This is a genomic window from Gilliamella sp. WF3-4 (assembly GCF_001690275.1).
Classification (GTDB): domain Bacteria; phylum Pseudomonadota; class Gammaproteobacteria; order Enterobacterales; family Orbaceae; genus Gilliamella; species Gilliamella apicola_C.
The window spans coordinates 1-57,671 of sequence record NZ_LZGW01000005.1 but is presented as its reverse complement, the minus strand read 5'-3'; the positions used below and the strand labels follow the sequence as shown (position 1 = coordinate 57,671).

Below are 57,671 nucleotides of genomic sequence, written 5' to 3'. Positions count from 1 at the left end.
GATGCTTGAGTCTTTTTCACTGTTTTGATATGCCGCTGGTGCACCTGCGCCACCCGTGCCGCCACTGACCGAGATATGGCTAACATTAAATTCCGCTTTGTTTTTGATGTCACTAAAGCTAATGGTGCCCGTATCAAGGCGGTTTTTGCTCGGGTCTTCGGCTTCCGAGGAGATGACCGCCCCTTTTAGGTCGGTGTTGTTGCCTACCTTGATGTCAAAGCCACCTTTGCCAGCAAAAATACCCGATTGGTCGGTGACACTTGCCCATTTGCTGTCGATGTCCGTACTTGATAATGAGCCGTTGGCACTAAAGCCACCAAAGCCAGCACTGCCACTGACCGAAGCACTGATTTTTTCGTAATCATAGTCGTCCGTATCTTGCAGTGATTGGATGTTTAAGTTGTTACCCACATCCATGTTGACCGTGTTGCCTTTTAATTGGCCGCCAATGATGTTAGTGTCGTTGCCCGTTTTGATGGTGAGCTTGTTTTTCGCATCAATCACGCTTTCTGTCCAAGCACTACCATCCGCATTTTCTCGCTCTCGGCTAAAGTTGGCATTGCCTTTAAAGCGTAAGCCACTTTCATCACCACCAAATTGAAGCTGGATACCAACCCCTCCTCCATAGCTTTTTTCATCACGGTCACTGTGCTGGGTGTTGACCGCACCAATCACATTTAAATCCCGATTCGCCGTGATGTTGATATTGTTCCCTGCGTTGATTTCACTGCCTTTAAGAGTGATGTCTCCGCCTTGTTTGTTGGCGTCACCCGTGGCGATAATGTCGATGTCTCGCCCTGCCGAGATGCTACTGCTGATGACGTTGTGTTGCGCTTGGTTGACTTCTCGCTCTGTGCGCTGAGTGCCTACCATGGCACTAACACCAATTGAAGCTTGGCTTTGACCTTGTTGGTTTTTGAGCTGGCTATCTTCTAGCGCTTCGACCGCTGTTAAAGCCGATTTGATGGATTGTAGGGCAAGGAGTTTGTCATTGCCTTGTTTCTTGGCTCGCTCTACGGCTTTGGCCGCTTCATACATATCTGCGGCCGTGCCCGTTAAGGCCACCGTTAAACCTGATTTTTCGTAGCTGTACTCTTCTTTATACGTCGTTTTGGCATCTAATGCTTCAATGTTGACGTTTTCACCTTGCAGTTTGATGTCACGCTGCGCAATGACTTCGCTGCCTTTGATGTTCACGTCTTTACCCGCTTGGATATTAACACTGCCATCCGTGCTACCCACCACACTACCCAAAAAGGCTTGTTCGTTATCGGTTTGTTTGAGGTTTTCTTTCTCTTTACCCACCGTAAAACCAATACCCCCACTGCCCATTAATCCCGATTTCTTGGTGACGGTTTTTTGCATGTGGTAGTAAGACTCTTCCGCCGCATCAATGGCAATATCTTTGCCTGCGTTAAGCGCGACATTATTGCTGCCAATCACTTCACTGCCCGTGACCTTAAGGTTATTACCCGCATTGATGTTGACCCTATCACCATAAATGCCACTGCCTTTTTGCGTGATATTATCGACTTCAATATCTTCGGTAATCGAACCTTTGTTAAGTATCCCTTTGGTTTTGCTTTTGTGATGTTCCGTTAATTGCAAGCGTTCTTGCTCGCTACCAATATCAATATCATGCTCTGCTAATAAATTTAAGCGCTTATTGCTCGATATCTGCGCCGATTTTGCCAAGATATCATTGCTAGCAATCAAATTGAGGTCGCCATCGGTTAAGATTTCACTCCCTACCACGTTGTCTATATCCACTTTGTGTGAGTGGTTTTTATTCCATACCGATGCTTGATGGCTTTCTGTCTTTAATGTCGTTAAATGGATATCGTGTCCCGCTATCATGTTGGTTGTGCCATCTTCACCCCCATTGACCACTAAAGCTGCACCCAGATTGATATCATGACCCGCTTTTAAGTAGATATCCCCCGCTTTAACGTTGAGACTTGAAACTTGGTCTATTACCGTATTTTTGCTTTTACTTGCGCCGTAATGCGTTTCGGTAGTAGCCGTGGTGCTGTTTAAGTTGATGTCGTTATTGGCCTGTAAAGACGCCAATTTGTCTGCACGTAATTTGCCACGGCTGTTTATGCTGTCTTTGGCTTGAATGATGAGGGTTCCTGCATCAATCAGGCCTTGGTTATTGACGTTATCCCCTAATAGCGCAACCCGTTTTTTCCCTAATATCGCCCCCGAGGATTCAATGTCATTTTCCGCGATTACCGTGACATTTTTTCCTGATAATAAGCCCCCTTCCGCCGTCAGCTGTGGTCTATTGACCAGATAAACTTGGGGTACTAATACTGACACCGCTTGCCCATCAACCATGACCGTTTTGCTTTCTAACCAGACTATATCGCTGGTGAGTTGTTTCATTTGCGCTGCTGAAAGTGCTACACCTACAGCTAAGCCATATTTTTTCGCAAAAACACTGCCTGCATTCATTAATGCCTTATATTGTTCTAGGTCGCTGGTATAATCACCCACATATCGATGCCCCGTTAAGGCTATAATTTGCTCTCGAATCAGCTGCTGCTCATAATAACCGTCACCTAACCGTTTTTGGATATTGTTCGGATCGACCTTTAAGCGGTTGAGCATGTAATCAGAGCTTAACCATTTTTTTCGGTCCGTGAAACGGCTGTCAGTTTCCACTAAATAATGACTTTGTGGCGCTTTATTTATTATCGATAAGCTGTTTTGCGGTAAGGTCAAATTAGGCTCAACAAGGATAATTGAATCACCATAATGCTGACTATCTTCACTGGTCACTTTTTGATTAGCGTCAATAACTGGGGTATCAAGCGCTGGTGTGTCAACGTTATCAGGTTGATAAATAGGTTGCATAATCGGTAAATCATTGACCTGATGTTCCGGTAAAATGCTGATTTTACCCTTTTCCTCACCTTGGTTAATGATGTCTTTCAGTGAGTTATTAAGGTGTTTGTCGTTTTTGACCTCGGCCTTAATCGGATCAACAATAATATCTATACTAACATTCGCCTCTTTACGTGGTTGTAAATCAACTTGGCTTTTATCCTCTTTACTGTGCGCTTTTATTTTGGCATGCTCAAGATCGATGGTGGTGACCGATTGGTCGTTATAGTCGCTCCATTTTGCTCTTTTTTTATATACGGCTTTACCTTTCTTAGTCTCTTTCTCGCGGTAATGGTAAATTTTATTACCCATATCAGTGACCGTGTGCTGGCCTTTTAATGAGTGATTATTGAGTGTGCCAGTCTCAATATTTAAGGCATTACCCGCAATAATTTTACTGTTATCATTTTCTAAATGGTCGGATTGTATATGCAAATCTTGACCAGAGATGATTTCTGCTGGTGCAGTATTTTTGATTTTAGTTTCATAAATATGCCTTGTGTAATCATATTTGTAATACTTATAAGTGGAATTAAAAGCGCCATTATTGGAATGCAAAACAGGGTATCGATGCCGCTCTTTAGGGCTAGTACGAATACTTACTTCATCGGGTTTAAATCGCCGAGCATCTCCGGTTGGTGAATATTCAATAAGATGTTGACTATCGACTAAGACCTCTTCGGTTTCAATATGGTCATTGATGTTGTTAATTTGCTTGACTTTTAATGCCATATCGTCAGTCGCTTCAATCCGTGCTGAGTGATTGTTTAAGGTTTCACCCTCAATATACATCTCTCCTAAGCTGAGTATCAGCGCATGATTGGTATTATTTACTGTGTTGGCATCCAATAAAAGCGTGTCCCTTGCTGCAATAGTTGGCGCAAGCGGGCTGGTTAAAGAAGGCGCTCGGTTGTTCACCTGATGAGCTCGGATATCAATCCCATTCCCATATAAGCGCGCGCCGTCCAGATTGTCAAAACGCTGCGATGCGTTTAGGTGAACGTCACCACCATCAATCAGTCCTTTATTTTCCAATATTTGCCCATTGGTGTTGATTTCCTCTGATTCGATAATGCCTTTTTCTGTATTTTTTATTTCGTCACTGTTAAGGGTGATGGCTTGACCCGATGAGATTTTTCCGTCATTGGTAATTTGGCTGGCGTTGATTGAAATAGCATTATTTGCCAGTAAGCTGTTTTTGTTATCAAATGCATTAGTTAAATTAAGCGCAATATTATGTTCAGCAAGGAGTTCACCATCACCACTGAGTTGATTTGCGGTAATGGTAATATCATTGGCTAATAAACGAGCTTGACTATTAGCTATGTCACCCGCTTGAAGATGTAATAACGTTTTCGCTACAATATCGGCTTGTTGATTTTTAAGCGATTGGGTTTTTAACTCAATTTTTCCAGCATTCAATTTGGCTTGATGATTATTGATTGAATCCGCTTCAATCAAAATCCCCTTATTGGCCTCTGTTATTGAGTATTGATTATCAATCGTGCCATGAGATTGTAATTGAATTTGTTGCATCGCAGTAAGCTTGGCATGATTATTGGTTAAATTATTCTCTGCATGTAGCCGAATATTACCCATGCTCAACAATTTCGCTTGTTGGTTATCAACGGTTTGCCCATCTAAGGTGATATCCCCTTTAGCTTGAATATCAGCAGACTGATTATTGATGTGATTCGCTTTGACCGTGAGGTTACTTTCTGCAACCCATTGTGCTTGGTGGTTATTGACCTCGTTGGCGGTTATTGCCAATTTCCCTTTACTGCTTAATTCAGAATCTTCATTATTTAAAGCATCTGCATGAATGATAATACCATCTCGCCCTGAGATTAGCATCGCATGTTGATTAGCTAGGTGGGCATTGACATCCATTTGCATACCTTGTTTGGCCTGTAAGGAGGCATGGCGATTGTCAAGGTTATTGGCATGAATCGAAATATATTTATCCGCTAACCCAAGGGCGTGCTGATTATTTATTTCGTTACTGTTTACGGTAATATTTTGTTTAGCCGATAAGGTGCTATCTTGGTTATTCGTTTTGTCGGCATCAATATGTATAGAGCCATTAGTAATTAACGTGGCGGATTGATTATTAAATTCGGTACTTTGGATGTCGATGCCTTTATCAGCATGAATATAGGCCGATTGATTGGCTAATTGTTTAGCGGTTAATGATAATTGGGTTCCCGATATTAAGGTTGCTTCGTTATTATTTAATTTATCGGCTTTGACGGCAATACCCTTATCGGCTTTGAATACAGATGAATGATTATCCATATCATCACTATCAATAATAATGGCATTTTGGCTAACCCATTTGACCGATGCGCTATTAAGCTTTTTGGCTTTTATGCGAATCTTATCGTCAGTTTTTAATATGGATGACTGACTATTAAGTTCATCTGCATTAAGCATAACTTCGTTACCGGCTGCCAATAAGTTATTTTGATTATTTATTTGCTTGGCAGCCATAGTGATTTTATTTTGTGTTCGAATATCAGCGTTTTGATTATCTAATTGCTCATCACCATTAAACCCAACATCGCCCGTCGCAACCATGGTGCTATGTCGATTATTAATCCTTTTTCCCTGCATAGTCAGGTCATGACCAGACTTGATTTTTGAACGTTGATTATCAATGCGCTGTGACTTAAGCTCCAGTTTGTCACCAGCAATGAGTGTCGCATCAGCATTGTCCAATTGGTCGGTAGCCGTTATAGATAAGGCTTTACCCGATTGCATGGCTAAATGACGATTATTAATCTTATTACCATCTATCTTTATCGATTGCTGGCTAATTATTTGTGCATGTTGGTTGTCAATATCGTGAGCCTGAATGTGAATAGCCGCTAATGCATTGACGAGGGTATTTTGGTTATTAACCTTGTTTGACAATAAGTCAATTGTTCCATAGCTCTGTAATTTGCTGTTATGATTATTTAAATACAGTGCGTTAAGGTAAATATTTTTATAGCTCGATATTGACGAATTTTGATTATTTATCGTTTGTGCATTTGCGGTAATATGACCTTCACTAATCCATTTCGCATTATTGTTGTCTAATTGTGAATTTGCTGTAACAGCTATGTCACCTTTAGCACTTAACGTTGCTGCATTTAATTTAACCGTGTTTGCTTCAAGGGTGGATTGTTTTTCACTCACGATTAACCCTTCAGTTGCATCAATGCCATCGGACGCTTTCAGGTTAATATCCCCTTTTGCTTTAACTTTTACTTTTTGTGCATCAATATGCGAACTTATCATATTGATATCATGATTACTGACCAATACCCCCTCATTAACCCATAGTTGCTCTGCGGTTATAGCAATGCGATCGCTTGCGCTGAGTTCGGCATGATAATTATTGATATTTTTACCTTGTAACGTTAAGGTCGAATTCGTTAGTAATAGTGCAGATTGATTGTCGAGCTCGGTTGCATAAATTGATAAATGACCATTGGATTTTAATTCTGCTGATTGGTTATTCACTTGCTGACCATCAATAGCCATATTATGCTGTGCAGTGAGCTTTGCGTGTTGATTAAAAAATTGCTTAGCTTTGATATTAATTGTGTCGTCTGAAATGAATGTCGAAGAATCATTATTAACTAGCTCACCGTGAATCGTGATAGTTCCTTTCGCACTAAAAGCCACTTTTTGGTTGTTAATTTGATTAGCATCAATTGTTAACGTGTCTTCTGTCAAGAATTTAGACTGTTGATTATCAAAAAGATGACTATCAATTGTTAAATATTTTTTGGATTGCAAGGTTGATTTGCGATTTTCCAATGTATTGGCTTTTATGTGCAAATAATCATGACTTACTAATAATGAGCCATTATTGGTGATATATTCCCCTTGAAGATTAATCGCGCCCTTCGCCAGCAAGGTACTATTATTGTTGTCAATAACTTGTTTGCCATTAAAATGAATTGCATTGCCGACATTGAGTTTTGTTTGTGCGTTATTTATTTTATTAGCATTCAATACCACATCTTTATCAGCCAGTATAATCGCTTGTTGGTTATCAATTACGTTTGCTTTAGCAAAATAGGTTGCATTAGTTTTAGCTTGTAAATAACGGCTATCAATCAAATTATTGGCATTTAAATTGATGCTTTCTTTGCTATTAATTTTAGCCGCATTGAGATTGATATTGTCAGCCGTCACCGCCAGCGATTTAGCTATATTTTGGCTGTTTGCAAGGTCAACATTGTCTTGCGCATTCACCACAATCTGTTGACCCGCTAAATTTTTGCCCGTTAATAAAACATCTTTAGCCTTGGCTGCAATATTGCCTTGTTTAGTCAACTGCCCTTGTTGGTCAATCCCCGCCGCAACGGTACTGCTTTTACCACTATTTATCGTTGAGGCTTTAAGCTCGACATTATTTTCAGCGATTAATGCCCCCTCATTAGCAATCGCTTTTTTGGCGTTTAATTGAAGGTTTTTTTTGCTGTAAATTTGTTTACTGTTACTAATAGTGTGTTGACTGCTTAGCTGAATATCACCTTTAGCTTGTAAGGTACCAGTATTGCTGATTTTCCCATCCGCACTGATTATAAGGTTACCAGCACTTGCCCCTAACTCGCCTGCATTATGTACCCCAACCCCTTTTTCTGTCCCGACTAGCTGGATTTTACCCGCATACATCCCCCCCAGTGCCGAAACATCCAAGCCAACTTCCGGTTTTGGGTTATCATCTTCACCTAACGGTGTTACCGTTTGTGCGTCAACGCTGACTTTATTACGCCCTGCCACCACATTTAAATCATTTGCCCATACCGCAGAATTTATCGATACCGTGCGAGCAATTAAATCCGTATAACTTTGCCCAGAACTGTCCAGACCTTTACCCGTTACCGCTATATGACCTTGCTCTACCTGATAACCGGTTAAATCCCCATTTTCAATTATCGGTTTACCCGTCGTTAATGTGCCTCGACTCGCATTAATAAAACCACAACCATTACAGGTGATCCCTGATGGGTTGGCTATAACCACTTGAGCCTTTTGTCCCGCAACTTCAACGACCCCATTTAATTGGCTTGGGTTACGTGAGTTGACTTCGTTTAAAATGATTTTGGCACTGCCACTGGCATTTAACAGTTCATTACCTTGTATATACCCCCCAATTTGAGTTTTGCTGGCTTTACTGCTGTTATTTAAAATTACACCTTGCTTTGAGACATCAAACTGTTGGTATTTGTTATGTGAAACGCCTTTATTATTCGGCGTTTGTATGTTGACCTGTGTGGTGCCGTTCGCCGTTGAAGTCACCTGCGGTTGATGATGTTTACTCGCTTGACGGTCCGGCACAATACTACTGCCATAAACTGGCGAACTGATACTGACAAAACCCAATGATACAGAAATAAGAAAGGTTATCGGACTTAAATTGGCAAAAAGTGATTTTAATGCGGTTAGGCTTGAAGTTGAGTTGCTTTTTTCACCACCTATCGGTGTCTTAGCAATATCAGCAACCACCATCTGCATGTTACGCTTTTTGTTAAAAATAACTCGATATAACTTCTTATTCATTGCTAATTCCTTATCCTTGATTTCTTGATTTTATTCGATATTGCCTCTGTAGTTCTAATACGGCATAGCTGACCGCGGTCTTGCCGTTTACTCATCAATAAGCTAATTACCTAACCTTCCAAGCAGCCACGCTCTACCTGTTATGTCAGTCTCTTTAATGGAATAAACCACGGTAATTGGTCTCGCTCCATTAACGCTACATGATCAATGTTAAAACAAGGTGCTTCAGTCGGAAAATCTATCCCTTTTGTGGTAACGTTCGGGGGGTAATAAACGAATAGCGGGGGCGGTAGAACTAAGCCAATCTTGTCGTGCTTTTTGTCGTTCTTGCTGGTGAGGCAACTGCTGATCGCCCCGTGCCTGTATTGGGTGAACTTCAGCCAATACAGGGGTAAAGGGTAAGATCACAAAGACTAAACTTACTAGATATTTTATAGAAACTTTCATCGGAAAACTTATTATCGTATCAATTTTATTCAAATGCTAGACAAAATTTGATCAGGATATTAAACAGCATTAGGCTCAATGTCCATATAAAATATTATTAAATAATATCTTTTTATATTATTTTTAAAGATATTTTTATTGCTTATGCAAGTTTACCTATTTTGGTTTTTATTGTAATTTTCTTGGATTAAAACATGAGGTGCAATTTTAAACTCGGTGAAGTGAAGACAATAGAAAGGTGATTTATACTCGCTACTTCGCACCACCACAGTTTAACGACTGCGATGCATTATAACCACTTTTCTAGGAAGGTATGATACCCGATTTTCGTATTATTCCAAGTTGGAAAAAATAAAAAAAGGTAGTTCAACGACTCAATAGATATCCTTCGACAATAGATTGTGAGATAACATAATCAAGCCTATCAAGCACATGATTCGTTAAATCGATATGGTTTAACTAATTGTTGTGATTATATTGAATCTTTTTTACACCAAATAGATAATAGGTAAACTAAAATTAGTTACTTTTTCTGTTAATACTATGATATAAGAAGAAAAACTTTTCGGCCTCGACTAAAGACGTATGTTATTACTTAATTATATTGGCTTTACTAAGTCAAAAAGATGTTGTTTAATTTGCAAAAAAAATTAATAATTACTGACAACTTTACAATTTGTTATTTTTTGTATAGAATAAATGCGCTTTCCTGAATCGTGCTGCTGCAGGAAAACAGTAATTATCTTCTCAACAGAGGAGACCGTTTTTTATTGTTTTCTAGGTGGCAATGATGTCTACATTTACCCGTTTACAAAAACGTTTATCCCGACTAGGGATTGAAAGTCATTTTTATAATGATATTTATACTTTTAATCAACAAAATACGACCGCTCAAGTTTTATTACCGCAGGCTTTACCTTTAGAAGAAAAAGCTGTCAAGCAGTTACTGGATTTTGCATCGGTCAAGGTACCTAATAGCTTAGGACACGTGTGTGCCGCTCGAGCTACTCCCGATTTTCACCCAGGTGCAATTGCGCCAGTGGGCAGTATTGTGGCAACAACGGAAGATTTAATTATTCCAGCAGCTATTGGCACTGATATTAACTGTGGTATGCGCCTTTTAACAACAGGCTTAAGCTATGATCAAGTGCATGACCAAAAATCAGCAATTATTGCGCAACTAAAACGTGTATTACTGCAAGATGAGCGAGATGTTCCTGTTACACCACAATCTTTTCAAGCGTTGTTTGATCAAGGAATCGCAGAATGGATTGCAGCATTACCACAACAAGGTTTGTGGCAAGAGGTTAATGTTAAGCGATTACTTGCCGAAATTAATCAAATATCAGGACAGTCGTTAATCACTGCCGATAGCAAATACGCGCCAGAGGCCTTTTTTGAGTCACGCAGTATTATCCGCCCAGCAAGCTTAGGTACCGTTGGTTCAGGTAACCATTTTGTTGAGTTACAAATTGTTGATGAAATCCTTGATCGACACTTAGCTTATCAAATGGGGCTAAAGAAAGATGCTGTTGTGATAATGATTCATACTGGTTCACGGGATGTGGGATTTTATATTGGCAAGCGTTGGCAAGATAAAGCCAAAGAATTATGGCCAGTAAACGAAAAATATCCAACATCAGGATTATTTGGTTTGGCCGATGATAATGCTGAAAATTACTTACAAGCTATGGGCGTTGCTGCACGTTATGCTTGGATCAATCGAATTGTTATCACTGAATTGATACGTAAAGAATTCATGGCGATTTTTAAACACGATAATAGCCAGTTAATCGTGGATATTTCGCATAATATTATTTTACCTGAGCATGGCATGAATATTCACCGCAAAGGGGCAACGCCGGCTAACCAAGGGGAAATCGTATTAATTCCTGGCTCGATGGGCGATTACTCTTATGTGGTGGTTGGCAAAGGGAACTCAGATTGGTTATGGTCTTGCTCGCATGGTGCGGGTAGAGCTGAAAGACGGCAATCAATGCGTAGCAAAAAAGTGGTGTCTGATAAAGTTAATTTGCCATGGCAATGTGTTACCTTAAAAGAGGAACGTCTACGTGAAGAAGCTCCTGCGGCCTATAAACCGATTACGCCTGTAATCGAATCGCAAGAAAATGCTGATCTAATTCAGTCTGTGGTAAAACTTAAACCTTGGATCACGTTTAAAGCGTGATTAAGCAAACAGCCCAAGCTTTGTTAGTTTGGGCTGTTTTTATAATCAATTGCTATTTTTTAATTTTTACTATTGTATTATGTTTATGTTGCCGTATCACTAGGTATTGAGTGTGGAATAAATTGCGTAGTAAAAAGTTTTAAAGATTGAGCTTGTTTTACTCATCCAGCTCTCAGCATTATTACTTAATAAGTTTGAGGCAATATTTTTTAATCGATTTGGCATTCACATATAACAATCGGCAATTTCTATGTAAGTAAGAAAAATACAATAAGTAGGTTTATTATAGAATTTAGTGACAGAATTAACTGTCACTTTTATTATCCATTATTATTTTTTTCCTCTATACAGAAACAAGCAATTTTATGTTCGTTATAATTAATAAGTTGCGGTTGTTCAATTGTGCAACGTGGAAATGCTAAACGGCACCGAGCATTAAAAGCACAACCCAAAGGAGGATTAAGAGGACTTGGTAATTCCCCTTCTAATTTGATTCTATCTCGTCTAAGATCTGGATTTAATCTTGGTGTTGCTGATAATAGCGCTTGAGTGTATGGATGTTCAGGGTTACGATAGATTTCATCTTTCCGCCCTTGTTCAACGCAGCGCCCTAAATACATCACCATGACGTCATCAGCAATATGTTCAACAACCGAAAGGTCATGAGAAATAAAAACATAAGATAAACCTAGATCTTGCTGTAGATCCATCATCAGATTTAGCACTTGTGCACGCACAGAAACATCTAGTGCTGAAACGGGCTCATCAGCAACCACTATTTCAGGATCAAGCATTAAACCTCTTGCGATAGCAATGCGTTGACGTTGTCCCCCTGAAAACATATGTGGATAACGATTATAAAACTCTTCTTTTAACCCAACTTTTTTCATCATTGATAGTACTTTTGCTTTACGATCATTTGCTGTTAAATCGGTATTGATAATTAGCGGTTCTTCTAATATGGAACCGATTTTCTTGCGTGGATTGAGTGATGAGTATGGATTTTGGAAAACAATTTGGATCTTTTGGCGACGCAATTTTTTAGCTTGCAGATCATCATCCAATAGATTCTGATCTTTAAAATAAAGTTCTCCTGATGTGGGTTTTTCGATCATGGTCAATAATCTTGCTAATGAGGATTTACCACAACCCGATTCACCAACAATCGCCAGTGTTTTGGCTTTACCTAATGTGAAAGATACTCCATCAACAGCTTTAACTTGTTTAGCTTCAGAAAAGAGCCCCGTTTTAACATGATAATATTTTGTCAAGTTTCGAGCATCAAGCAGTAATTCTTTATTTTCCATATTATTGTTCATATTGTGGTAGTCCTTCGCTTGATAATGGATAATGGCATTTTACTTTTCTAGTTGTAGAATAACTCATTAATGCAGGTTCTTCGGTATAACAGCGTTCAGTAGCATAAGGGCAACGCGGATTGAGTAAACAGCCCGTTGGCCGATCATATTTTCCTGGTACGACACCCGATAACGATGCTAATCGTTCTTTGTCTTGCGTAAATTCTGGCAGCGAGCGTAATAATGCTTGTGTGTAAGGATGTAATGGTTTTTTAAAGATGATTTCAGCATCACCTATTTCAACAACTTGCCCAGCATACATCACAATAATTTTTTGTGCCGCTTCAGAAACTAACGCTAAGTCATGCGTAATAAGAACTAATGCCATGTTATTTTTGCGTTGCAATTCTAGCAATAACTCGATAATTTGCCCTTGAATTGTAACATCAAGCGCAGTTGTTGGTTCATCAGCAATTAAGAGCTTTGGGTTACATGCAATGGCTATTGCGATCATGACGCGTTGGCTCATTCCACCAGATAACTGATGCGGATAAACATTTAATCGATTTTCCGCATCAGCAATACCCACTAATTTAAGCAGTTCAATCGCTCTTGCTTTGAGTGCCTTTTTACTGCCACCTTGGTGAATTTTTAATGTTTCAATGATTTGGTAGCCTATGGTAAAACATGGGTTTAAGCTTGTCATCGGATCTTGAAAGATCATTGCCACATCTGCACCCACAATTTTACGACGCATTTTGGTTGAGATCTGTTGCAGGTCTTTACCATCAAAATGTAATGCATTGGCATTGACTTTACCCGGTAAATCAATTAGCCCCATTATGGCGAGTGAACTCACTGACTTGCCTGAGCCTGATTCACCCACAATACCAACAACTTGTCCTTGTTCAACGTCATAACTAATGTGGTCTACCGCTTTAAATCCACCAAATTGAACAGATAATTCTTTTACTTCTAATAGTGCCATGACTGTATCTCCATTACTGCTTCAATTTAGGATCAAGTGCGTCTCGCAAACCATCTCCCATTAAGTTGAAAGCTAACACTGTCATTAAAATTACTAAGCCCGGAAAGGTAACTACCCACCATGCAGATTGTGCAAATTGCAATACGTCAGCAAGCATTGTTCCCCATTCTGGGATCGGTGGCTGTGCCCCCATTCCTAAAAAACCTAATGCCGCCATATCTAAAATCGCATTTGAAAATCCTAATGAAGCTTGCACAATTAATGGTGCTAAACAGTTTGGCAGAATATTTATAAACATCTGCCGTAAAGCACCTGCCCCAGCAACTCGGGAAGCAATCACATAGTCTTTATTAATTTCAGCAATCGCCGCTCCGCGGGTTAGGCGGATATAATGAGGTAATGCAACAAAAGCTAATGCGATTGAGGCATTCACAATCGATGGACCAAATATCGCGACTAAAACAAGTGCAAGCAGTAAACTGGGTAAAGCAAGCATGATATCGACAGCACGCATAATGATGTTGTCTAAAAAACCACCTACATAACCCGCAATCAATCCCACTGAAATTCCTAAAATCAATGAGATGATGACGACTAAGCAACCAACTAATAAAGATAAACGGGCACCATAAATGAGCCTCGATAAGATATCTCTCCCCACATCATCTGTCCCTAATATAAATTGCCAGCTACCATCTTTCATCCAAACAGGTGGTGCTAATAAAGCATCTCTAAATTGTTCAGAAGGAGAATGTGGTGCAACTAAATTAGCAAAAACAGCAAGTAAAACAACAATAATAATAAAGGCTAATCCAACGACAGCACCTTTATTTTTTGAAAAATAAAACCAGAATTCACGCATAGGCGTTAATGGCTTAGGTTCAACCAAACTGATGTCTTTCGTATTGGTTGATTCAGTAATAACCTGTTTATTCATTTGTAAACACACTCTTATTTATGCCTAATACGCGGATTGATAACGCTGTACAACATATCAACTAATAAATTCACCAAAATAATCATGACCGCAACAAGTAAAACACCACTTTGTACTACGGGGTAATCTCGACGTTGTAGCGCTTCAATTAACCAACGACCAATTCCTGGCCATGAAAAGACTGTTTCGGTCAGTATTGCACCAGCAAGCATTGTACCAACTTGTAAACCGATGACAGTCATCACAGGGATCATCGCATTGCGTAATGCATGAATAAGGATGATTCGTATTCGACTAACGCCTTTAGCTCGTGCTGTTCGAATATAATCCTCACTCAACACTTCTAACATAGAAGAACGGGTCATGCGGACAATAACCGCTAATGGAATGGTACCTAATACAATGGTAGGTAAAATTAAGTGAGTAACTGCGTCTATAAAATCTTCTTCTTCACCCCATAATAAAGTATCAACTAACATAAATCCGGTTAAAGGTTTACTTTCATCTAAGAAAAGCATATCACTAACACGACCTGATACTGGCGTTAAATTTAAATGCACAGAAACTAACGTAATGAGCATCATTCCCCACCAAAAAATTGGCATGGAATAACCCGTTAAAGACAACCCGATAGCTGTGTGATCAAATATTGATCCGCGTTTTACTGCTGCAAGCACGCCAATTGGAATCCCAAAACTAATTGCAAACAACATCGCGCAAAATCCAAGCTCAAAAGTTGCTTTAAATCGGGGTACAAATTCATCCCATACTGGGATTTGGCTTTTAAAAGAGATGCCTAAATCGCCATGAAACATACCTATAATGTATTGAAAATATTGCTCATACAGTGGCTTGTCTAAACCAAATTGTGTTATTAGTTCAGCATGGCGTTCTGGTGTTAAACCTCGCTCTCCTGCAAGTATTGTAATCGGATCGCCAGGAATAAGGTGAACGAAAATAAAAGTCAGCAGTGTAATGCTGATAAAAGTCGGGATAAGTACACCTAACCGTTTTAAAATAAATTGAAACATGTAGTGGCTCTTAAATATTGCTTCTAAACTATCGTTTATAAAATAGATAATTTTATATAAATATATTTATAGTACTCAATCAAACCTAATGTAGCGATTAACCACCTATGTGGTTAATCGCAAGGAATGTTATTTTTCAAGCGTAACTTGGTTAAAATTATGTAATGCTAAAGGAGCCATAATATAACCTTTAACCTCTTTACGTATCGGTAGATAAATCATTGAATGAGCAATCATTAGTGCAGGCGCTTGGTTATGCATCTCAACTTGTGCTTGTTTGTAAAGCTCAACCCTTTTTTCATGATTAGACTCAACGCGAGCTTGCTGTAATAAATCATCAAATGGTTTATAACACCAGTGTGAATAGTTTGGGCCTGCTTTAACCGCATCACAACTCATTAAAACAGAATAAAAGTTATCAGGGTCACCATTATCTCCCGACCATCCCATTAGTACTGCATCATGTTCGCCATCCCGAATACGAGATAAATATTCTCCCCATTCATAACTCACAATTTTAGCTGTTACACCAATTTTAGCCCAATCGGCTTGAATCATTTCAGCCATACGGCGTGCATTAGGGTTATATGGACGCTGCACAGGCATTGCCCATAAATTGATAGTAAACCCTTTCTCTAATCCCGCTGATTTTAATAACTCTTTTGCTTGTTCTGGATCATAAGGATAATCTTTTACTTCATCGTTATAACCCCACATTGATGGTGGAATAAAGTTTTTAGCGGGTTTTGCCGCACCCTGAAAAACAGCTTTTATAATCGCATCTTTGTTCACGGCCATATTTAATGCTTGACGAACTTGTAAGTTATCAAGTGGTGGCTTATCCATATTATAGGCTAAATAACCAATATTAACTCCAGCCATTTCTTTAACAACAATATTCTTGTCAGATTTCATTCGTTCAATATCAGCTACATTTGGATATGGCATCGCATGACATTCTCCTTTTTGTAACTTGGCATAACGAATTGCTGGATCTGGTGTAATTGAAAACACTAAACGATCAAGCTGGGCTTTAGGTCCAAAATAATCGGGATTGGCTTTATAAAGAATTCTTGAATCTTTTTGGTATTGAACAAAAGTAAACGGTCCTGTGCCAATGGGGACTAAATCAACTTTTTCGGGTGTGCCATTTTTAAGCATAGCATCGGCATATTCAGCTGATAAAATGGAAGCAAATGACATTGCTAAATCAGCTAAGAAAGGGGCTTCTGGATGGTTTAATTCAAATACAACAGTATGGTCATCAATCTTTTTAATTTCTTTGATTAAATCTGGGAACCCCATGCTTTCAAAGTATTCATATTGTCCACCAGAAACTTTGTGATAAGGATGATTTTTATCTTTCTGTCGCATAAATGTAAAAATAACATCATCAGCATTTAAGTTTCGTGTTGGTTTGAATTCTTTATTACTATGCCACTTAACATCATCGCGTAGATGGAAAGTATAAGTCAAACCATCTTGGCTGATATCCCAAGATTTTGCTAAAGCAGGTTGGATTTCGGTAGTGCCTAATTTAAACTCCACCAAACGGTTAAAAACAGGCACTGCACTAGCATCCATTGAAATACCACTTGTCACTAACTGCGGACTAAATGTTTCAGGTGAAGCCTCTGCACAATAAACTAACGTTCCTGCAGCATGAAGTTGTGCGCTAGCAAGCATCGTTATTAGCCCCGCGCCCAATAAAAATTTACGTTTATATTTCCTTTGATTACTCATAAAACCACCCCAATTATTTAACTGTAAACCTATTTTGTAATAATTAAATAGAGTTAAGATCATTGTATTTCTAATATTTTTTAAATACAGATTTAGTAAAACACGCTAATTTTTATTTTTACATCAATTAGCTTTTACTTTGTTTAAATACATATTTTTGCTATCCATTGCACTAATGTAGTGCAAAATGCACCATAATTAAAATTACGATATTGCCTAGGAATTTACAATATCATTCCATTTTTGATTGAAAATAATTTCTAACACAAGCATAACGGTAGTTCAATACTGTGTAACCGATATAAAATGCAAAAATCGTGCCATTTTCAATTCATATTAAAGGTATTACTAAAAAAGAACATATAAATAGATTCTTTGATTTGTTCTAAATTTATTATAGAGCTTGTGAATTAATAATTGATTTTTATAGAATGTATTATAATTATTGTAAATAAAATAATCATTAAATTAATCATGTAAAATTAACTTATTACTTGATTTAACTTAATTTCAATTGAACACAGTTTAGCGGTAAAACAAGGTGAAAGGCTTATCTGAAAAGTATTTAGACATAAAAAAATACTAGACGCAGGTCTTAGAATTTGGTGATTGGCGCCTGGACGCGGAATCAAAGATGTGGGTTTAAGCCTTGTGGTGACTAGATTTGAGAAATTTAGATGAAAAATGTACCCGTATTTGTATCCTTAAATTAATCTGCTTTAAAAATGTACAGTTAAGCTCAATTTTATTACCATAAAGAGATTAACATTGTTCTTTCCTGAATTCCAGAATTAACAAATCCAAATTTAATATAAAACGCATTGGCTTCATCTGTTAAGCTATGTACCAATAGTGCTCTAAAACCAACTTGTTTAGAGACTTCTTTCGAGCGTAATATAGCATCTTTTAATAATGCCGCACCTAATCCTTTTGCTTTGTAATTTTTATCAATAGCCAAACGGCCTAGAATAATAACAGGAATAGGATCGGGCATATTGCGCTTAAACCTACTCAATGTTAGTTGTCGATGCAGGATACTACCTGTTGATAAACAATAAAAGCCGATTACTTTGTTATTGTCACAAATTACAAATGTGCGCGAAGCACCACTTTTTTGATTTTTTAAGGATTTTTTCTTCAACCATTCATTCAAAGACAACTCTTCACAATCAAATGACGTAACATCATGATCTTCATTCAATAAGTACGGCGCTTCTATTTTCCCCATGGTGACTTCCGGGACAATAAAGCTTGAATTTTTTCATTACTATCAAAAGAGGCTTCTATTGCATGATTGAAAGCATTTATCTGTTCATCGTCGATTAAAAAAAGACGCTGATCAAGCAAAACATCTTCAGCCTTTGAGCAGGCCGCTTCTAAAATAAAATCAGTGCGTGATTTAGATAGCAAATGCGCTGCAATATCAATCAATTCTTTTTGAGATGCCTTAGCTCTAATATTAATAGGCGATTCTTTGGTTTCAGTTCTCATTTTAATTGCCGTTTTTTATTTAGTATGAATACGCATTGTATATCAAATTGATATACATGTGAAATAGTATTGTAACTACCCCCTAAAATAGTACAGCAAAAAAGTATAAAATTCTCTGATAAAAGTAAAAGAGGATTCAATTATGAAAAAAATGACTGAACATCAAATCGCATCTATTTTAAAAGAAGCAGAGGCAGGTATTCCCGTTAAAGAGTTGTGCCGTAAATAGGGCATGGGTAATTCAACTTTTTATAAATGGCGGGAAAAATAGAGCGGAATGGAAACGTCGGATATTAAACGCTTAAAGGAGCTGGAGGCCGAAAACCGTAAGTTTAAACAGATGTTTGCTGAGCTAAGTTTAAAATCACAGCTCCAGGAAGAAATCATAAAAAAGCTTTAGTGCCCACAAAGGCACGTAAAACGTAGGCATGGGCGCTAAAAAAAATCATTCAGTCACTATTACGAGGCATTAGGCATTGATATTGGCGTGAGTTTACCCGCAGGTAGAGCGACTCGTTATTTGGATAAACTGGGCTAAATCACATGATATAACCATTGATTATATAGCGCCTAGTAGCCCATATCAAAATGGCTATATTGAACGATTTAATCGTACCTATCGCACTGAGGTGCTCGATTTATACCTATTTAATAATCTAGAACAAGCAAGAAAGGTAACCGAAGAATAGCTAACCCTTTATAACACCGAAAGGCCGTATGAGGCACTAAATAACATGACACCGATTGAATACAAAACACTAAAACAGGCTGCTTAATTTTCTACGTGAGTTGTGTACTAAGTTTGGGGTATTTACAATTGAAAAGCATGATTATCAACTTTATCCGGCGATTAATGATATTGACCATACTAAGACAAAAGCTATGTTGCCACAAACGAATGGGATCTGCGAGCGCTTTCATAAAACTATTTTACATGAGTTTTATATGGTGACATTCCGTAAAAAAGCGTTATTCAGATTTAGAAACACTCCAAACAGATCTGGACAATTGGCTGCATTATTACAATAATGAACGAACTCATCAGGGAAAAATGAGCTGTGGTCGAACACCAATTTAAACATTGCTTGATGGAAAACGGATCTGGGAAAAAATCTGAACCAGATTTAACCTGACAGACACCCAATAAAAACTGGTAACTGTCAGATTAGGTTTGAGCTAGTACATAGTGTATTGGCCTGTACATCATAAATAGTCTTGCTACAAAAGGATTAATGTTACCATTTGTCACCACTCAAAAAACTTCAATAAAATCAATAGCTTTTCTGAATTACTTTTATCGTACTCGATTCCCCGTTCTTTTTGACACCGCATAACCTATCTCCCTGATTGGTGAGCTTAACCGTACTTTATGTTGTTAATAGAGCGTTTTGATATTATCAAATAACCGATTTGATTTTGATTCACGTTTACGCCAAGCGTAATAATCTGGCACGCTAATCTTTAATTGACGGCTGATCGGAGGTACAAAATGCTATGACAAATGTTGTTCCCTATATTTATACTTCACCGATTTGGATTATTGATAAAGCACACTGACACTTTTTTAAGATGCTATTTGTCATTTTCAGTTTTTTAGCAAGCTGCATATTAGATAAGGCATAACTCGCCGTCTATTGTTTATAATCTGTCCTAAACTTTCGGCACTATAATGTATTCTTGTACGATTTTTACTTATATTCTAGAGAAGGCATTTACCCATTTTCTTGGCGAGTATTACAATACTGTGATGTTATATTGGAGCGGGAAACGAGGTTCGAACTCGCGACCCCGACCTTGGCAAGGTCGTGCTCTACCAACTGAGCTATTCCCGCTTATTTGAATACTTCGGAAGAAGTGGAGAGCATTATACAAAAAATTTTTTATTTGGCAACTATTTTTGCTTTCATTTTTTATCTTTCCAGCTAAGTGATTCAAAAACACCAAATAAGAACAAACGTAATACTTTAAATTTGTCTTGCTGCTTTTCTTGATTGGTCATGGTAGAATTTAACATCAACGCTTGCAAACCATGAGTAACAGCAAACGCAATTAAACCGACATTGGCGACCACATTGGCTGGCTTTGGATAAGGATGAATAAGATTAAATAATAAAAACAACCATATAAACGAATATAATACTTTACCAATAAATATAAACATTAAATGCCTTCTTGTATAAAAAGATAACTGTGAACCTGCCCAGCAGTTTTTTCGCGATGCAAATGCCAATTAGTTGGAATATAAGCTGTTAAATCATGCCCTATTTCTGTTTCAATATAAATATAAGCTGATGGTTTTAACCAGTTGTTATTACCAAGCGCACTCACCGTTTTTGCTACCAATGCTTGATGAAATGGTGGATCGATAAATACAATATCAAACTGTTTTTCAGCAGGCTTATTTAACCACTGTAAGGTGTCAGTATGATAGACATTGATAGTATCTTTATCAATAAGCTGTTTGTTTTTATTAAGTAGTTGTGCTACTTGCTTATCTTTTTCAAGCAAGGTAACACTTTTAGCGCCTCGCGATGCGGCTTCAAATCCTAATGAGCCGCTCCCTGAAAAACAATCCAAACAATCACTATCATGTATCACTGGCATTAACCAGTTATATAGAGTTTCTTTGATACGATCCGTGGTTGGACGCAACCCTTGTTTGTCTAAAACTGGCAATTTACGCCCACGCCATTTTCCGCCAATAATTCTTATTGAACCATTCATTTTAAATCCTTTATCAGAAAAGCTCTGAAGTATTACCCTCTGAATCTGTTACACTAGTACCAACTTCCTGCGTAGCATAACTTGTTGGTTCAGTCCCTTTGATAAAATATTCTGACATTGTTTTAGAGCCAGATTGAGGCAGTAATCCTGTTTTTTCATCGATAGTAACAGAAATGACATTCTCTGGTTTGACATCTTCTCTTATTGGTACATCTTTTAGGGCAACTTTCATATAATCAACCCATACAGGATTTGCAGTCACAGCCCCTGCTTCAGCTCGGAAAGTTCGCCCTAACTCACGCCGGTGATCATCAAATCCCATCCAAACAGTCGTTACAATATTGCCACCAAATCCAGAAAACCAAACGTCTTTAGATGCATTGGTTGTTCCTGTTTTACCGCCAACATCTTTCCTACCCAATGCTTTTACACGCCATGCAGTACCTTGCCAATTTGAACCACCGAATACAATAGAGCGAAGACCATCTTTCATAATAAATGCGATTCCACTATTTACCGTATGCGGTGCATATTTTGGCGTTACATCAATCGTTTTATTATCGAGGTTTATATCTGGCAATACGATATTATCATCTGATTTAAGGTTGGCTTGTTCTGGTTCTTCATTATCAGATCCATCAGATTCATTCTCAACATTATCTAATGATATTGATTTTGCTTCTTCTGTAACAACATCATCATTACAATTTTGACAAGCAATCACCGGTTGATGCTGATAAATTGTACCAGATCCATTATTGTATTCTATTTTTTCAATTAAGTATGGGGTAATTAAATAACCACCATTAGTGATAACAGAATATGCTCTTGCTACTTGTAACGGTGTAAATGAAGCAGAGCCTAACGCTAACGATTCATTATGTGAAATATTTTCTTTAGGGAATCCAAAACGCTCTAAATAAGTCGCAGCATAATCAATACCAACTGCACGCAAGGCTCTTACCATCATTACATTTTTAGACATACCTAGCCCTATTCTTAAACGTAATGGACCAGCATAATTAGGTGGCGAGTTTTTCGGGCGCCATGTAGCACTACCTGTAGAGCGGACAATTGGTGCGTCATTAAGAAGTGTAGCCATTGTTAAACCTTGCTCTAACGTTGAAGTATAAATAAACGGTTTAATATTCGAACCTAATTGTCGAAGCGCTTGAGTTGCTCGGTTAAATTTACTTAAATTGAAATCATAACCGCCTACAATTGCTTTAATGGCGCCATTATCTGAGTCAAGCGATACTAAAGCAGCATTAACTGCTGGGATTTGTGCTAACTCCCAATTATCAGCAGATTTTTTCACCCAAATTAGTTGTCCTGCTGTTAACGTGTCAGACACCTTTTTAGGAAATGCCCCCTGCCGAGTATCACTAATAAATGGTCGAGCCCATTTCATATTTTGATATGTAATAGTAATATTACTTTTATCAGATAATACAGCCGTTGCTTCTTTATCTGATGAAGTCATGACAACCGCTGGGCACATACCGCTATAACAAATATATTTATCAAGAGTTTGTTGAATTTGCTCCGAATTCCATGGCGTTTCATTTTGCTTCCATAATACTTTTTCAGCACCTCGATAACCATGCCTGATATCATAATCAATAATATGTTTTTGTACTGATTCAGTAGCCGCTATTTGATCTGTTTTCGAGATAGTCGTATAGACTTTATAGCCGTCCGTATAAGCATTTTCACCAAACTTATCGTACATAAATTGGCGCGCCATTTCAGCTACATAAGGAGCAGAAAATTCAATTTGTGGTGAGTGATAACTTGCTCCTAAAGGTTTTGTAATCGCTTCATTATATTCAGCTTGAGTGATATAGGATTGATCTAACATACGACCTAACACCCAATTACGTCTAGCCAATGCACGATCAGGGTGTGAAATAGGGTTAAACGCAGATGGCGCGTTTGGTAAGCCTGCTAATAAAGCAGCTTCATCAATGGTTAACTGTTCTGGTGTTTTACCAAAAAATGTATAAGATGCCGCTGCAACACCATATGCTCTAGAACCAAAATTAATCATATTAAGGTACAGTGCCATGATTTCTTCTTTCGATAACTCTTTTTCCATACGAATAGCCAAAATTATTTCTTTAGCTTTACGGGTTATGCTTTTTTCAGGAGTTAAGAAAAAGTTTTTTGCGACTTGCTGAGTGATTGTACTACCACCTTGAGAAAACCCTTTATGTTTTAAACCAATATACATCGCTCGAGCAATACCAATTGGGTCGATACCAAAATGTTCATGAAAACGAGCGTCTTCGGTTGCTATAACGGCATTAACCACAATTGGTGGAATTTCGTTATATTTTAATGGGGTTCTACGACGTTCACCAAAGGTAGCGATTAGCTCGCCATCTTTACTTAATACTTGCATTGGTGTTTGTAATCGAACATCTTTTAATGTTGTAACGTCCGGAAGGTCTTTAGAATAATAAGCATAACCAGCAATACCAATAACCAAGCCACAAAGAAATAAACCGATGAATAATTTTAGAAGAAATTTTAACACTTTAATTAATATCACAAATCTTTCCTATCTAAATTTTTAAGGCAAAAATAATGGCATCAGAGTTATCTCTGCGCCAAATTTACTCAACCTATCTTTCGATAAGGATCTTCACATTGACATTAAAAGAAAATGCTAATGATTGATCGCTCACCCATTAAAACACACTAAAATTGTGTGCATTATCTCCCATCTTTAGCATTATTTTAAGCAATTTTTAAAGAAATCGTGAAATAATTCTATTTTAACCCAATACATCTTACATTATGTGGAGCATAAAACTTAACATATCCAAGCTACAATTAATGATTTCAACTCTGTTTTATTCAATACTTATGATGCTTTGTCTAGTCATGTTTGCTAATACATCCTTAAATACTTATACCTTTATTATTCTAATCTTATTAATAATTCAATGGTGGCATAGCCTATGTTATTTCAAAACAATTAAAGGTGAATTTGTGTTATTTCACACTATCAATCAAATTTATTGGCATAAACAGCGCTGGTATTTAATGCATACACCGCTTATATTCCGCTATGTTATTATCCTGAATTTAAAATCCAGACATGACGGTAAGCACTGTACACTTTTGTTAATGGCCGATAATCTTCAAGCCAATGACTGGCGTACATTACGTTTTTACCTAAAACAAGTTGATCTAACTTAACTCAAGTGCTTTTTTTATAAAATTTTTCATCAACATAGCTGTTTAACTAATGTGATTTTTTAATCCAGTACTGATAAGGTTGAGACTCTATTTGTGATGACAGCAATTGGTGCTCCATATGGCGACAAAAGCTAGGAACATCACGGGTCGTCGCCAAATCATCGGCAATCACATAAAGGACTTGCCCGATAGCCAGATCTCGAATTGCTTTCCTGATTAACATAATCGGTTCAGGACAGCGCAGTCCTAATGTATTGAGTTCTTTATCAAAAATTATATTCATTTTTTGAATCTGATCATTATAAAAATAATTTACTTAGGTAATGTGGCACAGCCTCTTCAGCATTTGATCCAATAACCTCTAATTTTGGTAACAATGCCTTTAGCTCAGCACTGCCATTTTGCATTATGCAACCTTTACCGGCAGCTTTTAGCATTTCGTAGTCATTCATGCCATCACCAAAAGCAATACTGTCTTGTAAACTGTAGCCTAGTTTTTCAACAACCTTTTTCAATGCACTACCTTTAGACACATTTTCAGCCATTACTTCAAGGCAATTTAATGTTGAAAAGGCAATGCTAATTTTATTACCGAATTTTGCTTCTAACCGATTTTTTAACTGAACCAAATGTGGGTAAAGCGCATCGTCAGTAGTAGTAAAATAAATTTTAGCAATATCATTAGTATCAAAATCAAGTGGGTTAAATAACTGATAAGTAAACTGGGTGTCTTGGTAAAATTCTAATGAAAATGTATCTTCTTTATTGATTAACCAATGATCACCACGATATAAATGAGTATAAACTAAAGGGTCATCCATACTCATTTTAGCTATTTCACAAGCAAGCGATGGCTCAATACTTTGGCTAAAAACTAAATTGCCCGCACTATCATGCACTCTCGCACCGTTAGAAGTAATCATAAAAGCATCAATTTCCATATTTTCCCGCATTTGGGCAACATCAATGTGGTGCCGGCCAGTTGCAAAAACAAAATGGATACCTTTTTTACGAAGCGCTTGAAGAACTTGTTTGGTATAAGGCGATAAGCTATGTTCAGGTGTTAATAAAGTACCGTCTAGATCAGAAGCAACAACATGCATAATATTCTCTACTTTTATAATAAATGGTAATAATAACGACTAAAATTATAGACTTTAAAACAATAATTACTTATCAAAGCCAAAGCTAAAACAAGTTAAAATATAATACAACTCCATTGACATTTACTCAACCAATTGTGGCGTAATAAAAATAACCAGCTCACGTTTTTGTTGTTTGTTACTATTGTGTTTAAATAAACGACCAATTAATGGTATGTCCCCAGCACTAGGCACTTTTTGCTTATTTTTAGTATTAACTTGTTGAACTATACCACCTAATACAACGGTTTCTCCATTTTTTATCTGAACTTGTGTTTTAATCTCTTGCGTATCAATAGCTAATACTTCACCGTTATCACTACGTTTTATTGAACGCCCAGCCGTATTTTGTGTGATATACAAATCTAAAACCATAAGCTCATCAGATAATATTTTAGGTGTCACTTCTAACCCCAAAACAGCATGCTTGAATTCAATTGAAGTAGCACCATTACTACCGCTAGAAACCTCATAAGGAATTTCAGTACCTTGTTTTATCGACGCCATATTTTGATTAGCTGTAAGTAAATTAGGGCTGGCTATAATCTCAAGTTGATTCTCAGATTCAAGCGCTGACAGCTCTAAATTGAGTAAATGTCCCGATAGTTTAGCTAAATTAAAACCAACTGTAGAGGTTGAATGGCTGACCCCAAGCCCAACATCAAACTTATCTAATAATTGCGATGAAGACCCTTCATACCCCCATTTAATACCCAGTTCTGACATACTTTCATCACTCATGGTAACAATATGCGCTGAGATATGAACTTGGGGCATCGGTTTATCCAGTGTTTTAACTAATTTTTTGATATTTGCAAATTGTTTTGGCACATCAGCAATAACGAGGGAATTTGTCCGTTTATCAAATGTAACCCGGCCTCGTTGTGATAACAAATCTTGCTGTTGAATCATTTCAATTAAAGTTGTTGGATCTGCATAATTAACAGCTATAAATAAAGAACTAATAGGTTGGTTTAATTCTTTTTCTCTTTGTTCTGATTGTTGTTTTTGCAATAAAATTTCAGGATCTATCGCTTTAGAAATAAGCAAAATATTATCATCAATTTCTGCTTGTAAATTCGCTGAATCTAATATGATTTTTAGCGCTTTATGCCAATCAACATTATTGAGTTTAATGGTCTGTTTAATTGATATATCTTCTGACATAACCAGGTTCATTTGTTTACTATCGGCTAACGCTTGCAAGATAATTGCAATATCCGTTTGATAAAATGCCATTGAAATATTTTTTTGCTGATCAGCGTTTGATGATGGGAGTATATTGGCATTACTAACATTTGTGTTGATTGCTAAAAATATAAATACTATCAGCAAACGGCTTTTAACCTTAGTTAATATGTAAATAACCAATTGTAAATATTGATATTTTTGGTTTTCGGCAATTTTATTACTCATTTAGCAACATCGTCCATAATACAATATTATGGCAATAATCAGGTAAATCTGCTTGCCATATTATTTTATCGTTTAGTGAAGATTGTACATACCAAGGAAACAAAACATTTGGCACTGTATTATCAGTTATTGCTAGCCAATGATTATCAGAAGCTAACCAAATTTGTTGATAATTCGGATCAATTTGTTTCATAAACCCTCTAAAATGCCAAGCTTGAATTTGCTCAAGTAGTAATGTTGTTTGTTCACTACAAGAAACTCGGTAATGTTGTTGAAAAGGATCGCTTTCCAACAGGATATTAGCTTTTAACTCAAAACAGATAGCACAAAATAAAACGATATATTTATAAAGATAGGGCTTCATTGATAGTCCTTTTCAAACAATAAAGTAAACATTATTTGTAACTGCTGATCTTGCTTGCTGATTTTAAGATTTTTAAAATCAAGATAGTAAAAATCATCGGTTAATGATGAAATTAAATTCATAAAATCAAAAAACTGCCCCTCTAACTCAATCTCCCAATTAGCTGTTTTATCTGTTTGATAATGCTTAAAAGATACTAATGAAAGATGATTTTGCTCGATCGCCAATGCGAATTCCTTATCTGATATCAAACTATATAAAGTATTTTTACTTGCCTGATAACGACTAGCTTTTGCTTGTAATTGCTCATTTTCAATAACTATTTGCTGATATGACTCGACTGCTAGCTGTGCTTGTTGCCGAATATCTTTAATAAACAACAGATAAACGATTACAAAAAACGCCAAACCAAATAAAACACAAAGCATATATTGTTGCCAAATTGGGCGTTCAAAAAAATCACTATTCACTAAGCATTATTTCCATTTCAAAAAATAAATGATTTTTATGGGATAAGATTGTTTTAACTTGACTGTTACTTATATTTTTTAGCGTTAACAAACTTTGATTAAATTTAGTTAGCTCAACATAACTAAAGCTTTGCCCTTCAATCTTTACTTTTTGTGGTTCATAATAAAAACAATCAAGCCAAATTACAGAAGGTAACTGCTGTGAAAGCAATACTAAAGATTGCTGAATTTGTTTTTGGCTTAATGATGGATTAGGCAAATCATGCATTAGTTCTTCAGTTAGTTTTTGTGTTATACCTTGTTGTTGCAAGCGTTTTTCATCATAAGTTTGTAGCTCGTTTTGAGCTTGCATCCACAAATAACAAAGCAAGCAACCGATTGCGCCAATAACACTAGTCGCCACGAATATCAGTTGCCGTTGTTGCTTTGTTTGCTTCTCTTGCCGCCAAGGTAAAAAATTAATTTTAGTATTTTCAAACCCACACCCCACGAACGTTAATAACAATCCATACTTATTAAAAAGATTAATCCAATTTTCAATATAATGACGTTCAGCTATCACCACTGTAATTTGCTTTTTTTGTTCAGTTGCATAAGCAAAATCAAAAAACACGCTTTTAGCTGGTAATTGAAATAATTTATGGATGTTAGCTTCAACATATAAACTCAATTCATTGAATTTGAGCTTTACATCTGGCAAAGCTAGTTGTTGCATTTGGGTTAAATTAATGTCCAAATTGAGCTCAAATTCAGTGCGAGCAGAAAATTTTTTTTGTAGATCATCAATGAAAACCGCTAAATCAGCCTCATTTTGATAATTCCATACAATTAGATCTTCGCTAGCATTTGATGTAGTGTGTTGCTTAACTGCGTTCACTATCCTATAACGTAAAATAGTAGGTTCGACATAAATAATGATGCGTTTTTTATTAAAAAGCATGATGGGTTATCTTTTTATTTTTGCTAACAACATGGCTTAATCCTAATCGTCCTTTTTAAAATAAGAATGGATAAAAGGTATTTTTGCGAACTATTACCCAAAAAATGTTTAAAATTAAATCGAACGAAGCAAATTTTAGAGAAATTTAAAAAAAAGGGTTGACTGAAATAAGGCGTGCCTTATAATGCACATCCACACGGTAAGGGTGATTAGCTCAGTTGGGAGAGCACCTCCCTTACAAGGAGGGGGTCACTGGTTCGAACCCGGTATCACCCACCAATCTTTACCGTGACGTTTCTGTAATGAAACACTTGGGGTGATTAGCTCAGTTGGGAGAGCACCTCCCTTACAAGGAGGGGGTCACTGGTTCGAACCCGGTATCACCCACCATCTTTAGATGGGTCGTTAGCTCAGTCGGTAGAGCAGCGGACTTTTAATCCGTTGGTCGAGCGTTCGAATCGCTCACGACCCACCATTTCATCATATTGACACTCAGCAGATAGACATTACCTAATATCAAGTAAGAAAAGTAATAGAAATGCTAACTAGTATCTAGCAAATTTATTTAAAATAAACTGTTATAATTGATAGTGCTGCCTTAAACGAATAAAACTCATAACGCGCTGAATAGTTAAGATCACAATTTACTATTTTCGCTTTAAAGTCTAATCAATACTCATTCCCTAAGCTAAAAAGTCATGGCTAATTACAGTGTATTATTGAATAAATAACAATATTATACTTCTTTTACAATCGCGATTAAGGTTGAAACAAACTAATTAAGCTATACTAAACAAATAAATACGATAAAATACTCGGTATTTATTTTTGAAGGAAGTTGTATGCTAAAGTTTTTTGCTACGTTATCACTAGTTTTATGTTTTAGTATTGCGGCAAATGCCGATCAACAAACTATGTTTGATTTTAATCAAGAGTATCAAAAAGCAACAGAACAAAATGATGCTGAAGCGCAGTACCACGTAGGTCTTATGTATGCCGATGGTTCATACGCTAAAAAACGCCAATTTAAAGGGATCGAAAATGGATTCGAACAGCAATCAGAAACACAGCCTGACTATATTAAAGCAAAAGAGTGGTTTGAAAAAGCAGCCAATCAAGGCAATATTGCCGCTCAACATAGCTTAGCTTTATTGTACTTTAACGGACAAGGCACAAAACAAAACTATTCAAAAGGAATTGAGTGGGATACAAAAGCTGCTAAAAAAGGGGATGCAATTGCCCAATATACATTAGCCATGCTCTACTACCAAGGCACAGGTGTAAAAAAGAACTATTTTAAAGCAAAACAATGGTTTGCTAAGGCTGCAGAACAAAATTATTCTGATGCAAAAGATCATTTAATTGTTGTAACAAAAAAGGTCAATGCCATTGTAGCCAAACAGCAAGCTAAGAAAAAACAAGCTAGTGATAATGATTGCGGTTGTGACTAAAGCCAAATGTACTCAAATCAAATAATAGCAACGTATTGATTTAATATTAACTTATAAGTTAGAAGAAGTTAATGCAATGTTTTCCAGCGCAACAGATAACCAAAGCGATATTGAGAAAGAATCAGATTATTGGCGCGCTAATTATCAATTTCCAATAAATGGTAAGCAGCCAGAATTTACCAATTTAATTGATGACAACAGTACCGAAAAAAATAATTTTATCGAAACAGATTAATCGATTTTTAAATGGCAATAAAGCAGAAAAAGGAGATAAGATTATAATGCAAGATGATAAGTTTATAATAAGAAAATTAAGTTTATAAACTTATCACAGATAGAATTTTAAAATTAGTGGATCACTATATTAGTTCCAACTTGCATTACCAACTCTATTTTTGGAAACAATTGCTTTGTGAGAGTTTTGACAATTTAAATTATCCCCATCTATTTCACCGTTCTCACATTTTTTACGGTATTCATCTAGTAGTTCTTTATTATTTTTGAAATCGTCAACTGTATAGGTTTTCTCATTACATCCGAATAAGAACATGGCAGTAATCAATATTAGTATTTTTTTCATATAAATTCCTTACAATCGTTGGTTAATATTAGATAAAGTTTTATTGTGTTTTATTAAAAAATCATTTACAGCTAACCTAAATAAATCAGAAACTGTTTTCAAAGTCAACTTTGCCAAGAAATAAGATGACTATTCAAAATGGTGAAATGTTTATAATAAATAAGAAAAATCAATTTATTATAAAAGCGTCATCACAAAGAATATTAAAAGCCACAATGTAGTTTCTTAGTTAAATTAATCCCGTGCGTGAGGATTGTGTTTTGATGAGTTTAAACTTCAAATAGCTTTGAAAAAGTTTTGACAATTTAAACTATCACCATCAAGTTAACCATGCTCACATTTTTTAAGGTATTTATCTAATAGTTCTTTGTTATTTTTGAAATCTTCTACAATATAGATCTTCTCATTACATCCGAATAAAAATATTATGATGCTTTTTGGTGCTTGTTTCTATACGGTATACTGTAATTCTTTATCTTCACGTTCCATCACGTAAACTTGAAAACTAGACAGCAATAATAAATGAACATGTCTGCACATTAAAATAAATCGACATGTAATCAGATAAAGATAAAAAAGATATTTATGCTTATTAAATAATCATAAATAAGCTTGCAAATAAATAAAAAAGATCCTTTAATAAAAACAATCTTCCCCAATTAACACAGGCAGATAAATGAAAAAATTAACATTGATAATTTGCTTATTAATATCTGTAAACATTTCAGTTTTCGCACAACTCAATACAAAATACAATTTTAATGTTGAATATAAAAAAGCGACTGAACAAAATAACGCTGAAGCACAATACAATTTAGGTTATATGTATAACTATGGCCTAGGTGTTAAACAAGATTATGCAAAAGCTATTGAATGGTATCAAAAAGCAGTTAATCAAAATCACTCTGACGCCCAAGTAGCTTTAGGCTATATGTATGCTACAGGTCAAGGTGTAGAGCAAAATTTACTAAAAGGAAAAGAGTTATATGAAAAAGCAGCATTGAGTGGTAATGCTCTAGGCCAATATAATATGGGGACACTTTACGAATTTGCAGAAAAAAAACATTATCGTAAAGGAATTGAACAAAATTTAAATGATAACAGTATCAGTCAAAATTATTTTAAAGCCAAAGAGTGGTATGAAAAAGCAGCAAAACAAGGTAATAAAGAGGCACTCAATAATCTAGGCGTTTTCTATTATAACGGAACTGCTGTAAAAAAAAGCTACACGACAGCCAGAAAACTTTATGAGCAAGCTGCCCAAAAAGGCAATATGATGGCAAAACATAATTTAGCTAATATGTATTACAATGGATTGGGTGGGTTAAAAAAAGATTTTGCCAAAGGCGTTGAGTTAGATACTGAAGCTGCGGAATCTGGCAATCCAGATGCGCAATGTAGCTTAGGCTGGTTATATTATCAAGGGTCATGGTTTGCAAAAGATTACAGTAAAGCATTAGCGTGGTTTCAGCTTTCCGCGCAACAAAATTATGCGGAAGCTCAATACTATTTAGGTATCATGTATCAAAATGGCCAAGGAGTTGCACAAGATATTTACAAAGCAAAATATTATTTTCAGCAAGCTTGTAAAAATAACCATAAAGATGCTTGTAAATATGTAAAAAATATTCTTTGATTATGATTATTCCCAAACGAATTTTTCAGACCTTATTGTATTGCTAATAAATAACTTTTTATTTAAACAAGCAATGATATAAATGATTTGTGGATGGGAAAATAACTTTGTATCGGCAACATTATTAATTACCCTATTTCTGCATTGAGGGTAATTTTGATGATTTAATTTATTCAAAATTACCCAAATCGTCTTAATTTTTAATATTTTAGTTTTAATATCTTCGCTAATTCTATTATCAAGCCTATTAATCTTTTTTCATCCATGTTTATTGGCTTTCTTTGTGCATTAGAATGCGTTAAAAACAGGCAAACACACAAAATAATTTACAAAAATAATTTATAAAGCCAATGCGTTATCCCTTACTGCGTTAAACCATAACCAAGCGGATAGAGTGCTTTCATATCATTAGGCAGATCTGAAGATTGTTGCTGTACGCTATCCATCGAGTCTGGTAGTGAAAATGGTATTTTAGCTACGTAAGGTTTGTCATCAAATAATCTATCAAACAACACTTCATCATTTACCCCAAAATTAGCAATAACAGCACTAGCGTATTGTTTTAATGGGGTGACAATTGCTGGTCTATCTAAATAAACAGTAACAACAACAGGATGCGTTTTACTTGCTTGCGCAATAAATTCAATATCTCTATCCTTAGGAGGAAATGCTAAAGATCCCTCATGATGCTCTAAGCCAAAAAAGTAACCTTTATGATTTTGCTCATAAGGTGCATTTATTCGGGCAACAACCACATCAGCTTGCTCTAATTTATCAACAATATTCACTTTATTCTTTAACAGATTTTTAACATTTGGTAAAAAGCCATATAAATAGATTTTGTTATTGGCGTTTAGTGGTAATGTTTTTTGTGCGTTTTCAAGTAATACCAAAGAATTATATTGGGCCTGACTCGCCATCTTTTGAAAATCTTTGTTGCCAACAATACTTGTTTTGTTTGGATCTACATATGGTGTTTCAAATTGACCTAGAGAAAATTTTTGAATCAAAATCGCTAAAACGGCTTTATCGATATCTTTTTCGGCAATTTTTTTATTCTTAACAGCAGTTACAATAATTGAACTATCGCTAACCCCGCCAAACTGTTGAATGCCAGCATGAAAAGCTTTAATAAAGCGTTGCTCTTTAGTAAGATCCTCAACTCCCCATGGCATGCCTTCAACTTTAGGTTTACCCCCCGGAGCTGTTCCATTGACACAAATATCATTACAATCATTAGTAATACTCCAATCACTTATAACAACACCTTTAAACTGATAGGTATTACGTAATAGATCTTGCAATAAAAATGAATTAAACCCACCGCCAACAGCGTCAAACTTATGATCACCTAACTGAGCATTTTTTAATATAGAATAAGTTGGCATGACACCTGCAACATTTACCTCAAAAGCGCCTGTAAATGGAATAATATGTTCTTTTAAACTATCTTTATGGGTAAAAAGCGCATATTTACCATAAGCACTATGACTATCAAATCCATTTTCGGCAGCACCATATCCCACCCAGTGTTTCACAACAGCAGCGACACTTTGCGAATTTAGACCTTTGCTACCATTTTGTATTCCAGATATATAACCACGAACCATTTTTTTGCTTAACTCAGGATTTTCACCAAATGTCCCCTCAAATCTAGCCCAACGCGGTTCTGTACCTAAATCGGCCATGGGTGACAAGGCTTGCGTTACACCTAATGATCGGTATTCTTGACGAATAATATCGCCATATTCATTGATATCTTTTTCACGACCAATAGCCGCCATGCCTAATGTTCCAGGCCACTGACTAAAACCACTTTTTATACCTAACTCATTACCATAATAAAACGTATTTCTAGGATCAACACTTATTGTCAATGGAATGGATAAACGAGAAGATTCAGCTATTTTTTGTAACTGATTATTCTGCTCTGCAAAATCTTTAGGATTAACTTCTAATCTGGTTATAAAGCTATTAACTTTATCTTTCAGAATCAAAACAGTCAGCTTTTTAAAATCATATTTATCACCACGCCCTATTTCATTATTTACACTTGGCGCATTGCCATGCATCATTATCCCTGCTTTCTCTTCTAATGACATTCTTGAAAGCAAATCCTGTGCTCGTTGCTGTGGCGATAAACGCCAATCTTCATATGGAGTTAATTTTCCATTTTTATCCATATCTTTAAACTCAAGACCATCCACAGTCATTTTTTTTAATTGATTGCTTTCAATTTTGACTTGGTCAATAGCAAATAATGGACTTGTGGTAAGAACCGCACTAATTAATAGTGTTAGTTTTAAAATATTACTTTTCATTGTTTTCTCCTTAAGTGATCTATTACGCATTTATTAATAGTAAATTTATAAAATAACTGAATTGAATAAACTGTAATAAACCATCTTATATCTACGCTATAACTAATCCATACGCTTCAACTTTCCTTTATATAAAACAAAACCCTTATATAAAAAAACCTAAACACTTTATTAACCAAAATGTTTAGGTTTTGCCTGTATAAACAATTAGCTGTACAGTAACAATCCAAATTTATACTATGTAAGCTAACACTAATTATATAAAGAAGATATCTTATAATTTAACAAATACATGTAATTGTGATAATAGTCACATTATTATTTCATAATGTTATTTGATAATTACTCTCAAGGGGGATAAAAATGCCCAAAAGAGCCTTTATTATTTAAAGATCTTAAATGGATGTTTGATGAGCAAAGTAAGGATGTTTATTAATAGACCGAACGCTCTTTGAATCATATAGGCTATAGCCTATTTACTGTTCTAGCTTTAATTGTTATAAACGACATAAAAAACTAGTCGGTAAGCGATGTACAACATGACAGTGCCAACTAGGCAATCTAAGATTATCCACATCTTTTTTTGTTTAAATAATGGCGCTAACAATCTTGCACCATAACCAATACCAAAGAACCATACAAAAGAGACACAAACAGCGCCAATCAAAAATGCCAGTTTTTGTTCACTATTTAGTGTGCCAGCTATTCCCCCAACAATCACAACCGTATCTAAATATACATGTGGGTTAAGCAAAGTGACCGCTAACGTTGCAACTACCACCTTGATTAAACGGCTATTATTCACATCTTGAGATTCTATTTGCATATTACTTGTGCCTTTAATTGCACTTTTAAACGCACTAAAACCATACCAAATTAAAAAAAACGCCCCCAATATTGCTAGCAGATTTGTGATTAAAGGATTACGACTAATGAAAGAGCCCACCCCTAAAATACCAATCGACATTAATACAAAATCACAAATAAAACAAATTGCCGACACATAGAAAATATGGTTTTTTAATATTCCCTGTTTGAGAACAAATAAATTTTGTGCACCAATAGCGATAATTAGGCTAGCTGAAATTAACGCGCCACGTAATATTTCTGATAGCATTTTATTATAACGCCTGAGGAAAATAGGAAAATATTGTCATTTTAATTAAGATGCAATAAATCTTCAATAAATGTATTAAGCTTATTATTCATGTTTTTCTAAGCAAACTAATTGGGCCTGCTCTTTGTTTAAATAGAGAATAATCATACCAATTGCTAACCAAATTACACCGACAATTTTTGCATCATTATCAATATGTAGTAATACAGGTAATAACACTATAATACCAATAATAGGCATAAAGATATTTAAAACCCAAGAACGCCAACCCTTTGAATGTCTTTTGAACTTAAAGTAGCCGATTACAGATAAATGTAACATAATAAATGCCGTTAACGCACCAATATCAACAAATGACACTAGAGTTGCTAATCCTTTATCATGATTGGCGGCAATAACAACTAAGCATAAATTAAATAGCGCAGAGCATAAAATAGCCATTGCCGGCACGCCACTTTTTTTACCCACTTTAGCAAAAAATGAAGGTAAACGCTTATCGCGCCCCATACTGAATAAAAGACGACTTGCGGCAGCTTGCCCAACCATTGCAGCAAATGATGCACCAATGGCTTTCATCAAACTTAGCGCCCATCCTAGATATAAGTTAATTTCTTGATTAACAATATTATAGTAAGCTTTACCCTGTAGTTCAGGATGACTACGCAAATATTCTGGATTATAAGGATTAAGTAAAGCACCAACATAAATTTGAATTACAAATAGGCAGCCAGCTAAAATTAAACAGCTCATAATGGCTTTACTCACTAAATTATGGGAGCCACCGTTTTCTTCAGAAAAAGTCGCAATAGCATCAAATCCCAAATAAGAGAGTACCGCAATAGATACAGCATTAAACAAATTAGCCCAGCTAAATAAATCACCGCCCCAAAAAGGTTTCAACCAATCTCGACTAATATCACTAGTTGCTATTAGCCAAATACCAACAAATAGCACAGCAAACAATACAATAATTTCAAATAGTAAGATAATTAATGTAATTTTAGCCGATTTTTTGATGCCAATTAAATTCAACGTGGTAGTTAATACAACCGCCAAACAAGTCCATCCCCATACCGGTACGTCAGGCATTAAGGCGTTGAACGAAATACCGCTAAATAAGTAAGCAACAGCAGGAATAAACATATAATCAAGCAATAACAACCAACCGACTAAAAATCCCACATTAGCATGAATACCAATCGAACAATAAGCATAAACCGCTCCTGCATGAGGTAAAGCGTTTGCCATTCTAGCGTAAGAAAATGCGGTAAATGCCATTACCAAAGTTGCTACAATATAAACTAAAACAACTGCACCATCACTGATTGCATCTAAAACACCAAATAACCCTATTGGTGCTGCTGGACCAATAAAAAGCAAACCCAGAATAACCATATCCCGAAATCGCATAGTTTTACTTAATTGTTGCATAACCACTCTCTTATTGCTCTGACTAATAAAATGTTAAATGATTAATGCAAAATACACTAAGATCAGCTTGTTATTAGATTATAATTATTCGTTATAAGAATAAACTTTAGTGATATTCTCTAACCTCATAGGTATAAGACATTTTTGCGGTTTTTCCTAGCATGATAGAGGCACTACAGTATTTTTCTGAAGCAAGTTTCACGGCTCTTTCTACTGCTTGATCATCTATATTGATACCTGTAATCACAATATGGAAATTAATAGATGTATAGACTTTTGGTGAAGATTCTGCTTGAGTTTTATCAATTTCTATCCAAAGATCGCGAATATCTTTTTTATTATTTTTTAAAATAGCGATAATATCATAAGCCATACAACCTGCTGCACCATGTAACAAAAGCTCCATAGGGCGAGCGCCACGATTACGCCCTCCATGTTCAATACCGCCATCCATAACTAACGAGTGCCCACTGGCTGTTTCGCCTAAAAAACCAAAATCATCAATCCACTTTAAACGATCTTTCATTATTCACTCCCGTCAATTTATTTTTAAACTTTTATTCGTTACCGTCGGCTAAATAACATAAGATTTTTTAACCATCTTGTCATCTTTTAATTTACTATTTTGCAATCAAACCTGATAATGATATTAAACGGTAGATCAGTAGAATCAATTATCTAATCTTAATTTTTACTTAACAAAAAAGATGGGGTATTAGTGTTACCATACTTTAAGGATTAAACATGATTCTTGAATTTATTATATTCCTTTCTATAGGCGCTGTTGCGGGATTATTAGCTGGTATGTTTGGTGTTGGCGGTGGTGCATTAATAGTGCCCTCCTTAATCTTTACCTTAAATTATTTTAATCTAGGTAATGCTTGGGTTAACCATATCGCGATTGCAACCTCATTAGCAACCATCATTGGCACAAGTTTATCTTCAAGCTATATTTATAATAAAAACAATGATATTCAATGGAATATCCTTAGAAAAATGGTTTTAGGTTGTATCATAGGCACTTTAGGTGGTTCGTATATGACGCCTTATATTCCAGGGGTTTGGTTAAAATGGATATTTATCATTTTTCTTATTTATGTTAGTGGCCAATTTATTTTACAAGCGAGTAAAGTTTCACAAAATCATACTAGTAAAAATATTTCTATTAATAACAGCATTTTTATATTTGCAGGAACCTTAATTGGCATTTTTGCTGCACTTGTCGGCGTGGGTGGTGGTGTTTTAGTTGTACCATTTTTACAAAAATGTGGCATAGATATGCGAAAAGCAATTGGAACATCGGCTGCTTTCACTTTACCCGTTGCTATCGGTGGTACAGTTGGCTACATCATTGCGGGTTGGCATACCCCACAATTACCCCAATATTGCTTAGGCTTTATTTATTTACCTGCGGCATTAACTATTATGCTGGCGAGCATTCCTATGGCAAAAGTGGGGGTACAAATTGCACAAAAATTATCAATAAAAAAGCTGATCAAGTTTTTTGGTGTATTTTTATTATTACTTGCAATAAAACTGATTATTTCTTAAATATTATTGGCAGATATAAAAAAGGTCGCATAACAACGACCTAATAAAATTTGATATTAAATATTCGATAGTTATCTTGCTTCTTTAACTGCAAGTCCCAATTGCCAAACTGCCATGGCATAATGCATGCTATGGTTATAGCGGGTTATGGTATAAAAATTCGGTAAGCCATACCAAAATTGGTAACGATCACCCATATCAAGGCGCAATAGACTCACCTGAGTATGACCATCTAGTGAGCCTTGTGGTTTCAAGCCAGCTTTTGCAAGCGTTTCAATTGAGTATTTAGTGCTAAAACCTGAGTTAAGTGATGGAGCCTGACCATCAGCCATTACCGCCACTTTCTTACCTCGTTGCCAACCATATGACTTAAAGTAGTTTGCTACACTACCGATAGCATCAACTGGATCCCACAAATCAACATGACCATCATGGTTAAAGTCAACGGCATGACGTCTAAACGCTGACGGCATAAATTGACCATATCCCATTGCGCCAGCAAATGATCCACTTAAATCAAACGGATCAACGCTTTCATCACGGCACATCACCAAAAAGTCTTCTAATTCGTTAGAAAAATATTGTGCACGCCTTGGATAGTAAAAGGCAAGCGTTGATAGCGCATCAATAATTTTCGTTTTACCCATTACTCTACCCCAACCTGTTTCGACACCGATAATGCCAACAATAATTTCAGGTGGAACACCATATTCGGTATAAGCACGCTTTAACTCTTTTTCGTATTGGTTCCAAAATTCAACACCACGAGGGAGGTTGCTTGCCGTAATAAATTTATTTTTATAACGAATCCAAGCACCATTTGGTCCTGTTGCAGGTCCTGATTTTGGTGCTTGTTTATCCATTAAATTAATTACCCAATCAAGTTTATTGGTCTGAGCAAGCACATTGCGAAGCTGTTGACGGTTAAAACCATGCTTGCTCACCATTCTATCGATAAATTTTTCTTTATCTATTTCTAATAACGGACTTGCGGTTTTAGATGGGTTGTGATCTTTTTCGAGATAAACACCGCCTTTGACATTTGCATGCCCACGGTGTTCTTTCATTGGCGATGTTGAAGATCTATTACTGCTACAAGCTACAAGCAATAAAATTAAATTAAGACAAACGATAATACGGCGCATAAAAAAATCCATATCTTAAGTAATTAAAAAATCGACAACATCATAAGGGATTTCTTATTATTTAACAATATTTGAGCATGATTTACCTTCCGCAACTTGCTTAATATTGCTCAAAGTGGTGTCAGAAATATTCAACAATGCTTCTTGCGTCAAAAAGGCTTGATGACCTGTAAAAATAACATTATGGCAAGAAGACAAACGACGGAATACATCATCTAAAATGACATCATTTGATTTGTCTTCAAAAAATAGATCACGTTCATTTTCATAAACATCCATGCCCAAAGCACCAATTTTGGTTTGTTTTAATGCTTCAATAGCAGCTGTTGCATCAAGTAATGCTCCACGGCTGGTATTGATAATCATCACGCCATTTTTCATCTTTTGGAATGAATCTTTATTTAATAAATGATAATTTTCTGGTGTCATTGGACAATGTAATGTGATCACATCTGATTTGGCATATAGCTCATCTAATTCAACATATTGCGCTCCTAATTCAACCACAATATCATTAGGATAAGGATCATAAGCAAGAATATGCATACCAAAACCTTTCAATATACGAATAACCGCTTGACCAATTTTGCCGGTACCAATCACGCCAGCAGTACGATTGTGCATATTAAAGCCAGTTAACCCATCTAACGAAAAGTTAGCATCACGAGTGCGTTGATAGGCTTTATGCGTTCTTCTATTTAGCGTCATCATTAAAGCCACTGCATGTTCTGCAACGGCTTCTGGCGAATAAGCAGGCACTCGCACTACAGTAATCCCCAATTTTTCAGCTTCTGCTAAATCAACATTATCAAAGCCAGCACAACGAAGTGCTAAAATTTTAATGCCATAACTGGCTAATTTTTGTAGTACTTTTTTATCGACTTCGTCATTAACAAATGCACAAACAGCATCATACCCTTGAGCTGTAACAGCCGTTTTATGACTGAGTTTATGTTCATAATATTCAATATCAAAACCAAACTTTTTGTTTGCCATTTCTAAGTGTTCTTTATCGTAATGCTTGCTACTAAAGACAGCGACTTTAATTGAACTTTTCATATTACTAAACCCCTCTTAATGGTAATTAGTTATTTTTTACTGGTTGTTGGCGTTAATCTTTATACTCAAACAATTTTTATACTGAAACACAACACATAGTCTTTACAATTTTTAACAAAAACGACTTTTAGCTTTCAAAAAAATATTGCGTATCAATTTGTTATGTTGGCAATATCACTTTAGGTAACAGTGTTTACCTTCGCTTATCGAATTATTTTTATAGGTTATATGCTATGATAGCACTTTGCTAAAAACTAACAATAAAGATAGATAATGAATAATGCGCAAAATTCACTTTTGAAAACAATTTTTAACACCAAGATGCTAATCTGCATTTTTACGGGTTTTGCTTCTGGTCTTCCTTTTTATTTATTATTACAACTATTACCTGCTTGGTTAACAAGCGATGGTGTAAATATAAAAACAATTGGTGCTTTTTCGTTAACGCAAATTCCTTATATTTTGAAATTTATCTGGTCGCCATTTATGGATAATATTTCACCGTTTAATTTAGGGCGACGCCGCGGTTGGATGCTGGGTTGCCAAATTATACTTACTTTTTCAATCGCAATATTGGGATTTTTTTCGCCTAAGTTAAACATCTGGTTAATTGCGATTACCTGCTTTATTATTGCGCTATTTTCCGCCACTCAAGATGTTGCGCTTGATGCATTTAGACGAGAATTATTAATTGATAAAGAATTAGGGCTCGGTAATAGTATTCATACAAACGCTTATCGAATTGCAGGTTTAGTACCTGGTTCATTATCACTTATATTATCAAACTATTTACCGTGGAATAGTGTTTTTATCATTACAGCACTATTTATGCTACCGGCTATCATAATGACATTGCTGGTCAAAGAGCCTCTTAATCAAATGCCAAAAAATCACCATTTTAAAGATATCATCATTGAACCATTTAATGAATTTATTACTCGAAATGGGCTTAAAACAGCAATTTTAATATTAGCATTTATCTTTTTATATAAATTAGGCGATAGTATGGCTACTTCATTAGCCACACCTTTTTATTTACAAATGGGCTATAGTCGCCCCGATATTGGCTGGATAGCAAAAAATGCCTCTTTATGGCCAAGCGTATTGGGTGCACTAATTGGCGGTATTTTGATGATAAAAATAGGAATAAACCGCGCACTATGGTCCTTTGGTCTTGTACAAGTTATTTCAATTTTAGGATTTGCTTGGCTTTCGGTGGAAGGTCCTTTTAATGCTATAGGGACATACCAAAAAGCTTTATTAGCAATAGTAATTGGTTTCGAATCACTTGGCGTTGGCCTTGGTTCCGCCGCATTTGTGGCGTTTATCGCAAAAACAACCAATCCGCTTTATACTGCAACACAATTTGCTTTATTTACTAGCATAGCATCAATTCCAAGAACATTAATTAATGCGACAACAGGCATTATGGTTGAATATTTGGGGTGGACAACATTTTTTAGTTTATGTACGATTCTCGCCATCCCAGGTATGTTATTATTATTAAAAGTTGCCCCATGGAATACCAAATCATAAGGAGAAAATATGGATAAGCTAACCCAAGCATTTGATTTTAGACATGCATGTAAAAAATTTGATCAAACAAAAAAAATCAATAATGATGATATTGAATATATATTAGAAGCTGGCCGACAATCTCCCTCATCATTTGGTATGGAGCCTTGGCATTTTGTGGTCATTGACAGTGATAAAATAAAGGCACAATTGCGATCGGTTTGCTACAATCAAGAGCAAGTGACAAGCTGTTCACATTTTGTGATCATACTTTATCGCAAAGCCAATAACTTCACTTCGCAAAGTGATTACTTACGCCGAGCTATTGCTCGTACTTTACCTAATCCCAATGATCAAACAGCAATCGACATTGCTTGCCAAGCATTTATTAATTTTTGCGAGCAAGGACTTGCTGATGGTTTAACCATTAATCACTGGTCAGAAATGCAAGATTATATCGCTAGCGCCAATATGATGACAGCAGCTGCATTTCGAGGCATTGACTCATGTGCAATAGGTGGATTTGATCACGATAAAGTAATACAAATTTTAGAAAAATATATACCGCAATTAAGTAGTGAATCATTTGGTGTTGGGCTATGTTTAGCATTCGGCTATCGAGCCGGAGAGCCTACAGCACGTGTTCGCTGGCCATTGCTAGATATAACAACATATTTATCGGATGACAATTCAACGAGCTAACCAATTGAATACCTTCAATCGCCAAACGGCGAATGAAGGTATAAATGAAAAAACAGCAGAGCTTTATTTAATTAATTGTTTATTTAATTAATTGATAGAGCGCTTCAGCTTCAGATGAAGCCGAATCCATGATAAAGGCAACACCAGATAAAATATTACCAACTTGAGGATCGCTAATATTTTGTTGTACCGAATTTAAAATCTCTTGTGCCCAACCAATTTTTCTAAGCACTGCTTCTACATTTTCTTTTGAAGGATTGTTCATCTTATCTCCCCCTTGTTTTGTTAGGATGTCGAGTAAACTAATAATTAAAATGTTATTGCTAAATGATAGGAAAAAATTTAAGAATAAGAAAAGCGCATATTTTAAACACTGAAAGTAAAAAACCAAAACAAACAAAGTTTAAAAAGGAATAAATATCTTTAAAATAATTGAAAAGAAAAAGATAACCAATTAATTCGCAAAAAATTAACTCAACGCAAATAATACAAATACAGCCTGTTATGATTGCCTATTGATACAATAATCAATTTTTTTTACACTATAAGGATTAATAATGTTAGACTTATCTGCTATAAATTGCACTAGTTTTGCTAAAAATGACCAAAGTCAAAATAAGTAAGGATTTAAAATGAAAACCAAACATGCCCGTTTGTTAATACTTGGTTCTGGCCCTGCAGGTTATACCGCAGCAGTTTACGCTGCACGTGCAAACCTTTCCCCCGTATTAATTACAGGAATGCAACAAGGTGGACAACTTACTACAACCACAGATCTTGAAAACTGGCCTGCTGGCGCGCCTGACTTAACGGGATCAGAATTAATGGTCAAAATGAAAGAACATGCTGAAAGGTTTAACACCGAAATTATTTTAGATCACATCGATCGTGTCGATTTTAGCGAAAAACCTTATAAGCTTTATGGTAGTGAAACGCAATACAGCTGTGATGCATTGATCATCGCTACAGGGGCTTCAGCACAATATTTGGGCTTACCATCAGAAGAGGCTTTCAAAAGCAAAGGGGTATCAGCTTGTGCAACTTGCGATGGTTTTTTCTATCGTAACCAAAAAGTGGCCGTTGTTGGCGGTGGTAATACTGCCGTTGAAGAAGCCCTTTATTTAGCCAATATTGCTAGCGAAGTACATTTAATCCATCGTCGAGATAGCTTCAGAGCTGAAAAAATATTAATGGATCGCTTAGACCAAAAAATAAAAGAAGGTAAAGTGATCTTACATACACACCGCATCGTTGACGAGATTTTAGGCGACAACATGGGCGTTACAGGCGTTCGAATCCGTAGCACACAAGATACAAATTTAACTGAAGAAATTTCTGTTTTAGGCGTATTTATTGCTATTGGACATAAACCCAATACGACCATTTTCGAAGGACAGCTTGAATTAAATGAAGGCTATATTAAAGTGCAATCAGGCACACAAGGAAATGCAACACAAACCAGTATCGAGGGAATATTTGCAGCGGGTGATGTAATGGATCATATTTATCGTCAAGCGATTACTTCAGCAGGTACGGGCTGTATGGCGGCTTTAGATGCCGAACACTATTTGGACAACTTAAAATAAACAGTAAAGAGCTTCATGTCATTAGATAAAAAACGCCAAGCCTATTTACTTGGCTGGTTAAAACAGTATGCAAAAATGCATAAAAGTAATTTGTGGGCTTCGATTTTAACTGGCTTTGTTTTAACAATATTAGTGATTATCCAAGCTGCGTTGCTTGCAATCATTTTACAAAAAATCATTATTGATCAACACCATTTTACGGATATCTTACCTTTTTGGGGCGGACTAATTGGGGTATTACTCGGTCGGGCATTTTTTATTTATCTGCGTGAAAAAATCAACTTTGCCATAGGTCAAAAAGTTCGCAAGCAAATTCGACACCAATTAATTAACCAACTTGAATTGCATGGTCCGGCTTACTTAAATCAAAGCACGATCGGCGCATGGAGTACGTTACTTATTGAACAAGTCGATAAATTGCATGACTTTTTTGCACGCTATTTGCCACAAATGCGATTGGCAAGCATGACACCGATTTTAATTTGTATAGCGATATTCCCTTTTAATTGGGCCGCCGCTACAATTTTACTTTGCACAGCACCACTGATTCCTATTTTTATGATCTTAGTCGGAATGGGGGCTGCCGATATCAATCGTCGCCATTTTAAAGCCCTCGCTTATTTAAGTGGTCACTTTTTAGATCGTCTAAAAGGTCTCAATACCATTCGACTATTCAACCAAGGCGAAAAACAAACTAACGAAATAGCTCGTGCTTCTGAGGATTTTCGTATAAAAACGATGCAAGTACTCAAAATTGCATTCTTATCTTCTGCTGTATTAGAGTTTTTCACATCAATTTCAATCGCCATTGTGGCGATTTATTTTGGTTTTTCTTATTTGGGAGAATTTGATTTTGGCGCATACAACGGAACTGTTACCTTATTTGCTGGTTTTTTTGCGTTAATTTTAGCACCTGAATATTTTCAACCATTACGTGATTTAGGCACCTACTATCATGCTAAAGCAGAAGCAATCGCAGCGGCTGATAATATCGAAACTTTTTTAAGTAAAAACATTGTGCAAAAACAACCTAACATTAAAGCAACTAACATCAAATTGGATGAACCATTACAAACCATTGAAGCAAATAACTTAATTGTACTATCCAGTGAACAACAATTTATCGTTGGTCCACTATCGTTTAATTTGCAAGCACCGTTTAAATTGGCTTTGATTGGTACCAGTGGCGCAGGAAAAACGTCGTTAATGCAAGTGTTGCTTGGTTTTTTACCTTATCAAGGTTCGCTAAAAATTAATGGCATTGAATTTAACCAATTAGATATAAATGATTGGCAGCAAAAGGTGAGTTGGATAGGGCAAAATCCTTATCTGCTAAATAGCACTATTCGCGATAATATTTTACTTGGTAAGCCAAACGCCACAATGCAAGAACTTGAAGAGGTAATCACCAAAACACAATTAGCCGATGTAATTGCCAAATTACCACAAGGAATTGAAACCCAAGTTGGCGAAGATGCCGTGCGTTTATCTGTTGGACAAGCGCAACGAATTGCTTTAGCTAGAGCTATGCTAAAACCTTGCCAATTAATTATTCTTGATGAGCCAACGGCTAGTTTAGACAAGCAAACCATGCAAAATCTAGATCAACAACCTATTGCCCCCAACAGCATTACCATTACTCACCAAACAGATGATATGCAGAATTATGAACAAATCTGGCAACTAGCCCACAGCAAGCTACATCAAGGTAAGCTGCCTTGTGATAGCGAGGAGGATTTATGTTAGCCATATTGCGCCCTTATATAGCTCTTTATAAACACTATTTTTGGCAAATTTTAGCTGGTTTATTGTTATCAATTCTTACCCTATTTGCTAGTGTCTTTCTATTATCTTTATCAGGATGGTTTTTAGCTTCTACCGCTTTTGTTGGCGTTGCTGGTTTGTATTCGTTTAATTATATGTTGCCAGCAGCCGGCGTACGTGCGGCAGCGATTGCTCGCACTGCTTCACGTTATATGGAGCGTTTGGTTGATCACAACACTACATTTAAAATCTTAGCTTATCTAAGAACGCTTGCTTTTCGTAAAATTTTGCCATTAAGTGCTAATCAACTTGCCCACTATCAACGAGCAGATTTACTTAATCGCTTCATTGTTGATATTGATGCGCTTGATCATTTATACCTAAAACTCTTTGCCCCTATTGTAACTGCTTTAGTGACCATTGGCATTTTATTTATTGGACTTGCAACTATCAATTTACCCATTGCACTAATCATTACTATCATACTTACAACTACGTTACTTGTCGTGCCCGTTATTTTTTACCAAGCAGGAGAGCAGCTAGGAAAAACGCTAGCTAAACAACAAAGTGAGTACCGAACATTATTAATCAATTACCTGCAAGGGCAAGCTGAACTGACTCTATTTAATGCGCAACTGCGCTATCGTACTCAGCTTGATGAACTGGAATCAGATTGGTTGTATAATCAGCAGCGCCAATCAACATTAATGGCGCTATCAAGTGCATTAGTCTTACTAATTGCAGGCTTTTTAACGTTACTTGTGCTATGGTTAATTACCCAATACACCTTATCACCTTTAGTGGCTTTATTTGTATTTGTTAGCCTTGCTAGTGCCGAGATCCTTATGCCAATTCCTGGTGCATTTATCTTTTTAGGACAAGTGCTTTCTTCTGCCACACGCACCACCGCTATTTTCAATCAAACACCAGATATTAAATTTGTGCCAAAAGGCAGAACGATAGATCTAAACGTGGCAAAATTACAATTTAAGCAAATTAATTTCACTTATCCCAATCAGCCTTTTGCGGTATTAACTGATTTTTCATTGACAGTTGAACATGGTGAGCATATTGGCATAATTGGTAAAACAGGTTGTGGTAAATCGACATTGCTAAGCCTAATAAATCGCATATGGCAACCTCAATCAGGCAATATTTATATCAACAATGTTGAACTCAATCAACTTGATGAAAAAACATTACGGCAAACGATTGCTATGGTGCCACAAGTGATCACGATATTTAGTGACACCTTAAAGCAAAATTTACTCATAGGTAATCAACAAGCGACCGAGCAACAATTAATAGATGTATTACACCAAGTTGAGCTCGACAAATTATTAGCTACGGATCAAGGCTTAGACTTACTTATTGGACAAGGTGGACGAACACTATCCGGTGGCGAAATTCGCCGTATCGGCATTGCAAGAGCCTTACTGCATAATTCCCCATTAATTTTAATGGACGAACCAACAGAAAGTCTTGATCGACAAACCGAGCAACAAATTATTCAATTAATAAAGAAAACCTGTAAAGATAAAACATTGCTCATGGTCACCCATCGCCTGACCAACAATCCGCTATTTGATCGAATTATTTCGCTTTAACAAATATAAGATCTTAAGAAACGACATCAAAACGGGGATTTTATGCGAAATCCCCTACTCACACGCATAAATTAAATAAAAAACCACCAATTTTTACAAAATAAAAACTTAAATAAAATCAATGGCTTTTCTGACTGATTTTTAGGATGAAAAACAACTTATAGGAAAGCTGTGGTTTTGGGCATTTTAGCTTTTGTAAATAAAATAAGCGATTAGTAATAATATCAAAGCGGGGATTTTGTGCAAAATCCCCTAACCTCAAGCATAAATTAAATAAAAAATTGCTAATTTTCATAAAATAAAAACCTCAATAAAATCAATTGGTTTTCTGACTGATTTTTAGGATGAAAAACAGCTGATAGGGAAGTTGCGGTTTCGGGCATTTTAACTTTTGTAAATAAAATAAACGATTAATAATAATATCAAAGCGGGGATTTTATGCGAAATCCTCTACTCACACGCATAAATTAAATAAAAAATCGCTAATTTTTATAAAACAAAAACTTCAATAAAATCAATAGCTTTTCTGACTAATTTTTAGGATGAAAAACAACTTATAGGAAAGCTGTGATTTCCGGCGTTTTAATTTTTGTAAATAAAATAAGCGATTAATAATAACACCAAAGCGGGGTATTTTAATTCCTGCACATAGCACAGAATGCGCTCTACTTATAATTACTCGTATCATCCATGATACTCACCTCTTCTAGGTCATCTTAGTATAGCTAAGATGTTCAAATTTTTTGCAGAAAAATTTGCTCCACTTTTGCCACAGAGACTTTAACGAAATGGTGCCGATTTTACAAACCACTTAGCCTTCAGGAAAAACAGTAATTTTGGATGATATTAAGGCTTCCTATCTTCCTCATGTTTTTATTTACTTTTTAGGGATTGATTTGGCGTGTTATTTTTATTGATAATGTTAAACCGCAGTATAAGCGGTTTGACATTTTTGATAAGCATTATTTTTTAGCATAAAGTATAAATGGTATTTTTTTATATTGTTTAGTTCTTTTATCCCATTCTTCTAGCTTGAGTAAGCAAAGATGATATTTTTCGTCTTGTGCTGGTTTAGCGCCAACGGAGAATAAATAATCTTTGCCTGCTTCAGGAGTAAATTCAAATGCGCGGTTAATCCCGTTGCAAACAAAAAACTTGGTATAACCTTGACGAAACCATCCTGGTTCAACTTTAGTTGACATTCCAACTGTAAAACCAAAAATAAATGGTTTATTTGGAATGACATTAATTTGATTTAATGGTTTGACGTAATCACCCAAAACCGTTACGCCATGAATATCTGTAACTGGAGTTACGGCCTCTGTATCACCAAATCGAAAAGGAACCAGACCACCATTGTCATAATGGGTTGCTTCATCATATATCCGCATCTTTACGTTAACATCACTTGCCCCTATTTGAATAACGGTAACTCTTGCTTTAGTTTGATTACCCGTTGGTTCAACTTCAGAATAAAAACGACTTTTTGATAAAAATTTAGCATGAAATTCTGCTTGCCATTGCGCTATATGATATTCGGCAGAACTTTTATAAGTGGAGCATGATACGATAAATAGCGCAAATGCCACTACGCATAACATTCTAAAAAATTTAAACATTTATACTCCTTAATTTAAGTTAGATTTATAAAATAACACCTATACAAAACTAATTAAAGGACTCTAACTTTTACAATAAATAATAATCAATATGTTAAATATTTGATGCAATTTGTTGATTATGATATAGATATTGATTTTATAGCTGATGCCATAAAATAGCTTTCTATGATAAACTAATAATCAGTTATAATATAAGCACTACATATCATTTTATACATTGCAATAATGCGTTACGAAACTTGCTTATTGTTTTACCAGATTGGAACATAACGAAATTTAAAAAATAACGCCATGATTAATGAAGACAATTTTTCCGACCACACACCCATGATGCGGCAATATTTAAAACTGAAAGCCGAAAACCCCGATATTTTGCTTTTTTATCGCATGGGTGATTTTTACGAGATGTTTTATGACGATGCTAAACGTGGCTCGCAGCTTTTAGATATTTCGCTCACTAAACGCGGCTCTTCAAATGGTGAGCCTATTCCTATGGCGGGTGTGCCCTATCATGCTGTTGAAAGCTATCTAGCCAAATTGATTTCACTCGGTGAATCCGTCGCTATTTGCGAACAAGTTGGCGATCCGGCTACCAGTAAAGGTCCCGTTGAACGTAAAGTTGTTCGTATTGTTACCCCAGGTACTGTCAGTGATGAATCGTTACTAGAGGATCGCAAAGACAATTTACTGGCTTCAATTTGGCAACAAAACCGCCATTATGGTTATGCGACACTCGATATCAGCTCAGGTCGATTTTTTGTTTTTGAATGTGATAATTTCGAGGCAATTCAAGCCGAATTGCAACGAACAAGTCCCGTTGAATTGCTTTACCCCGAAGATTTTCAATCCATGCCATTAATTGAACATCGTCATGGTTTGCGCCGTCGCCCACAATGGGATTTTGACCTTGAAACGGCAAAACAGCAACTTAATTTACAATTTGGTACCAATGACCTTGTCGGATTTGGTGTTGAAGACTGCCATTACGCACTTTGTGCAGCGGGGTGCTTATTGCAATATGTTAAAGATACCCAACGCACGGCGCTGCCTCATATACGTTCAATTATCAAACAATCAGCCTATGATTTTGTGGTATTAGATGCAGCCACTCGGCGTAATCTAGAAATTACTGAAAATCTAGCTGGTGGCACTGAAAATACCGTTGCTGAAATACTCGATAAAACCCAAACGCCAATGGGTAGCCGAATGCTTAAGCGTTGGTTACATGCACCAATTCGCAATTTGACAATATTACAAAATCGCCAACTTGCGATCAGTGAATTACAAAATTATATTGATGATGCCAACCCATTATTAAAACAAATTGGCGATTTAGAACGTATTTTGGCAAGGCTCGCGTTGCGAACCGCTCGCCCTCGTGATTTTGCTCGTCTGCGTGATGCTTATAATTTATTACCACAGTTACAAAATCTATTGAGTTGCCTTACTTCGCCCGCATTAATCACATTGCGAGCCAAAATAAACCAATTTGATCGCATAGCAGATATTTTAAATCATGCTATTGTTGATGCCCCGCCCGTGATTATTCGTGATGGCGGTGTGATTGCAGGTGGATATAATGCAGAGCTAGACGAGCTACGAAGCCTTGCTGATGGTGCAACTAATTATCTAGAACAGCTTGAAATACGAGAGCGTGAAACGCTTGGTATTGACACGCTTAAAGTGGGCTTCAATGCGGTGCATGGCTACTATATCCAAATCAGCCGAGGTCAAAGCCATTTAGCGCCAATTCATTATACTCGTCGTCAAACACTGAAAAATGTTGAAAGATACATAATCCCCGAGCTTAAAGAGTATGAAGATAAAGTCCTTACAGCTAAAGGACGAGCATTAGCACTCGAAAAACAACTTTACGAACAGCTATTTGATCTATTAATGCCCGAACTCGCCGATATGCAAATTAGCGCTGATGCCATTGCCGAGCTTGATGTTTTAACCAACCTTGCAGAGCGCGCATTAACACTTAATTATCAAACACCAACACTATCAACCAACGCAGGTATAGAAATTAAAGATGGGCGGCATGTGGTTATTGAACAAGTATTACAGACGCCTTTTATTGCCAATTCACTATCATTATCGCCAAGCAGACGCATGTTAATTATTACTGGACCAAATATGGGAGGGAAAAGTACTTATATGCGTCAAGCGGCTTTGATTGTGTTGCTTGCCTATATTGGTAGTTTTGTACCTGCATCAAAAGCAACAATTGGCCCAGTAGATCGCATTTTTACCCGAATTGGCGCTTCAGATGATTTAGCTTCAGGGCGTTCTACGTTTATGGTTGAAATGACTGAAACGGCTAACATTATGCATAATGCCACAGAACAAAGCCTTGTTTTAATGGATGAAATCGGTCGAGGCACCTCAACTTATGATGGGCTTTCTTTAGCTTGGGCCTGTGCGGAAAATTTAGCTAATGAAATCAAATCAATGACACTGTTTGCCACCCATTACTTTGAATTAACCCAACTACCTGAACATCTGCAAGGTGTTTATAACACCCACTTTGATGCTATTGAACACGATAATACTGTTGCTTTTATTCACGAAGTATCTGAAGGTGCGGCTAGTAAAAGTTTTGGTATTGCTGTTGCTGGGCTTGCTGGCGTACCCAAAGCAGTATTAAAACGAGCTAAACAAAAATTGAAAGAGCTAGAAATTATTTCCAAACAATCTGCTGGTAGCCATATTGATAAATCGCAACTTTCGTTGATGATCAGTGAGCCAGCAACGTCAGAAGTCGAAGAAGCATTAAAACAGATCGATCCTGATGCTTTAACACCTAAACAAGCTTTAGAAATGCTATATCAATTAAAAAAATTATTGTAATGTGCAAGCGCAATAATCGTTTTATCACATTACAATTTAACAACTATCAATAATCACTGCCAAATTGACTTTTGGCAGTTAGATTTTTAGGTGTGATTACGCCCAATGCTTTTTCTTTGATGTTTTACCAATACCAGGGTTAAAGCTATTTGTTGGATCGAGCTGTTGATAGAATTTTTTCAAATCATCATTCGCATGATACAAATGCCCAACATTATGCTCTGCTGGATACTGAGCCCCTCGCTGGTCGAGTAATGCTAAAATATCGTGCTTAACTTTATCGCAATCCACGCCTTTTTTGGCAATATAATCTTGATGAAAAACATAACAGAAAAAATGCCCATAATACATTTTGTGAATAAAATGTTGATCGATATCTTTTGGTAGCGTTTCAAACCAATCGGTATCATTGCGTTTTAATGCAATATCAAGTGCCACAATGTCTTCTACTGTCTTACTATGCACATTGCGGTAAGCCGTTGCAGCCCCTGCGGCAGCAAAGCGGTGTAACATCGCTGCTTGTGCTTCCTTTTCATTGCATAAAAAATAATTACCATTTTTATTTCGAAAATAGCCTTTTAAAAAAGCTTCGGCCTCAGCGATTCCATCATCTGCCATTTTTAAGATAAGATGATGCTGATAACAATCACGATAATTGCGTAACGACTTAGGCAAGTGCTTTGGTAATAATCGACAAACAAAAATAGAAAACCGATCCGAAAAATTCTTAGGGAAAAACGGAATTTTAGCGGTAATGCGATCTACAACATTTTTAAAAACAAACAGGCGTGGCATCATATCTGTGCCTAATTTCTGAATAGCAAGAAAGGTTGGTTTACCATAAATAGCTGCAATATCAAAAGCCACACGATGCATATATTCGCCCGACACAGGTAAGGTTTTAAATTGACGCAAAATATGGCGGCGAATATCATTTAATTCAGTAATATTATTTGTGCCAATATAAAATACAGCCGATTTATTTTCTAAAGGAAAGGTATCTAAGCGCACGGCAAAAACCATTAAACGTCCGGCACTGCCCGACGCTTCATAATGGCGGGTTGGATCGGCATTAAACCGAGCAGGCGTATTAGCATCAACTTGACGAACATGCTCACAATAATGATGATCATGACCTAAACCTGCATCTGCATTTATATCTTTATCGGTATAAGTATGATTTTGCAAATTTTGCAAAATCGTTTCTGGCTCATCCCCCAGCTCAATACCTAAATGATTAACTAAGTGCAATTGTCCTTGCTGATCTAATTGAGCAAAAACAGCCATTTGAGTATACGCAGGTCCTCGCTGAATAAGCGCACCGCCAGAATTATTACAAACGCCTCCCATCACTGATGCACCAATGCAAGATGAGCCAATCACCGAATGTGGGCCTCGATGATATTTTTTTAATTCTTTTTCTAGCCGATAGAGCGTGCTACCTGGCAAGCAAACAACTTGCTCACCATTTTTAATAACATTAATCCCGTCCAATCTGCGAGTGCTAACAATAACGATGGGGCGATCATAATCATTGCCATCTGGCGTAGATCCACCTGTTAAACCTGTATTCGCTGATTGTGCAATCACAATCACATCAGCCTCAACACAAGCTTTTAAAACTTGCCATTGCTCAACAAGTGTGCCTGGCAAAACTACCGCCAAGGCATCTCCCTTACCAAAGCGAATACCCTGACGGTAAGGGAGTGTTCGGCTAGGAGTAGTTAAAGTATATTTATGTCCAACAATACTTTGTAGCTTCTCAATGAGTTTAGCTGTTTGATTACTTTTCATATCGGTATGTCCCATGTATATTGAAAATTGTATTGCGTTAACACTGGTTATTTAATAATCAACCATCTTAACTAAAAGCTACACAATTAGCTATCGGTATTTCATCAATCTTTACCGTGCGTTAATCGTTATTTTTCATGAAAAATAGATTAACCGTGAAGTATAGTCGTTAAGTTTAAGCGTAAATAATGGATAAGTTATCGGTTATCATTGAGCATCAAGTGCAAGGATTTACGCTTTCTTATACATTCACTTTTTTATGATGGAGTGGGCATATGCAATTTTTATCATTAACAATAAAAAAGTTATTTGATATGATTTACCTTATTTTAAGATGTATTATTACTTTCTCGCTTAATCATTAACTTTAATCTTAGAAATAACAACGTAACATCCGTAGAAATAAGTCAAGAAAATATCCTTATGGAAGGTTGAGAGGCGTAAGATTAAATGCATACCAAATATGACTAACAATAATTCTTATTTTGCTTAAAACTTTCCTCAAGTTTTTGCCGTTGCTGATGAGTAAATTCGTCATAAAAAAGAAAATAAAAAGAATATTTTTGTATTTGTATTAAATAGCCTTTCTTTAATTTTCTTATCTTATAAAATTCCGAATATTTAATTTTAACTCCAGATAGTTTTTCTTTATATGTGCATTCTAATTTATCATTATAAAATGTGATAATTGCATGGCGGTAAACGCTATTCACCGATTTAACAATGCGATTCACCGATAATCGCAAACACAATGGATACCCAACCAAGGCAAAAATAGAACCCAATAGCATAGATAGAGAAATTTGATCAAAAATAAAACCTATCAGTATAATAAAAAGTATTACAAACATTCCGATCGTTATATTACGGTACAAATACATGAGCCCCGTTAGGATTCTTTGTGTTGTCACTTCGTAATTTTCAATAACAGCTAATGGTGCGTCACACTCTTTTTCGTAATATGGCTTTAAGTTATTGTCTAATATTATTAAATGTTCGGGCTTAAATAGTTCAAATTTAACAAAATAAAATATTGTGCAATTAACAAAAAATAGATACCCATCTGCTTTTTTATGGATTTGATAAAAGTCTTGATAATAGTAAGTATTGGTTTCACTTTTATCCTGATTATGTAATATCATTTTTTCATCATCAAATGTGATTAGAAAATTTCGCATATTGTCGGCTATTGAGCGGTCTAAATTCTCGGCAAACTCTTTATCTAGCACGCCTGATTGAGCATAGTACGAGTCTAACAAATATTGCGAGTTGATTTTATATTCTACAGTTATTTTTTTATTCATTGTTTAGCTCTTTTGTAAATATCCCAAACTTAGTACACAACTCACCTAGTACACAACTCACCTAGAAAATTAAGCGACCTATTTTAGTGCTTTATATTCAATCGGTGTCATGTTATTTTATTTAATGCCTTTGCGGTCTTTCGGTGTTATAAATCGTTAACCATTCTTCGCTTGTTTTCCTTAAAAGTTGAATTATGCCCTATTTACGGCACAGCTCTTTAACAGGAATACCATCCTCAGCTTCTTTTAAAATAGCTACAATTTGATTCAGCCCTTTTTCATCATTAAATCCCATTTTACTTTTATCATAGAGAATTTTCTACTGCACTATTTTAATGGGTAGTTACACTGCATTTTTTCTTTTTGAAATGCAATTGGTGATTGTTGGTACCACTTTCTGTTTTTTTGTTTATCATAGCAATGACCTTATAAAACGGGTACTAATTAGTGTAACCTATCCACTATACAATCAGCTTAAATAGTGACCTCGCCCAAAGGCATGGATTAATCTGACTTCTTTTTCAACTAATATAATTGTCTTTTCACTCTCCAGTAATCCATCTGCTAATGCTCGTTTCATGGCAAATCATTAATACCTTTGTGCTACTGAGTATACACTAACTCCTCTTTTGTTGGTTGTCTGTAAGCCACAAAATAATCTTTACCTACAATAAATAATGTATTGTTCATATAAATGGCTTGATTGTCATTTAATAAAAATTTAGCTATAGGTAGTTCATCAATATTTTCAAATGTGACATATTCCAATTCGTTACTGATATCAATGTGATATTTTTTAAAATTTTCTACTTGCTGTTGATATAATGCCTCATTATCAAAAAATTGTTTTGAATTAGTCTTACCAAAGTTTACCGGATAAGATTGTTGATAATTAATACAAAGTTTTTTTTCATTAGCATTTAAAGTTAATGTCGCACTATCAAGCTCTTCTAATTGACCACCCTCAAAACGTAAATAATTATTAGCTTGCTTACTTGTTAACAAAAGGCTTCTAGCCGAATGTTTATTTGGATCTTTAGTAGCCCATTTGCTATAGCAATTAGACGTAACCGGTATTTCTTGAAACTTTCCTTCTTTTGTAATTTGAAAATGTTGTATTTCTATTGTTTCATCTTCAAAGCGTTGTTGGCGTTCAATAAAATAGTTTTTGTCTATATTGTAACCACCAAAACCGGCTGGATACATATTTGTTGCCTCATCTCTTGTTGCGCCATAATAATTTTTTAATATTATCTTATCTAAAAAATCATATTGTTCTGATAAAAGGTAAAGATAAATTATTTGCTCTTCATTTTCTTGTGTGCCAGTTATTAAAATTGGATTTATCACATTATTAATTTGAGGTAGCTTTATTCCGTTTAAATCAATTAAATAATTATTTAACTGTTCATATAAACTATCGTTATCGAATAAGTTTAAATAGTATGCAAAACTTCTTGATATATTTTGAGGGTAATTATAATAATTCTCATCCTGAATAAATTTCGCTGATCTTTTAGAATTAATTGGTAAATCTAATGAGGGAAATCTATTACTTAATTTTTGAAATGAATACTTGTTTTGGGGTTTTAAAAAAGATGCAACAAAAGATTCATTGATAAATAATAACTGATCATTTCCAAAAATTAATCTATGCTTTGGCAATAATAATTTAGCTAAATCAGCATCTAAAACATCATCGAATTGTAAATAATTTACATCACCATTCGGTAAAATAAATTCGTTGATAATTGGATTTTCAATTAGATTTTTTGTGAGCAATTGGGATAAATCAGATG

At 35.9% G+C, this 57,671-nt stretch carries 42 protein-coding genes, 4 tRNA genes and 2 pseudogenes (1 of these 48 running past the window's edge); 17 read left to right on the top strand and 31 right to left on the bottom strand.

The genetic code is table 11. From position 1 onward, the window contains the following. On the bottom strand, positions 1-8,448 hold part of the coding region annotated (locus A9G47_RS02155) for a two-partner secretion domain-containing protein (RefSeq protein WP_065642044.1) (this coding region is incomplete at its 3' end). The annotated region extends 453 nt beyond the left edge of the window; 8,448 of 8,901 annotated nt are visible. Positions 8,449-8,673: 225 nt separating this feature from the next. Next, entirely contained in the window at positions 8,674-8,895 is a 222-nt protein-coding gene (locus tag A9G47_RS13825) for a hypothetical protein (protein ID WP_141674783.1), read from the bottom strand. 790 nt (positions 8,896-9,685) lie between these two features. Here A9G47_RS13825 and A9G47_RS02150 point away from each other — a divergent pair. Then, positions 9,686-11,083: an RtcB family protein gene (locus A9G47_RS02150; protein ID WP_065642043.1), complete on the top strand. Its 1,398-nt coding sequence runs from the start codon at positions 9,686-9,688 to the stop codon at positions 11,081-11,083. A gap of 320 nt (positions 11,084-11,403) precedes the next feature. On the opposite strand, the gene A9G47_RS02145 is transcribed toward A9G47_RS02150, so the two are convergent. The 7 genes from A9G47_RS02145 to A9G47_RS02115 form a co-directional block, all read right to left on the bottom strand. Beyond that, entirely contained in the window at positions 11,404-12,402 is a 999-nt protein-coding gene (locus A9G47_RS02145) for a peptide ABC transporter ATP-binding protein (RefSeq protein WP_065579815.1), read from the bottom strand. After that, the gene (gene dppD, locus A9G47_RS02140) at positions 12,392-13,369 is read right to left on the bottom strand and encodes a dipeptide ABC transporter ATP-binding protein (RefSeq protein ID WP_065642042.1); all 978 of its coding nucleotides are present in this window, start codon (positions 13,367-13,369) and stop codon (positions 12,392-12,394) included. The genes A9G47_RS02145 and dppD overlap by 11 nt, the downstream gene beginning before the upstream one ends. 13 nt (positions 13,370-13,382) lie before the next feature. Then, complete coding sequence (gene dppC / locus A9G47_RS02135; RefSeq protein ID WP_065579869.1) at positions 13,383-14,306, bottom strand: dipeptide ABC transporter permease DppC; 924 nt, start codon at positions 14,304-14,306, stop codon at positions 13,383-13,385. Between the two features lie 14 nt (positions 14,307-14,320). Further along, a complete protein-coding gene (dppB, locus tag A9G47_RS02130; RefSeq protein WP_065568220.1) occupies positions 14,321-15,337 on the bottom strand; it encodes a dipeptide ABC transporter permease DppB in 1,017 nt (338 codons plus the stop codon). Between the two features lie 129 nt (positions 15,338-15,466). Beyond that, entirely contained in the window at positions 15,467-17,080 is a 1,614-nt protein-coding gene (locus tag A9G47_RS02125; protein WP_065568292.1) for an ABC transporter substrate-binding protein, read from the bottom strand. 748 nt (positions 17,081-17,828) lie between these two features. Then, the gene (locus tag A9G47_RS02120) at positions 17,829-18,299 is read right to left on the bottom strand and encodes a GNAT family N-acetyltransferase (RefSeq protein ID WP_442903227.1); all 471 of its coding nucleotides are present in this window, start codon (positions 18,297-18,299) and stop codon (positions 17,829-17,831) included. After that, a complete protein-coding gene (locus tag A9G47_RS02115; protein ID WP_065642040.1) occupies positions 18,296-18,571 on the bottom strand; it encodes a type II toxin-antitoxin system TacA family antitoxin in 276 nt (91 codons plus the stop codon). Before A9G47_RS02115 ends, A9G47_RS02120 begins: the two co-directional genes overlap by 4 nt. Before the next feature lie 142 nt (positions 18,572-18,713). On the opposite strand from A9G47_RS02115, the pseudogene A9G47_RS14810 reads away from it, so the two are divergent. Both A9G47_RS14810 and A9G47_RS02105 read left to right on the top strand, forming a co-directional pair. After that, a pseudogene (locus tag A9G47_RS14810) lies at positions 18,714-19,347 on the top strand (integrase core domain-containing protein). 40 nt (positions 19,348-19,387) lie between these two features. Further along, a pseudogene (locus A9G47_RS02105) lies at positions 19,388-19,649 on the top strand (integrase core domain-containing protein); the annotation flags it as partial. Positions 19,650-20,327: 678 nt separating this feature from the next. On the opposite strand, the gene A9G47_RS02100 reads toward A9G47_RS02105, so the two are convergent. The 4 genes from A9G47_RS02100 to A9G47_RS02085 all read right to left on the bottom strand — a co-directional run bounded on the left by A9G47_RS02100 (position 20,328) and on the right by A9G47_RS02085 (position 23,840). Continuing rightward, positions 20,328-20,403: transfer RNA gene (locus tag A9G47_RS02100), tRNA-Gly, on the bottom strand. A 71-nt stretch (positions 20,404-20,474) separates the two neighbouring features. Then, positions 20,475-20,732: a DUF1145 domain-containing protein gene (locus A9G47_RS02095; RefSeq protein ID WP_065568155.1), complete on the bottom strand. Its 258-nt coding sequence runs from the start codon at positions 20,730-20,732 to the stop codon at positions 20,475-20,477. Further along, entirely contained in the window at positions 20,732-21,295 is a 564-nt protein-coding gene (gene rsmD, locus A9G47_RS02090) for a 16S rRNA (guanine(966)-N(2))-methyltransferase RsmD (protein ID WP_065642039.1), read from the bottom strand. The genes A9G47_RS02095 and rsmD overlap by 1 nt, the downstream gene beginning before the upstream one ends. 13 nt (positions 21,296-21,308) lie before the next feature. Next, positions 21,309-23,840 (bottom strand): PBP1A family penicillin-binding protein, encoded by a 2,532-nt coding sequence (locus A9G47_RS02085; RefSeq protein ID WP_065642045.1) that lies wholly within the window; start codon positions 23,838-23,840, stop codon positions 21,309-21,311. 257 nt (positions 23,841-24,097) lie between these two features. On the opposite strand from A9G47_RS02085, the gene A9G47_RS02080 reads away from it, so the two are divergent. Continuing rightward, positions 24,098-24,502 (top strand): protein YgfX, encoded by a 405-nt coding sequence (locus A9G47_RS02080; protein ID WP_081302276.1) that lies wholly within the window; start codon positions 24,098-24,100, stop codon positions 24,500-24,502. Between the two features lie 46 nt (positions 24,503-24,548). On the opposite strand, the gene tusA is transcribed toward A9G47_RS02080, so the two are convergent. The 6 genes from tusA to A9G47_RS02050 all read right to left on the bottom strand — a co-directional run bounded on the left by tusA (position 24,549) and on the right by A9G47_RS02050 (position 28,834). Next, entirely contained in the window at positions 24,549-24,785 is a 237-nt protein-coding gene (gene tusA / locus A9G47_RS02075; RefSeq protein ID WP_065566163.1) for a sulfurtransferase TusA, read from the bottom strand. Positions 24,786-24,801: 16 nt separating this feature from the next. After that, on the bottom strand, positions 24,802-25,608 hold the full coding sequence (locus A9G47_RS02070; protein ID WP_141672097.1) for a Cof-type HAD-IIB family hydrolase: 807 nt from the start codon (positions 25,606-25,608) through the stop codon (positions 24,802-24,804). 120 nt (positions 25,609-25,728) lie between these two features. Further along, a complete protein-coding gene (pilQ, locus tag A9G47_RS02065) occupies positions 25,729-27,060 on the bottom strand; it encodes a type IV pilus secretin PilQ (protein ID WP_218057406.1) in 1,332 nt (443 codons plus the stop codon). Continuing rightward, the gene (locus A9G47_RS02060; RefSeq protein ID WP_065566161.1) at positions 27,053-27,424 is read right to left on the bottom strand and encodes a hypothetical protein; all 372 of its coding nucleotides are present in this window, start codon (positions 27,422-27,424) and stop codon (positions 27,053-27,055) included. The genes pilQ and A9G47_RS02060 overlap by 8 nt, the downstream gene beginning before the upstream one ends. Beyond that, on the bottom strand, positions 27,421-27,894 hold the full coding sequence (locus A9G47_RS02055) for a hypothetical protein (RefSeq protein WP_065642038.1): 474 nt from the start codon (positions 27,892-27,894) through the stop codon (positions 27,421-27,423). The genes A9G47_RS02060 and A9G47_RS02055 overlap by 4 nt, the downstream gene beginning before the upstream one ends. After that, the gene (locus A9G47_RS02050) at positions 27,887-28,834 is read right to left on the bottom strand and encodes a PilN domain-containing protein (RefSeq protein ID WP_065642037.1); all 948 of its coding nucleotides are present in this window, start codon (positions 28,832-28,834) and stop codon (positions 27,887-27,889) included. Before A9G47_RS02050 ends, A9G47_RS02055 begins: the two co-directional genes overlap by 8 nt. 203 nt (positions 28,835-29,037) lie before the next feature. Here A9G47_RS02050 and A9G47_RS02045 point away from each other — a divergent pair. The 5 genes from A9G47_RS02045 to A9G47_RS14135 all read left to right on the top strand — a co-directional run bounded on the left by A9G47_RS02045 (position 29,038) and on the right by A9G47_RS14135 (position 30,520). Further along, positions 29,038-29,113 (top strand) — tRNA-Val (locus A9G47_RS02045). Positions 29,114-29,148: 35 nt separating this feature from the next. Continuing rightward, positions 29,149-29,224, top strand: a tRNA-Val gene (locus A9G47_RS02040). A 9-nt stretch (positions 29,225-29,233) separates the two neighbouring features. Next, positions 29,234-29,309: transfer RNA gene (locus A9G47_RS02035), tRNA-Lys, on the top strand. Positions 29,310-29,676: 367 nt separating this feature from the next. Next, positions 29,677-30,285, top strand: coding sequence for a tetratricopeptide repeat protein (locus tag A9G47_RS02030; RefSeq protein ID WP_065566785.1), 609 nt, complete (start codon positions 29,677-29,679; stop codon positions 30,283-30,285). Positions 30,286-30,361: 76 nt separating this feature from the next. Further along, positions 30,362-30,520 carry a hypothetical protein gene (locus A9G47_RS14135; protein WP_176700638.1) on the top strand — a complete coding sequence of 53 codons (159 nt, stop codon included), beginning with the start codon at positions 30,362-30,364 and terminating at the stop codon, positions 30,518-30,520. A gap of 129 nt (positions 30,521-30,649) precedes the next feature. Here A9G47_RS14135 and A9G47_RS02025 read toward each other — a convergent pair whose 3' ends face one another. Beyond that, positions 30,650-30,865, bottom strand: a complete 216-nt coding sequence (locus A9G47_RS02025; protein WP_065642036.1) for an EexN family lipoprotein — start codon at positions 30,863-30,865, stop codon at positions 30,650-30,652. Positions 30,866-31,541: 676 nt separating this feature from the next. On the opposite strand from A9G47_RS02025, the gene A9G47_RS02020 reads away from it, so the two are divergent. Beyond that, the gene (locus A9G47_RS02020; protein ID WP_065642035.1) at positions 31,542-32,501 is read left to right on the top strand and encodes a tetratricopeptide repeat protein; all 960 of its coding nucleotides are present in this window, start codon (positions 31,542-31,544) and stop codon (positions 32,499-32,501) included. 362 nt (positions 32,502-32,863) lie between these two features. Here A9G47_RS02020 and A9G47_RS02015 read toward each other — a convergent pair whose 3' ends face one another. The 4 genes from A9G47_RS02015 to A9G47_RS02000 all read right to left on the bottom strand — a co-directional run bounded on the left by A9G47_RS02015 (position 32,864) and on the right by A9G47_RS02000 (position 37,896). Next, positions 32,864-34,822, bottom strand: a complete 1,959-nt coding sequence (locus A9G47_RS02015) for a glycoside hydrolase family 3 protein (protein ID WP_065642034.1) — start codon at positions 34,820-34,822, stop codon at positions 32,864-32,866. 490 nt (positions 34,823-35,312) lie between these two features. After that, complete coding sequence (locus A9G47_RS02010; protein WP_065566781.1) at positions 35,313-35,939, bottom strand: LysE/ArgO family amino acid transporter; 627 nt, start codon at positions 35,937-35,939, stop codon at positions 35,313-35,315. A gap of 84 nt (positions 35,940-36,023) precedes the next feature. After that, the gene (locus A9G47_RS02005) at positions 36,024-37,370 is read right to left on the bottom strand and encodes an APC family permease (protein WP_065642033.1); all 1,347 of its coding nucleotides are present in this window, start codon (positions 37,368-37,370) and stop codon (positions 36,024-36,026) included. Positions 37,371-37,476: 106 nt separating this feature from the next. Then, complete coding sequence (locus A9G47_RS02000) at positions 37,477-37,896, bottom strand: OsmC family protein (protein ID WP_065588084.1); 420 nt, start codon at positions 37,894-37,896, stop codon at positions 37,477-37,479. Positions 37,897-38,114: 218 nt separating this feature from the next. Here A9G47_RS02000 and A9G47_RS01995 point away from each other — a divergent pair, with 218 nt between their 5' ends. Beyond that, positions 38,115-38,921, top strand: a complete 807-nt coding sequence (locus A9G47_RS01995; protein ID WP_065580249.1) for a sulfite exporter TauE/SafE family protein — start codon at positions 38,115-38,117, stop codon at positions 38,919-38,921. A 71-nt stretch (positions 38,922-38,992) separates the two neighbouring features. Here A9G47_RS01995 and mltB read toward each other — a convergent pair whose 3' ends face one another. After that, a complete protein-coding gene (mltB, locus tag A9G47_RS01990) occupies positions 38,993-40,066 on the bottom strand; it encodes a lytic murein transglycosylase B (RefSeq protein WP_065642032.1) in 1,074 nt (357 codons plus the stop codon). A 57-nt stretch (positions 40,067-40,123) separates the two neighbouring features. Then, positions 40,124-41,113: a 2-hydroxyacid dehydrogenase gene (locus A9G47_RS01985; protein ID WP_065566787.1), complete on the bottom strand. Its 990-nt coding sequence runs from the start codon at positions 41,111-41,113 to the stop codon at positions 40,124-40,126. Between the two features lie 285 nt (positions 41,114-41,398). On the opposite strand from A9G47_RS01985, the gene A9G47_RS01980 reads away from it, so the two are divergent. Then, complete coding sequence (locus A9G47_RS01980) at positions 41,399-42,661, top strand: AmpG family muropeptide MFS transporter (protein ID WP_065566776.1); 1,263 nt, start codon at positions 41,399-41,401, stop codon at positions 42,659-42,661. Between the two features lie 9 nt (positions 42,662-42,670). Next, complete coding sequence (locus A9G47_RS01975; RefSeq protein ID WP_065566775.1) at positions 42,671-43,342, top strand: NAD(P)H-dependent oxidoreductase; 672 nt, start codon at positions 42,671-42,673, stop codon at positions 43,340-43,342. Positions 43,343-43,421: 79 nt separating this feature from the next. Here A9G47_RS01975 and A9G47_RS01970 read toward each other — a convergent pair whose 3' ends face one another. Then, positions 43,422-43,607, bottom strand: a complete 186-nt coding sequence (locus A9G47_RS01970) for a hypothetical protein (protein ID WP_065566774.1) — start codon at positions 43,605-43,607, stop codon at positions 43,422-43,424. 367 nt (positions 43,608-43,974) lie between these two features. On the opposite strand from A9G47_RS01970, the gene trxB reads away from it, so the two are divergent. Genes trxB through cydC form a run of 3 tightly spaced genes read left to right on the top strand, consistent with a single transcriptional unit; the run spans position 43,975 to position 48,299 of the window. Further along, positions 43,975-44,928, top strand: coding sequence for a thioredoxin-disulfide reductase (gene trxB, locus A9G47_RS01965; protein WP_065580253.1), 954 nt, complete (start codon positions 43,975-43,977; stop codon positions 44,926-44,928). Positions 44,929-44,943: 15 nt separating this feature from the next. Continuing rightward, the gene (gene cydD, locus A9G47_RS01960) at positions 44,944-46,674 is read left to right on the top strand and encodes a heme ABC transporter permease/ATP-binding protein CydD (RefSeq protein WP_065580254.1); all 1,731 of its coding nucleotides are present in this window, start codon (positions 44,944-44,946) and stop codon (positions 46,672-46,674) included. Continuing rightward, on the top strand, positions 46,668-48,299 hold the full coding sequence (gene cydC / locus A9G47_RS01955) for a heme ABC transporter ATP-binding protein/permease CydC (protein WP_065642031.1): 1,632 nt from the start codon (positions 46,668-46,670) through the stop codon (positions 48,297-48,299). Before cydD ends, cydC begins: the two co-directional genes overlap by 7 nt. Before the next feature lie 962 nt (positions 48,300-49,261). On the opposite strand, the gene A9G47_RS01950 is transcribed toward cydC, so the two are convergent. After that, a complete protein-coding gene (locus A9G47_RS01950; protein ID WP_065580261.1) occupies positions 49,262-49,918 on the bottom strand; it encodes a hypothetical protein in 657 nt (218 codons plus the stop codon). 294 nt (positions 49,919-50,212) lie between these two features. Between A9G47_RS01950 and mutS the strand changes: the two genes are divergently transcribed. Further along, a complete protein-coding gene (gene mutS, locus A9G47_RS01945; protein WP_065642030.1) occupies positions 50,213-52,774 on the top strand; it encodes a DNA mismatch repair protein MutS in 2,562 nt (853 codons plus the stop codon). A gap of 96 nt (positions 52,775-52,870) precedes the next feature. Here mutS and dld read toward each other — a convergent pair whose 3' ends face one another. The 3 genes from dld to A9G47_RS14130 form a co-directional block, all read right to left on the bottom strand. After that, positions 52,871-54,568 (bottom strand): D-lactate dehydrogenase, encoded by a 1,698-nt coding sequence (gene dld, locus A9G47_RS01940; RefSeq protein ID WP_065568438.1) that lies wholly within the window; start codon positions 54,566-54,568, stop codon positions 52,871-52,873. A 467-nt stretch (positions 54,569-55,035) separates the two neighbouring features. Further along, positions 55,036-55,872: a YcxB family protein gene (locus A9G47_RS01935; RefSeq protein ID WP_065588838.1), complete on the bottom strand. Its 837-nt coding sequence runs from the start codon at positions 55,870-55,872 to the stop codon at positions 55,036-55,038. A gap of 603 nt (positions 55,873-56,475) precedes the next feature. Then, positions 56,476-57,671 (bottom strand): hypothetical protein (locus A9G47_RS14130; protein ID WP_176700637.1); only part of this gene is annotated, 1,196 nt, incomplete at its 5' end.

Bases quoted from the DNA above. Each gene is read 5' to 3' on its own strand.
- A9G47_RS13825 (WP_141674783.1), bottom strand. From the start codon at position 8,895: ATGAAAGTTTCTATAAAATATCTAGTAAGTTTAGTCTTTGTGATCTTA.
- A9G47_RS02150 (WP_065642043.1), top strand. From the start codon at position 9,686: ATGTCTACATTTACCCGTTTACAAAAACGTTTATCCCGACTAGGGATT.
- A9G47_RS02145 (WP_065579815.1), bottom strand. From the start codon at position 12,402: ATGAACAATAATATGGAAAATAAAGAATTACTGCTTGATGCTCGAAAC.
- dppD (WP_065642042.1), bottom strand. From the start codon at position 13,369: ATGGCACTATTAGAAGTAAAAGAATTATCTGTTCAATTTGGTGGATTT.
- dppC (WP_065579869.1), bottom strand. From the start codon at position 14,306: ATGAATAAACAGGTTATTACTGAATCAACCAATACGAAAGACATCAGT.
- dppB (WP_065568220.1), bottom strand. From the start codon at position 15,337: ATGTTTCAATTTATTTTAAAACGGTTAGGTGTACTTATCCCGACTTTT.
- A9G47_RS02125 (WP_065568292.1), bottom strand. From the start codon at position 17,080: ATGAGTAATCAAAGGAAATATAAACGTAAATTTTTATTGGGCGCGGGG.
- A9G47_RS02115 (WP_065642040.1), bottom strand. From the start codon at position 18,571: ATGAGAACTGAAACCAAAGAATCGCCTATTAATATTAGAGCTAAGGCA.
- A9G47_RS02095 (WP_065568155.1), bottom strand. From the start codon at position 20,732: ATGTTTATATTTATTGGTAAAGTATTATATTCGTTTATATGGTTGTTT.
- rsmD (WP_065642039.1), bottom strand. From the start codon at position 21,295: ATGAATGGTTCAATAAGAATTATTGGCGGAAAATGGCGTGGGCGTAAA.
- A9G47_RS02080 (WP_081302276.1), top strand. From the start codon at position 24,098: ATGTGGAGCATAAAACTTAACATATCCAAGCTACAATTAATGATTTCA.
- tusA (WP_065566163.1), bottom strand. From the start codon at position 24,785: ATGAATATAATTTTTGATAAAGAACTCAATACATTAGGACTGCGCTGT.
- pilQ (WP_218057406.1), bottom strand. From the start codon at position 27,060: ATGAGTAATAAAATTGCCGAAAACCAAAAATATCAATATTTACAATTG.
- A9G47_RS02060 (WP_065566161.1), bottom strand. From the start codon at position 27,424: ATGAAGCCCTATCTTTATAAATATATCGTTTTATTTTGTGCTATCTGT.
- A9G47_RS02050 (WP_065642037.1), bottom strand. From the start codon at position 28,834: ATGCTTTTTAATAAAAAACGCATCATTATTTATGTCGAACCTACTATT.
- A9G47_RS02030 (WP_065566785.1), top strand. From the start codon at position 29,677: ATGCTAAAGTTTTTTGCTACGTTATCACTAGTTTTATGTTTTAGTATT.
- A9G47_RS14135 (WP_176700638.1), top strand. From the start codon at position 30,362: ATGTTTTCCAGCGCAACAGATAACCAAAGCGATATTGAGAAAGAATCA.
- A9G47_RS02025 (WP_065642036.1), bottom strand. From the start codon at position 30,865: ATGAAAAAAATACTAATATTGATTACTGCCATGTTCTTATTCGGATGT.
- A9G47_RS02020 (WP_065642035.1), top strand. From the start codon at position 31,542: ATGAAAAAATTAACATTGATAATTTGCTTATTAATATCTGTAAACATT.
- A9G47_RS02015 (WP_065642034.1), bottom strand. From the start codon at position 34,822: ATGAAAAGTAATATTTTAAAACTAACACTATTAATTAGTGCGGTTCTT.
- A9G47_RS02010 (WP_065566781.1), bottom strand. From the start codon at position 35,939: ATGCTATCAGAAATATTACGTGGCGCGTTAATTTCAGCTAGCCTAATT.
- A9G47_RS02005 (WP_065642033.1), bottom strand. From the start codon at position 37,370: ATGCAACAATTAAGTAAAACTATGCGATTTCGGGATATGGTTATTCTG.
- A9G47_RS02000 (WP_065588084.1), bottom strand. From the start codon at position 37,896: ATGAAAGATCGTTTAAAGTGGATTGATGATTTTGGTTTTTTAGGCGAA.
- A9G47_RS01995 (WP_065580249.1), top strand. From the start codon at position 38,115: ATGATTCTTGAATTTATTATATTCCTTTCTATAGGCGCTGTTGCGGGA.
- mltB (WP_065642032.1), bottom strand. From the start codon at position 40,066: ATGCGCCGTATTATCGTTTGTCTTAATTTAATTTTATTGCTTGTAGCT.
- A9G47_RS01980 (WP_065566776.1), top strand. From the start codon at position 41,399: ATGAATAATGCGCAAAATTCACTTTTGAAAACAATTTTTAACACCAAG.
- A9G47_RS01975 (WP_065566775.1), top strand. From the start codon at position 42,671: ATGGATAAGCTAACCCAAGCATTTGATTTTAGACATGCATGTAAAAAA.
- A9G47_RS01970 (WP_065566774.1), bottom strand. From the start codon at position 43,607: ATGAACAATCCTTCAAAAGAAAATGTAGAAGCAGTGCTTAGAAAAATT.
- trxB (WP_065580253.1), top strand. From the start codon at position 43,975: ATGAAAACCAAACATGCCCGTTTGTTAATACTTGGTTCTGGCCCTGCA.
- cydD (WP_065580254.1), top strand. From the start codon at position 44,944: ATGTCATTAGATAAAAAACGCCAAGCCTATTTACTTGGCTGGTTAAAA.
- cydC (WP_065642031.1), top strand. From the start codon at position 46,668: ATGTTAGCCATATTGCGCCCTTATATAGCTCTTTATAAACACTATTTT.
- A9G47_RS01950 (WP_065580261.1), bottom strand. From the start codon at position 49,918: ATGTTTAAATTTTTTAGAATGTTATGCGTAGTGGCATTTGCGCTATTT.
- mutS (WP_065642030.1), top strand. From the start codon at position 50,213: ATGATTAATGAAGACAATTTTTCCGACCACACACCCATGATGCGGCAA.
- dld (WP_065568438.1), bottom strand. From the start codon at position 54,568: ATGAAAAGTAATCAAACAGCTAAACTCATTGAGAAGCTACAAAGTATT.
- A9G47_RS01935 (WP_065588838.1), bottom strand. From the start codon at position 55,872: ATGAATAAAAAAATAACTGTAGAATATAAAATCAACTCGCAATATTTG.